This is a genomic window from Plantactinospora sp. WMMC1484 (assembly GCF_049315195.1).
Taxonomy (GTDB): domain Bacteria; phylum Actinomycetota; class Actinomycetes; order Mycobacteriales; family Micromonosporaceae; genus Plantactinospora.
In genome coordinates, this window is record NZ_CP186055.1 from 1 (window position 1) to 57671 (window position 57671).

Annotated in this window: 45 protein-coding genes and 1 pseudogene (1 of these 46 running past the window's edge); 16 read left to right on the forward strand and 30 right to left on the reverse strand. The window is 72.5% G+C overall.

Annotation, left to right across the window (positions count from 1 at the left end; all coding sequences use genetic code 11):
- Window positions 1-107: 107 nt before the first annotated feature.
- From ACN28C_RS00005 to ACN28C_RS00015, 3 genes and pseudogenes are all read right to left on the reverse strand, one after another.
- Window positions 108-1559 (reverse strand): annotated as a pseudogene (locus ACN28C_RS00005) (ABC transporter ATP-binding protein); the annotation flags it as partial.
- Window positions 1556-3379, reverse strand: a complete 1824-nt coding sequence (locus ACN28C_RS00010) for an ABC transporter ATP-binding protein (protein ID WP_422771571.1) — start codon at window positions 3377-3379, stop codon at window positions 1556-1558. The pseudogene ACN28C_RS00005 and the gene ACN28C_RS00010, both read right to left, overlap by 4 nt.
- 42 nt (window positions 3380-3421) lie before the next feature.
- A complete protein-coding gene (locus ACN28C_RS00015; protein WP_422771572.1) occupies window positions 3422-4582 on the reverse strand; it encodes an AraC family transcriptional regulator in 1161 nt (386 codons plus the stop codon).
- A 106-nt stretch (window positions 4583-4688) separates the two neighbouring features.
- Here ACN28C_RS00015 and ACN28C_RS00020 point away from each other — a divergent pair, with 106 nt between their 5' ends.
- Window positions 4689-5624, forward strand: a complete 936-nt coding sequence (locus ACN28C_RS00020; protein WP_422771573.1) for an NADP-dependent oxidoreductase — start codon at window positions 4689-4691, stop codon at window positions 5622-5624.
- Window positions 5625-5855: 231 nt separating this feature from the next.
- A complete protein-coding gene (locus ACN28C_RS00025; protein WP_422771574.1) occupies window positions 5856-6512 on the forward strand; it encodes a PaaI family thioesterase in 657 nt (218 codons plus the stop codon).
- Between the two features lie 26 nt (window positions 6513-6538).
- On the opposite strand, the gene ACN28C_RS00030 is transcribed toward ACN28C_RS00025, so the two are convergent.
- The 3 genes from ACN28C_RS00030 to ACN28C_RS00040 all read right to left on the reverse strand — a co-directional run bounded on the left by ACN28C_RS00030 (window position 6539) and on the right by ACN28C_RS00040 (window position 8114).
- Window positions 6539-6685, reverse strand: coding sequence for a DUF397 domain-containing protein (locus ACN28C_RS00030; RefSeq protein WP_422771575.1), 147 nt, complete (start codon window positions 6683-6685; stop codon window positions 6539-6541).
- Window positions 6682-6822, reverse strand: coding sequence for a hypothetical protein (locus ACN28C_RS00035; protein WP_422771576.1), 141 nt, complete (start codon window positions 6820-6822; stop codon window positions 6682-6684). Before ACN28C_RS00035 ends, ACN28C_RS00030 begins: the two co-directional genes overlap by 4 nt.
- Before the next feature lie 383 nt (window positions 6823-7205).
- Window positions 7206-8114, reverse strand: coding sequence for a helix-turn-helix domain-containing protein (locus ACN28C_RS00040; RefSeq protein WP_422771577.1), 909 nt, complete (start codon window positions 8112-8114; stop codon window positions 7206-7208).
- Window positions 8115-8688: 574 nt separating this feature from the next.
- On the opposite strand from ACN28C_RS00040, the gene ACN28C_RS00045 reads away from it, so the two are divergent.
- Window positions 8689-9018, forward strand: a complete 330-nt coding sequence (locus tag ACN28C_RS00045; RefSeq protein ID WP_422771578.1) for a hypothetical protein — start codon at window positions 8689-8691, stop codon at window positions 9016-9018.
- A gap of 221 nt (window positions 9019-9239) precedes the next feature.
- On the opposite strand, the gene ACN28C_RS00050 is transcribed toward ACN28C_RS00045, so the two are convergent.
- Window positions 9240-9728 carry a cupin domain-containing protein gene (locus ACN28C_RS00050; RefSeq protein ID WP_422771579.1) on the reverse strand — a complete coding sequence of 163 codons (489 nt, stop codon included), beginning with the start codon at window positions 9726-9728 and terminating at the stop codon, window positions 9240-9242.
- 128 nt (window positions 9729-9856) lie between these two features.
- Between ACN28C_RS00050 and ACN28C_RS00055 the strand changes: the two genes are divergently transcribed.
- From ACN28C_RS00055 to rocD, 4 genes are all read left to right on the forward strand, one after another.
- Window positions 9857-10510: a TetR/AcrR family transcriptional regulator gene (locus tag ACN28C_RS00055; protein WP_422771580.1), complete on the forward strand. Its 654-nt coding sequence runs from the start codon at window positions 9857-9859 to the stop codon at window positions 10508-10510.
- Between the two features lie 145 nt (window positions 10511-10655).
- Entirely contained in the window at window positions 10656-11384 is a 729-nt protein-coding gene (locus ACN28C_RS00060) for a thrombospondin (RefSeq protein WP_422771581.1), read from the forward strand.
- Window positions 11385-11716: 332 nt separating this feature from the next.
- The gene (gene ddaH / locus ACN28C_RS00065) at window positions 11717-12580 is read left to right on the forward strand and encodes a dimethylargininase (RefSeq protein WP_422771582.1); all 864 of its coding nucleotides are present in this window, start codon (window positions 11717-11719) and stop codon (window positions 12578-12580) included.
- Window positions 12580-13791, forward strand: coding sequence for an ornithine--oxo-acid transaminase (rocD, locus tag ACN28C_RS00070; RefSeq protein WP_422774907.1), 1212 nt, complete (start codon window positions 12580-12582; stop codon window positions 13789-13791). The genes ddaH and rocD overlap by 1 nt, the downstream gene beginning before the upstream one ends.
- Before the next feature lie 54 nt (window positions 13792-13845).
- Here the strand turns inward: rocD and ACN28C_RS00075 are convergent, their stop codons facing one another.
- Window positions 13846-14997 carry an FHA domain-containing protein gene (locus tag ACN28C_RS00075; RefSeq protein WP_422771583.1) on the reverse strand — a complete coding sequence of 384 codons (1152 nt, stop codon included), beginning with the start codon at window positions 14995-14997 and terminating at the stop codon, window positions 13846-13848.
- On the reverse strand, window positions 14994-15287 hold the full coding sequence (locus ACN28C_RS00080; protein ID WP_422771584.1) for a 4a-hydroxytetrahydrobiopterin dehydratase: 294 nt from the start codon (window positions 15285-15287) through the stop codon (window positions 14994-14996). The genes ACN28C_RS00075 and ACN28C_RS00080 overlap by 4 nt, the downstream gene beginning before the upstream one ends.
- 201 nt (window positions 15288-15488) lie before the next feature.
- Here ACN28C_RS00080 and ACN28C_RS00085 point away from each other — a divergent pair, with 201 nt between their 5' ends.
- On the forward strand, window positions 15489-16247 hold the full coding sequence (locus ACN28C_RS00085; RefSeq protein WP_422771585.1) for a hypothetical protein: 759 nt from the start codon (window positions 15489-15491) through the stop codon (window positions 16245-16247).
- A 60-nt stretch (window positions 16248-16307) separates the two neighbouring features.
- On the opposite strand, the gene ACN28C_RS00090 is transcribed toward ACN28C_RS00085, so the two are convergent.
- The 5 genes from ACN28C_RS00090 to ACN28C_RS00110 all read right to left on the reverse strand — a co-directional run bounded on the left by ACN28C_RS00090 (window position 16308) and on the right by ACN28C_RS00110 (window position 23790).
- Window positions 16308-17384, reverse strand: a complete 1077-nt coding sequence (locus ACN28C_RS00090; RefSeq protein WP_422771586.1) for a fatty acid desaturase family protein — start codon at window positions 17382-17384, stop codon at window positions 16308-16310.
- A gap of 212 nt (window positions 17385-17596) precedes the next feature.
- Entirely contained in the window at window positions 17597-21466 is a 3870-nt protein-coding gene (locus tag ACN28C_RS00095) for an SCO7613 C-terminal domain-containing membrane protein (RefSeq protein ID WP_422771587.1), read from the reverse strand.
- A 95-nt stretch (window positions 21467-21561) separates the two neighbouring features.
- Window positions 21562-21882, reverse strand: coding sequence for a divalent-cation tolerance protein CutA (gene cutA, locus ACN28C_RS00100; protein ID WP_422771588.1), 321 nt, complete (start codon window positions 21880-21882; stop codon window positions 21562-21564).
- A gap of 10 nt (window positions 21883-21892) precedes the next feature.
- On the reverse strand, window positions 21893-22954 hold the full coding sequence (locus ACN28C_RS00105) for a 1-acyl-sn-glycerol-3-phosphate acyltransferase (protein ID WP_422771589.1): 1062 nt from the start codon (window positions 22952-22954) through the stop codon (window positions 21893-21895).
- Window positions 22954-23790, reverse strand: coding sequence for a patatin-like phospholipase family protein (locus ACN28C_RS00110; protein WP_422771590.1), 837 nt, complete (start codon window positions 23788-23790; stop codon window positions 22954-22956). The genes ACN28C_RS00105 and ACN28C_RS00110 overlap by 1 nt, the downstream gene beginning before the upstream one ends.
- Before the next feature lie 292 nt (window positions 23791-24082).
- Here ACN28C_RS00110 and ACN28C_RS00115 point away from each other — a divergent pair, with 292 nt between their 5' ends.
- Window positions 24083-25813 (forward strand): serine/threonine-protein kinase, encoded by a 1731-nt coding sequence (locus ACN28C_RS00115; RefSeq protein WP_422771591.1) that lies wholly within the window; start codon window positions 24083-24085, stop codon window positions 25811-25813.
- Between the two features lie 57 nt (window positions 25814-25870).
- On the opposite strand, the gene ACN28C_RS00120 is transcribed toward ACN28C_RS00115, so the two are convergent.
- The 12 genes from ACN28C_RS00120 to ACN28C_RS00175 all read right to left on the reverse strand — a co-directional run bounded on the left by ACN28C_RS00120 (window position 25871) and on the right by ACN28C_RS00175 (window position 42840).
- On the reverse strand, window positions 25871-26914 hold the full coding sequence (locus ACN28C_RS00120) for a sporulation protein (RefSeq protein WP_422774908.1): 1044 nt from the start codon (window positions 26912-26914) through the stop codon (window positions 25871-25873).
- A gap of 346 nt (window positions 26915-27260) precedes the next feature.
- Window positions 27261-28592, reverse strand: coding sequence for an ABC transporter ATP-binding protein (locus ACN28C_RS00125; protein WP_422771592.1), 1332 nt, complete (start codon window positions 28590-28592; stop codon window positions 27261-27263).
- Window positions 28593-28776: 184 nt separating this feature from the next.
- Window positions 28777-29781, reverse strand: coding sequence for a hypothetical protein (locus tag ACN28C_RS00130; protein WP_422771593.1), 1005 nt, complete (start codon window positions 29779-29781; stop codon window positions 28777-28779).
- Between the two features lie 310 nt (window positions 29782-30091).
- On the reverse strand, window positions 30092-33508 hold the full coding sequence (locus ACN28C_RS00135) for a cyclic nucleotide-binding protein (RefSeq protein WP_422771594.1): 3417 nt from the start codon (window positions 33506-33508) through the stop codon (window positions 30092-30094).
- Between the two features lie 155 nt (window positions 33509-33663).
- A complete protein-coding gene (locus ACN28C_RS00140) occupies window positions 33664-34779 on the reverse strand; it encodes a glycosyltransferase family 4 protein (protein ID WP_422771595.1) in 1116 nt (371 codons plus the stop codon).
- Between the two features lie 140 nt (window positions 34780-34919).
- The gene (locus tag ACN28C_RS00145; RefSeq protein ID WP_422771596.1) at window positions 34920-35597 is read right to left on the reverse strand and encodes a BON domain-containing protein; all 678 of its coding nucleotides are present in this window, start codon (window positions 35595-35597) and stop codon (window positions 34920-34922) included.
- 268 nt (window positions 35598-35865) lie between these two features.
- Complete coding sequence (locus ACN28C_RS00150; protein WP_422771597.1) at window positions 35866-37449, reverse strand: trypsin-like peptidase domain-containing protein; 1584 nt, start codon at window positions 37447-37449, stop codon at window positions 35866-35868.
- Between the two features lie 67 nt (window positions 37450-37516).
- On the reverse strand, window positions 37517-39160 hold the full coding sequence (locus tag ACN28C_RS00155) for an ATP-binding protein (protein WP_422771598.1): 1644 nt from the start codon (window positions 39158-39160) through the stop codon (window positions 37517-37519).
- Window positions 39157-39861 (reverse strand): response regulator transcription factor, encoded by a 705-nt coding sequence (locus tag ACN28C_RS00160; RefSeq protein WP_422771599.1) that lies wholly within the window; start codon window positions 39859-39861, stop codon window positions 39157-39159. Before ACN28C_RS00160 ends, ACN28C_RS00155 begins: the two co-directional genes overlap by 4 nt.
- 84 nt (window positions 39862-39945) lie before the next feature.
- The gene (locus ACN28C_RS00165) at window positions 39946-40740 is read right to left on the reverse strand and encodes a PadR family transcriptional regulator (protein WP_422771600.1); all 795 of its coding nucleotides are present in this window, start codon (window positions 40738-40740) and stop codon (window positions 39946-39948) included.
- A gap of 208 nt (window positions 40741-40948) precedes the next feature.
- Window positions 40949-42049, reverse strand: coding sequence for a lysophospholipid acyltransferase family protein (locus tag ACN28C_RS00170; protein ID WP_422771601.1), 1101 nt, complete (start codon window positions 42047-42049; stop codon window positions 40949-40951).
- Window positions 42046-42840, reverse strand: coding sequence for a GNAT family N-acetyltransferase (locus ACN28C_RS00175; protein ID WP_422771602.1), 795 nt, complete (start codon window positions 42838-42840; stop codon window positions 42046-42048). Before ACN28C_RS00175 ends, ACN28C_RS00170 begins: the two co-directional genes overlap by 4 nt.
- A gap of 311 nt (window positions 42841-43151) precedes the next feature.
- Between ACN28C_RS00175 and ACN28C_RS00180 the strand changes: the two genes are divergently transcribed.
- The 4 genes from ACN28C_RS00180 (at window position 43152) to ACN28C_RS00195 (ending at window position 49338) form a co-directional block, all read left to right on the forward strand.
- A complete protein-coding gene (locus ACN28C_RS00180) occupies window positions 43152-44090 on the forward strand; it encodes an ABC transporter ATP-binding protein (RefSeq protein WP_422771603.1) in 939 nt (312 codons plus the stop codon).
- Window positions 44087-44917 carry an ABC transporter permease gene (locus ACN28C_RS00185; RefSeq protein ID WP_421490724.1) on the forward strand — a complete coding sequence of 277 codons (831 nt, stop codon included), beginning with the start codon at window positions 44087-44089 and terminating at the stop codon, window positions 44915-44917. Before ACN28C_RS00180 ends, ACN28C_RS00185 begins: the two co-directional genes overlap by 4 nt.
- Before the next feature lie 279 nt (window positions 44918-45196).
- Window positions 45197-49084 (forward strand): multifunctional oxoglutarate decarboxylase/oxoglutarate dehydrogenase thiamine pyrophosphate-binding subunit/dihydrolipoyllysine-residue succinyltransferase subunit, encoded by a 3888-nt coding sequence (locus tag ACN28C_RS00190; RefSeq protein WP_422771604.1) that lies wholly within the window; start codon window positions 45197-45199, stop codon window positions 49082-49084.
- 74 nt (window positions 49085-49158) lie between these two features.
- Window positions 49159-49338 carry a DUF6104 family protein gene (locus tag ACN28C_RS00195; protein ID WP_422771605.1) on the forward strand — a complete coding sequence of 60 codons (180 nt, stop codon included), beginning with the start codon at window positions 49159-49161 and terminating at the stop codon, window positions 49336-49338.
- A 351-nt stretch (window positions 49339-49689) separates the two neighbouring features.
- Here ACN28C_RS00195 and ACN28C_RS00200 read toward each other — a convergent pair whose 3' ends face one another.
- The 3 genes from ACN28C_RS00200 to ACN28C_RS00210 all read right to left on the reverse strand — a co-directional run bounded on the left by ACN28C_RS00200 (window position 49690) and on the right by ACN28C_RS00210 (window position 51733).
- On the reverse strand, window positions 49690-50925 hold the full coding sequence (locus ACN28C_RS00200) for a hypothetical protein (protein ID WP_422771606.1): 1236 nt from the start codon (window positions 50923-50925) through the stop codon (window positions 49690-49692).
- On the reverse strand, window positions 50912-51445 hold the full coding sequence (locus tag ACN28C_RS00205; protein ID WP_422771607.1) for a SigE family RNA polymerase sigma factor: 534 nt from the start codon (window positions 51443-51445) through the stop codon (window positions 50912-50914). The genes ACN28C_RS00200 and ACN28C_RS00205 overlap by 14 nt, the downstream gene beginning before the upstream one ends.
- A gap of 117 nt (window positions 51446-51562) precedes the next feature.
- On the reverse strand, window positions 51563-51733 hold the full coding sequence (locus ACN28C_RS00210; protein ID WP_422771608.1) for a hypothetical protein: 171 nt from the start codon (window positions 51731-51733) through the stop codon (window positions 51563-51565).
- Window positions 51734-51858: 125 nt separating this feature from the next.
- On the opposite strand from ACN28C_RS00210, the gene ACN28C_RS00215 reads away from it, so the two are divergent.
- The 3 genes from ACN28C_RS00215 (at window position 51859) to ACN28C_RS00225 (ending at window position 56202) form a co-directional block, all read left to right on the forward strand.
- A complete protein-coding gene (locus tag ACN28C_RS00215; RefSeq protein ID WP_422771609.1) occupies window positions 51859-54159 on the forward strand; it encodes an MMPL family transporter in 2301 nt (766 codons plus the stop codon).
- A 16-nt stretch (window positions 54160-54175) separates the two neighbouring features.
- Window positions 54176-55108: an alpha/beta hydrolase family protein gene (locus ACN28C_RS00220; RefSeq protein WP_422771610.1), complete on the forward strand. Its 933-nt coding sequence runs from the start codon at window positions 54176-54178 to the stop codon at window positions 55106-55108.
- A gap of 104 nt (window positions 55109-55212) precedes the next feature.
- Entirely contained in the window at window positions 55213-56202 is a 990-nt protein-coding gene (locus ACN28C_RS00225) for an alpha/beta hydrolase family protein (RefSeq protein WP_422771611.1), read from the forward strand.
- A 165-nt stretch (window positions 56203-56367) separates the two neighbouring features.
- On the opposite strand, the gene ACN28C_RS00230 is transcribed toward ACN28C_RS00225, so the two are convergent.
- On the reverse strand, window positions 56368-57671 hold the 3' portion of the coding sequence (locus tag ACN28C_RS00230; protein ID WP_422771612.1) for a hypothetical protein. Its footprint extends 52 nt past the window's final position; the window shows 1304 of its 1356 coding nt (coding positions 53-1356); the start codon falls outside the window, past its right edge; its stop codon occupies window positions 56368-56370.

Here is a 57671-nt window from a genome sequence, read left to right on the forward strand (position 1 = left end):
GCGGCCAGCGCCCGCTCGGTACGCCGGGCCGTGCTCGGGTCCAGCGCGGCCGTCGCCTCGTCGAGGATCAGCGTGTGCGGGTCGGCCAGGACGAGCCGGGCCAGGGCGAGTTGCTGCGCGTCGGCGGCACTGAGCTCCCGCGCCCCGTCGCCGAGCGCCGTGTCGAGCCCGTCGGGCAGTTCGGCGTACCAGTCGGCGCCGACCGCCACCAGCGCGGAGCGCATCTGGGCGTCGGTGGCCTCCGGGGCGGCGAAGGCGAGATTGTCCCGCAGCGAGCCGAGGAAGACATGGTGCTCCTGGGTGACCAGGGCGATCCGGCGGCGCCGTTCCGCCGGGTCGAGGTCGGTAACCGGGCAGCCGCCGACGGTCACCTCGCCGCTCCGGGGGCGGTCGATTCCGGCCAGCAGCCGCGCCAGGGTCGACTTGCCAGCCCCTGACGGCCCGACGATCGCCAGCCGTTCGCCGGGCCGGACCGTCAGGTCGATGCCGTGCAGCACGTCCCGGCCGTCGGCGTAGCCGAAGCGCGCTCCGCAGACCGCGAGCTGGGGCCCGGCCGGCGCGGACGCCCCGCCCCGGGGTTCCGGCGGAACCTGGCCGACCCCGAGCACCCGGGCGAACGAGGCGAGACCGCGCTGCGCCTGCTCCAGCCAGATCAGGAGCTGGTCCAGCGGACCGCTCGCCTGTTGCGCGTAGAGCGCGGCGGCGACCACCTCACCGATGCTCACCAGTCCACTGTCGAGACCGAGGCCGCCGACGAGCAGCACCGCCGCGATCGGCAGCGCGTAGCTCGACTCCACCACGGGGAAGAAGACCGACCGCAACCCGAGGGTACGCCGCCGGGTCGCCCAGACCCGGCGGATCCGCTCCCGGCCGTGCGCGACGCGTGCGCCGGTGAGCCGGAGCGCCTCCACCGTCCGGGCCCCCTCGGCGGTGGTGGTCAGCGTGTCGGTCAGCTCCGCCGTGGCGGCGCCCTCGGCGAGATAGGCCGGCGAGGCCCGGCGCAGATACCAGCGGGTCACCAGGAGGATCGAGGGAAGCCCGGCCAGCGCCGCCAGGCCGAGCAGCGGATGCAGCAGGAAGATCGCCCCGAAGAGCAGGGTCAGTTGCGCCGTGGCGATCACCACCACCGGCACCACCTGGCGGACCGTGATGCCGACCGTGCCGACGTCGACCGCGCTGCGGGTGGCGAGGTCTCCGGTGCCGGCCCGTTCGACCACGGCGACCGGCAGGGCCAGGGTCCGCCGGACGAACTCCTCGCGCAGCCGAGCCACCGCGCGCTCCCCGAACCGGTGGCCGGCGTACTGGGCGTACCGGGCGAGCAACGCCTGCCCCAGCACACAGCCGGCGATCGCCATCGCCAGCCCGTCGATCGCGCCGGCCCCGGCACCGGCCACCACCCGGTCGACGATGACCCCCACCAGCCACGGCGCGGCGAGTCCGGTGGCGGTGGCGGCGACGTGCAGCGCCAGGATGGCGGCGACCGTCCGGCGGTCCCGGGCGATCAGGCCCAGCGCCGCCCGGCGTACGGCGGCCAGGTCCGCCACCGGCAGTCCGGTCACCGCAGCACCCCCTCACCGTCGGCAGGGCCGCCGGCCGCGACCGGTTCGCCGTCCCGGGAGACCAGTGCCCGGTAGTCCGGGTCGGCTTCGAGCAGCTCGGTGTGGCTGCCGGTGGCGACGATCCGGCCGTCTCGCAGGTGCGCCACCCGGTCGGCGGCGGCGAGCAGCAGCGGCGAGGTGGCGAGCAGCAGGGTGGTCCGCCCGGCCCGGGCCGCCCGGAGCCGTTGCGCGATCCGCGCCTCGGTGTGCGCGTCCACCGCCGAGGTCGGGTCGATCAGGATCAGCACCTCGGGCTCGGCGAGCATCGCCCGGGCCAGGCGTACCCGCTGCCGCTGGCCGCCGGAGAGACGGCGGGCCCGGGTGTCGATCGCCGTGTCGAGGCCGTCGGGCAGCGCCTCGACGACGTCGTCGGCCGAGGCGACCCGCAGCCCGGCCAGGATCTCGGTCTCGTCCCGCCGCCCGGCACCGTGCAGGATCTCCCGCAGGGTCCCGGCGAAGAGGTAGGAGTCGTGGTCGGCGACGAGGATCCGGGAGCGCAGCTCGGGCAGTGCGATCGCGGTCAGCGGCACCCCGCCCCAGCTCGCCCGGCTGGCGACGTACCGGCCGAGCCGGTCGGCCAGGGCGACCGCCTCGGCGGGATCGGCGGCGGCGACCGCGGTCAGCCGGCCGCCGGGGACGGTGAGCCCGGTCTCCGGGTCGTGCAGGTCGGCGAGGCGGGTCGGAGCCGGTTGGTCCCCGCCGCCGGCTACGTCGCCCGGAGTCCGCCTGTCGCCCGGAGTGAGCACGTCGTCCGAGCCCTGCACGTCGTCCGGAGTCAGCACGTCGTCCGGAGTGAGCTTCAGCAGGGCGATGATCCGGCGGGCCGCGACCCGGCCCCGGATGAGCTGGTAGCTCGCCTCCAGCATGAACCAGACCGGCACGATCAGGACCGCGACGTACCCGTAGACGGCCACGAGCTGACCGACGGTGATCTCGCCGCTGACCGCCATCCGGGCGGCCAGCCAGACCACGGCGGCGAGAAAGCCCGCCGGGATCGCCACCGTCAGCGCGTCGATCCAGCTCCGGACCGCGCCGACCCGGTAGCCCTCGGCCAGCAGTTCCTGGGAGCGGGCCGCGTACCGGTGGGCGAAGAGGTCCCGCCCGCCGACCCCGGCGAGCACCCGCAACCCGGCGACGATGTCCCCGGCCCGGGTGGTGAGCTGGCCCTGCCGGTGCCGGTAGGCGGACTCGACCCGGTCCAGCCGGCGCAGCAGCGGGCCGACGATGACGGTCACCGCAGGCACGCCGAGTAGCACGCAGAGCGCGAGGAGCGGCGAGATCGACCAGAGCACGACCGCGACGACCCCGTACGCGACGATCGCGCCGACCCCCGGGCCGGTCATCGTCAGCACCCCCGAGGTGTTGACGATGTCGGAGCCGCCGACGGTGGCGACCTCGCCGGCGGCGAGCTTGCGCGGCAGTACGGCGCCGATCCGGGAGAGCTGCCGCAGCAGTACGCCTGCGGAGCGTGCGCTCGCGTCCTCCCGGATGAAGGTCATGGTGCGGTGCCGCATGATGCCGAGCTGGGCCAGCCCCAGCCCGGCGACGACGATCGCAGCCGTCCAGAGCAGCAGCGCCCCGGTGTCGCCGGTGCGCAGCCCGTCGTCGACCGCCCGGGAGATGAGGTAGGGCCGTAGCGAGAGCGCGACCATCCAGGCCGTGCCGACCAGGCTGCCCCGCAGCACGCGCAGCGGTTGGCTGCGCACCAGCCACCAGATGTAGCGGATCGGCCCCCGCGTATCCGGTACACCCGGGTCAGGGTGCGGGAGCTGCGGGGACACGGAGTCAGGCTACCGACGCCGTCCATGACGCACCTACCCATTTCAGGAAGGGTGCGGAGGCAACGGGCGGCCCGGGTGCGTCGTCGGTAGCGTCCCGACATGGCGGTGTTCCGGACTCTCCCCGTGCCGGGACCTGGTCCGCCGGTACCGGCCGGGCGCGATGCCGTACCGGCGCTTGAACGCGGCACCGAGGGCGAACTCCGAGGCGTAGCCGACCCGCCCCGCGATGGTGGTCAGGGGCGTGTCGGACTCCCGGAGCAGCCGGGCGGCGGTGGTCATCCGCCACCAGGTCAGATAGGCCAGCGGCGGCTGACCGAGTAGCGCGGTGAACCGGCGCGCGAACGGCGCCCGGGAGAGTCCGGCCTCGGCGGCCAGGGCCGCGACGGTCCAGGGGTGTGCCGGGTCGCGGTGGATCGCCCGCAGTGCCGCGCCGGTGACCGGGTCGCGTAGCGCTGCCGCCCAGCCGGGACCGTCGCCGGGCTGCGGTGCCCGGTCGTACCAGGCCCGCAGTGTGTAGAGCAGCAGCGTGTCGAGTAGTGCGGGCACGATGGCGTCGGTGCCGAGGCGCGGGGACGCGAGTTCGGCGGCGAGCAGGTCCACGGTGGACCGCAGTTCGGGGTACCGCCCGAGGTGCGCGGGAAGGTGGATCAGATCTGGCAGGGCCGCCAGCAGCGGATGGGTGCCGGCCGGGTCGAGTTCGTACGCTCCGCAGAGCGTCACCGTCACGCCGACCGACGCCTCCGCCGCCGGCACTCCGCCGCCGACGGCCGGAACGCCGACGGCCGGAACGCCGACGGCCGGAACATCGACGGCCGGAACGTCGACGGCGGGAACGGAGGCGAAAGCGGCGGCACGGTCGGTGACACGGCCGACGGCGGGAGAGACGACGGCGGGAGAAATGGCGTACCGGGCGCGGGACCGGAGGTCGGTCGGATCGCAGCCGGGCCCGGTCGGCCGGGTCGACGGGCTGTCGGCGAGGGTGTGTCCGCGCCCGTGCGACAGGAAGAGCACGTCACCGGCGCCGAGCGGCACCGGCTCGGTCTCCGGGCGGATCAGCCAGCAGGGCCCGCGCAGGATCACCTGGAAGCCGGCGGCTCCGGGCACCGGGCCGAAGTGCTGGGCCCACGGCGCCTGCCAGGCCAGTCGGGCCGATCTCGGCCGTCCGGTCCGCATCACCGCGATGACGTCGCTCAGCACGTCCACCGGGCCACGATATCCGCGCGGAGGGTACTCACCCGAGACGGAGGCGTATGAAACGAGGACCGGAAAACATAGGCCGTCTCATGCCCGGCGCCATAGGTTGCTGATCATGAGAGCCGCACGAATTCACGAGTACGGCGAGCCGTCGGTGATCCGCTATGACGAGGTGCCCCGCCCGGTTCCCGGTGCCGGGGAGGTACTGATCGAGGTGGCTGCCGCGTCGTTCAACCCGTCGGAGATCGGCCTGCGCCGAGGGCTGCTGCGATCCGTCTTCGCGCTGGAGTTGCCGTACACCCTGGGGTGGGACGTGGCCGGGACGGTCATCGAGGTCGGCGCCGGCGTGCGGACCCCGGCCGTCGGGGACCGGGTCGTCGGTCGGGTCGACACCGGCGGCACCGCCGCCGAGTACGTCGTAGCGGCGGCCGGCACCGTCGTGCCGGCGCCCCGCACGATCCCCCTCACACACGCCGCCGCCCTGCCGGTCGCCGGACTCACCGCCTGGCAGGCGGTGTACGAACACGCCGGGCTCGCCCCCGGGGCACGGCTACTGGTCAACGGGGCGGGTGGCGGCGTCGGCGGGTTCGCCGTACAGCTCGCCCGGCACGCCGGGGCGTACGTCATCGCGACCGCCAGCCCGCGCAGTGCCGCCCCGGTACGCCGGCTCGGCGCGGACCGAATCGTCGACTACACGGCGACGCCGCTGGCGGAGGCGCTGGACGGGCCGGTCGACGCGTTGCTCAACCTCGTGCCGATCGGAGCGCGTGAGGCAGCGGCCCTGGTGCCACTGGTCCGGCCGGGCGGCGTCCTGGTCTCCGCCACCATCCCGATCGGGGTGCCGGCCGACGGGCCGATCCGGACGACGCAGTTCGTGGTCCGCAACGATCCCGGCCAGCTCGGTGAACTGGTCGGGCTGGTGGATGCCGGCATCGTGCGGGTGGATGTCGCCGGCACCAGGCCGCTGGCCGAGTTGGCCCTGCTGCACGGGGATGCGGAGGCCGGCCGACTTCGGGGCAAAATCCTCCTGATCCCGGCGCATGCCGCATGAACCGACATCCGGGGCGACGGCGGCGGCACCACCGGAGGCCGGCTCGCGCCGTGGCTGCTGCCGATCACCCTCACCTGCGACGACCGTCCGCCGCTCGTACCGCCACCGCCGCCGTTCCCTGGTAGCCGGGCCAGTCCCGCCCTGCGGGGCGCCCGGCGGGCGCCCCGGCGTACGGTGGTGGTCCTGCCAGCCGGTCCGCGAGCCGGGCCCCACCTCGGGAAAGGCGGACCGATGCTCATCCCCGCCCGCTTCAACGGGCCGCCCGGTTCCGGCAACGGCGGCTACTCCGCCGGCCTCTTCGCGCACGGCGGCACCTGCGAGGTGACGCTGCGGATGCCGCCGCCACTGGACACCCCGCTGTCGCTGCTCGACTGCCAGGTCCGCACCGAGGACGGCAGCGTCGTGGCCGAGGTCGCCCCGGGGGCCGAGGTCGAGACGGCGGTCCCACCGATCGGGTACGCGGAGGCGGTCGAGGCCGCCGAGGCGTACCCCGGTTTCACCGCCCACCCCTTCCCGACCTGCTATGTCTGCGGCCCCGACCGGAGCGACGGGTTGGGCATCTTTCCCGGCCGACTCGCCGACGGCAGCACCGCCGCCCCGTGGAGCGTCCCGCCGGACGTCTCGCCCGCCACCGTCTGGGCCGCCCTGGACTGTCCCGGCGGCTGGGCGGTGATCGGTGCCGACCGCCCGTACGTGCTGGGCCGGATCGCCGTACGCCTGGACCGGCTCCCCGCCCCCGGCGAGCGCTGCGTGCTCCGCGGCGCCCTCGTCGCCGCCGAGGGCCGCAAGGCCCTGGTGCACACCACCCTGTACGCCCCGGACGGCGCCGAACTGGCCCGCGCCCGAGCCACCTGGATCGCCCTGCCCGCCCCCCACACCACCGGGTAGTCCGCCCACCGCCCACACCGCCGCGCTCACCTGGACGCCAGCACGGGACCGTCCGTGTCCCTGCTGTCCCGCACCCCGACGACCCCCACCAGGTTGCCCGCCACCTCCACGCAGTTGCCACCTCCGCTTCGGCCGCTCGTACGCCAGTCCGCCCGGGACAGCTCGACCGTCATGCCGGAATCTCCTCCGCGATCGACGCGATCAGCTTTCGTGATTGCGCCTCGGTCAAGCCAACTTCCTCAATATCTCCCGAGACGGCCAGACGCGCTTCCACCTCGTGCGACTTTTCCGGGTACAGCGCGCCGGTCAAATCTTCGCTGTGGACGATCGGTGGCTCGGTCCGACGGCCGAACCCGTCATCGGGAAACCCCAGGACCGCAAAGCCACCAATGGCACGCTCGGCCCGGTAGATCCTGTCGGGTCGGGTCGGGTCGGGTCCGGTCGGGTCGGGTCCGGTCGGGTCCGGTCCGGTCGTGGTGCTCTGCCGCGCGGGTCTGCGAACCGCCGCTCGGGCACGAACCCACGTCTCCCGGGCGCGAGTGCCACCCGCGCCGACCCCGTCCCCCGTTCCCCCGCATTCCGTACGGTCCGCCGCCGCTGTCTCCCCACACCGGCGACGTACCGCAGGTTGGCACTGCTCTCATTCTTTCCCGCCGACAGGCGCCCTCGTGGCCTGGCGGCGACCTCAGATCGTTACCCGCCGTACTCTTCGGCGATCGACGTGATGAACTTCCGGGACAGGTCTTCGGTGAGGCTGAGCGCCTCTATGTCAGACCAGACGGCGGCATGACTGTCCACCTCGTGCGGCTGCTCGAGGTAGATGGCTCCGGTCAAGCCACCGCTGTAGACGATCGGCGGCTCGGTCCTACGCCCGAGGCCGTCGGTGGGGAACTCCAGGATGGCAAACCCGCCATTGGCGTGTTCGGCGCGGTGGAGCCCGATGGAGAACGGCAGCACCCGCACCGAAATATTCGGTTGTTCGCTGACGGTCACCAGGTGTCGCAACTGTTCGCTCATCATCGACCCGCTGCCCGCGGCGCGACGCAACACCGCCTCGTCGAGGATCACGTCGAGCTGTGGAAGCGGACCCCGCTGCCGGCTGAGGATCGCCTGCCGTCCGAGCTCGACCTCGACCATCCGCTCGCGTTCGGCCGGGCCGAGTTCGGGACTGCCGATCCGCACGAACTCCGTGGCGTAGGCCGGAGTTTGCAGCAACCCCGGAACGAACTGGGGCTCGTACATTCGAAGACGACTGGCGGCGGCCTCCAGTCCGGCGTACAACTCGAACCACTGGGGGATGGCGGCACCGTAGGAGTGCCACCAGCCGCGTCCCCGGGTTTCCTTGGCAAGCCCGGTCAGGGCCTCGGTCATTTCTGGTGACGCACCGTATATCCGGCACATCGCCTCGACGTCCAGTGAGCGCATACTGGTCGCCCCGCTCTCGATGCGCCAGATCTTCGGCATCGACCACTCCAGCGCCTCCGACACCACCCTGATGGTGAGCCGCGCCTCCTCACGGAGCTGGCGTAGATGCCGTCCGAGCTCCCTGCGAGGAACGGTGGAGTCCACCCCTGCCTGCACTACAGTCCCCCTCTCCGGCATTACCTTCGAGCGAACATTTCACTCGGTATGTAATGTCCGTTGTATACTCTCCGTGATTCCAGTAATTACAGATCGTCAGAGGGAAATCGTTCAGTCAACACGTAATATTGCATTGTTCCGCGCTGTAGTAAAGCATCGATCGCATGGCAGCCGAACCTCTGACGACCGAAGCTGGGGGAACGGAAATGCGGGACCACGACCCGACCGCTCCCCTGTGGACCTGCACGGAGTGTGGGAACGACTGGCCGTGCGCCGCCCGAAGACGGCAGCTCCGTGCGGAGTTCGCCGGCAGCATCGTCTCCCTCAGGTACTACCTCGCCCACCATCTCGTCAACGCCGCCGAGGATCTGCGGCATGTTCCGGCCGGTTGGTTACACAATCGTTTCATCGCCTGGACCGATCGCGCCGCCGAGCCCCCGCCGTACACGTCGGCGGACATCCTGGTCAACAGCTATCTGTTAGCAGACTCACACAGTCCCGACCGGTTCGGACGGTGCCCAGTCTGCGGCGATCCCGCCAACTGCTGGGTGCGACTCGACCCGAACGGTCCAGGCTTTCTCATCCCGGTCCCCTGATGTTCGAGCCACCCCGCCCCGGAATGGTGGTCTACGTCGGGGCGGCGGCGAGCGTACAGTTCGGCGGTGGGCGGGCGCTGCTGTTCCGGGTGACCCGGGTGAGCGAAAAACCCACCTATCACGGTTGGTGCTGGCTCACCGGCTACACCTTGGACGAAGTCGGCGAGGCCGTCGAGCGCCGAGAGATCTACGTACAACTCGCCGGCCTACGGCCGGTCCGCCCTCGACCGAGGGAACCGAAACGCGCGCCCGCCACCTCGAACCGGGGCCCGGACCTCAGCCGGCGCCCCACGCGGATGCCGAACCGCGCTCCTGTCGTCGCAAGATGAAGCCGGAGTGTAAGGAAGGGCCCTTCTTATCCAGAAAAGATAAGAAGGGCCCTTCCTTACACTCCGGCACCGAAAGTTTCGACAGGTCGAGTTTATCGCCCCGCAGGCGGGTACGGCGGCCCGTTCGGGCGAGAACGGGCTCGAACCGCGCAGTCGTCGGATAGTGCCGGCGACGGGATGCCTCCGCCGGACGATTCGACGGGAACGCCGTTCGTGCGGCGTCAGTGCGTTGGGGGTGGGCCAAGTAGCTCGATGCCGTGCCGGGCGGCGGCGTGTCCGAGGGCGGCGGGATCGACCGGCCCGGGGTCCGGCAGGCGTCGCTCCCGGGCCGGCTCGCCGACGTCGGCGGCGAACCGCTCGAAGCCGGAGGGTGCGGTGATCTGCAGGGTACGCAGCGGCTCGTGGGGGCCGACCAGGAAGGTGTGTGCCAGGCCCGCCGGCAGCAGGACGAAGTCGCCGGGGCCGGCAGGGAACACCTCGCCGTCGCAGCGGAACTCGACGGTGCCGGAGAGCACGTAGAACATCTCGTCCTCGGAGAGGTGCCGGTGCAGCGGCGGCGCGAAGCCGGGCGGGTTGACGAACTCCACGACGGTGACCCGGTCACCGGTCTCCGCACTGTTCGCCTTGACCGTGACCAGGCTGCCGAGAAACCACATAGCCTCGCCCTCGGTCTCCCGGCGGATGAATGGACGGATGCCTGTCTGGGTCATTGCTGCCGCCTCCCCTGTCTCGTCGCCCGCACCCGGCGACCGGCACGCCGCCGCGCGTGGGGCGAGCGTTCCCGGCCAAATTCGAGATACTCACAGTATAGTGAATATGCAGCTAGTATGACGAAGTCATGAGCGGTGTCAACCCCAGACCCAGGCGGCGTTACCAGTCCCCGGTCCGCGCGGAGGCGGCCCGGCGTACCCGGCAGGCGATCGTCGCGGCGGCCGGCGAGATGTTCGTCGCACGCGGGTACGCCGCGACCTCGCTCGCCGAGATCGCGGAGGCCGCCGGGGTCTCCCGGCCGACCGTCTTCGCCGCCTTCGGCTCCAAGCCGGCCCTGCTACGTGAGGCCCTCGACCAGGCGCTCGCCGGCGACGACGAGCCGGTCGCCGTCGCCGACCGGCCCTGGTTCCGGCCCGTCTGGGACGCCACCACCCCGGCCGGGGTCTTCGACGCCTACGCCGAGGTGTGCGTGCTGATCGGCGGCCGGGCCGCCCGGCTCTTCGAGACCGTACGGCGGGCTGCGGACGACGCCCCCGAGATGGCCGAGCTGTGGCGGACACTGCTGCGCAACCGGCGGGCCGGTGCCACGATGGTGCTCACGCACGCCCGCGACCTCGGACCGCTCACCCCCGACCTCGATCCGGACCGCGCGATCGACGTCCTCTGGCTCTGCAACGACCCGGCGCACTACGCCACCCTGGTGCACGAATGTGGCTGGTCCGAACGGGACTTCACCGGCTGGCTGGCCGCCACCATGCGCCGCGCGCTGCTACCCCACTGAACCTGTGCACCCGGCGCCCGCCCGTCCGTCCGGCATGTGTCACCGAACGGGTATCGGGGTACACCGATCAAATGCTGCGTAGGCGCCAACGTCGAGGCTCCACGCACGGATCAGGAGGTGTGTTGTGGTCAGGATTCCATCACTGATGCGCCACTCGGAGCCGGCGCCCGCGCGGGACAAGAACCGCGACGGTCGCGTCGACGCCCGAGACGACAACCCCGGCACCGGCGGCGAGAAGCCGGACGTCCGGGACACCAACCGCGACGGTCGCGTCGACGCCCGGGACGAGGGGGCCACCGCCACCGCCGCCCCGGTCGCCGACACCGACCGGACGGGCGGCACGACGCCCCACCGGGGCCGCACCACGGTCCCCGACCGGGACACCGGGACCTCCCCCACCGTCCCGGAGACCGAGACCCGTCCGGCTCGGCCGGACGCGGCGACGACCACCGACACCCGCGCGACGGACGACCGGAGCGCCGATCCCGAGCGAGGGCTCGGCGAGCGTACGCCCGAGGGCACCGAGCGGGTGGTGGTCGACCGCGGTCCGCGCCCCCGGGCCAGCATGCTCGCCACGCTCAGCCTGGTCTTCGGGGTGGCCGCCGTAGCGTTCGTGCTGGCCGGCGCCCTCGCCGGATACGGCATCGTGCTCGGCGTCATCGCCCTGCTGCTGGGCGTCAGCGGCGTCTCCGCGACCGCACGCCGGCACGTCGCCGGCAAGACCGACGCGTTGATCGGGATCGTCCTCGGAGTCGGTGCCGTCGTCACCGCCGTGCTGGCGATGACCGGCCAGTTCGAGTGGCCGACCACCGACGGCGACGTCGTGGTCCGGTTCCGCGAGTGGCTTGATTCACAGTTTGTCGACCGGTTCTGATCGGGTAATGACCTGCGCGGAGCGGTGGTGCACCGCTCCGGCCCCGCCGGCCGGTGGTGGTTCACCACCCGTGCGAACGTTTTCGGGGGCGGCAACGATGCCGCCCCCGAATCGCGTTCGGCCCCGAGACGCGCCCCGTCAGCCGGCTGGCGCGCCACTCACCGACCATCACGCAACGGTTCGCCACCATGTCCCGACGCAGACGCAACGATCAGCCGCCGTAAGCAACTCTCAGCCGTGGTTACCGCCGGCCGGCCCGCATAGCGTGGGTTTCGGCGCCAGCCCGTGAGCCGTACCGAGGCCGGGCGCGCCCGAACCCCGGGAGCAGGACCATGACGTTGGACGCCACCGCCACCACCACCGGCGGGCGTACCCAGGCAGGACCGCCGCAGACCCGGCGCTACCTGATGTGCCGGCCGACGTACTTCGCCGTCGAGTACGCGATCAACCCGTGGATGGACCCGGCCACACCGATCGACACCGCGCTCGCGGTACGCCAGTGGGAGACGCTGCGGCGGACCTACCTGGAGCTCGGTCACACGGTCGAGGAGATCGAGCCGCTGCCCGGCCTGCCCGACATGGTCTTCGCGGCCAACGGCGCCACCGTGCACGACGGACGGGCGCTCGCGGTGCAGTTCCGCGACCCGGAGCGCGCCGACGAGGCGCCCGCGTACGCCGCCTGGCTGGACCGGGCCGGCTTCGAGGTACACGGGGCCAAGCACGTCAACGAGGGCGAGGGCGACGCCCTGCCGGCCGGTGGGCTGCTGCTCGCCGGCACCGGGTTCCGGACCTCGCACGCGGCACACGCCCACCTCCAGGAGGTCTTCGGGCTGCCGGTGATCACGCTGCACCTGGTCGACCCGCGCTTCTACCACCTGGACACCGCGCTCTGCGTGCTGGACGACACCACCGTGGCGTACCTGCCGGAGGCGTTCTCGGCCGGCAGCCGGGCGGTGCTGCGCCGGCTCTTCCCGGACGCGGTGCTGGCGAGCATGGCCGACGCCGAGGTGCTCGGGCTGAACGCGGTCAGCGACGGGCGGCACGTCGTCCTTCCGGCCCAGGCCACCGGACTGTCGGCCGCGCTGCGCGAGCGCGGCTACGACACAATTGGCATTGATTTGTCCGAGCTGCGCAAGGCTGGCGGCGGACCCAAGTGCTGCACCCTGGTGCTGCGGGAACGAGAGGCGACCAAGTGATCGTGGACGACGTGCTGCGCACCCCCGAGGCGGTACGCGAGGCGGAGCGCTGGACCGCGCACAACTACCACCCGCTGCCGGTGGTGATCTCCTCGGCCGAGGGCGCCTGGGCCACCGACGTCGACGGCCGGCGCTACCTGGACTGCCTTGCCGGCTACTCCGCGCTGAACTTCGGGCACCGGCACCCGGCGCTGGTCGCCGCCGCCCACGCCCAGCTCGACCGGCTCACCCTGACCAGCCGGGCCTTCCTGCACGACCAGTTCGCCGACTTCTGCCGGGAGCTGGCAGAGCTGGCCGGCAAGGACCTGGTGCTGCCGATGAACAGTGGCGCCGAGGCGGTGGAGACCGCGGTCAAGGTGTCCCGGAAGTGGGGCTACCGGGTCAAGGGCGTGCCGGCCGGGCAGGCCACGATCGTGGTGGCGGAGGGAAACTTCCACGGCCGTACCACCACCATCGTCAGCTTCTCCACCGACCCGGAGGCCCGGGACGACTTCGGGCCGTACACGCCGGGGTTCCGGATCGTCCCCTACGGCGACCTGGCCGCGCTCGCCGAGGCGGTCGACGAGACCACCGTCGCCGTCCTGCTCGAACCGATCCAGGGCGAGCAGGGCGTCGTGGTGCCGCCGCCGGGCTACCTGCCCGGGGTGCGCCGGCTCTGCACCGAACGGAACGTGCTCTTCGTCGCCGACGAGATCCAGTCCGGGCTGGGCCGGACCGGCGAGACGTTCGCCTGCGACAACGAGGGCGTCGTCCCCGACATGTACGTCCTGGGCAAGGCGCTCGGCGGCGGCATCGTGCCGGTCTCGGCGGTGGTGGCCGACGCCGACGTGCTCGGCGTACTCCAGCCGGGGACGCACGGCTCGACGTTCGGCGGCAACCCGCTGGCCTGCGCCGTCGGCACCGAGGTGGTCCGGCTGCTCGCCCCCGGCGACTTCCAACGCCGCTCGGCGGAGCTGGGCGCGCGGCTGCACGCCGGCCTGCACGGGCTCGTCGGCGAGGGGCTGCTCGCGGTACGCGGCCGCGGGCTCTGGGCCGGCATCGACATCGATCCGGCCTTGATGACCGGGCGGCAGGCGTGCGAGCGGCTGGCCGAGCGCGGCGTACTCGCCAAGGACACCCACGGCTCGACGATCCGGCTGGCGCCGCCACTGGTGGTCGAGGAGCACGAGATCGACCACGTGCTGGAACAGCTCGCCGCCGTACTGCGCTGAACCGGATCTCGCCGCCCCGGTCCGGCCGGCCCGCGTGGCGGGCCGGCCGGACGGTCAGCCCCGGTTGGGCAGCCGGATCGCCATCGTCGGCGCCTCGGCCATCACCGAGGTCGGGTTCGTCATGCCGCCGGAGGTCCAGATGCTCGACCGCCCCACCTGTACACCCGGATAGAGCTCCACGATGTCGCCGCCGCGCATCACCCGGGACTGCTGGCGCGGCAGCGCGATCCGCTCGGCCTCGTCCAACGACCCGCCCGGCCGTACGCCGGAGCCGTTGGTGCTGACGTCCTGGGCGACGAGGTCGCCACCGCGCAGCTCGAACCGGACGTGGCTGCGGCTGATCCAGCGCCGCGCCTCGTCGTTGAGCCACTGGCCGAGCCGGATCCCGGCCGAGTCCTCCGGCGCCCGACCGACCACCACCGGACGCTCGGCGGTCACCACGAACCGGCGCCGGACCATGCCGCCGATCCGGACCGACAGCACCTCCTCGTTCGGCCTCGGCCCCGCGTCGCTGAGCCGCTTCTCGTGCCGGGGGCACATCGGCGCGCCGCCCCGCAACGTCGGCGGCGGCTGGCCGCTCGGCTTGCGGTCGATCTCGGCGAGGTCGGCGAACGCGCCGCCACCGCCGCCACCGCCGAAGAGCACACAGCCCGGCTCCTTGCAGCGCCAGGTGCGGGCCAGCAGCTTCCGGCCGGTCGGTGACGGGCCGGCGGCCGGCGGCACGGTGCCCTTCACCCGCTGTGCCAGGACCGGCCCTCCGGCGCCGGGCAGCGGGGCGAAGAGCCGGCCGGGCTGGCTGGTCACCCAGGGGAAGCGCCCGGACATGCCGTCGAAGCGGCCCCGGCTCAACACCGGCAGGCCGAGCAGGTCGGCCACCTCCAGCATCCGGTCGCCGGGATTGTTGAGCACCTCGACCAGGCCGTTGTCGGCCCAGCGTCGCAGCACCATCCGCTCGTTGGAGGTGAGGTCGGCGTCGCTGAGCAGCGCGCGGTGCACCACCGCGTAGACCGGGACGCTGTCCTCCTCCAGATGCCGGCCGAGCGCGTCGATGACCATGCCCAGTCGCATGGTGCTGGCCGGCCGGCCGCCGTCGAGATCCTGGTAACGGACCACCTCGGCCAGATCCAGCACCGCCCGTACCAGCGACGGGTCGGTGCTGACCCGGTCCTCGATCGCGTCGAGGACCTTGCTTATCTCGAATCTCACGCCGCTCCCCGGACTATCTCGTCGATACGCCGCGCCAGCTCGACGTCGCGTCGGGTGACCCCACCCACCGAATGGGTCGCACAGCGGAAGGTCACCGTGCGCCACCGGATGTCTATGTCGGGATGGTGGTCGAGCTCCTCGGCGACCAGCGCCACCCGGTCCACCACACCGATCGCGTCGGGAAACCCGGGCAGCTCGACGGTGCGACCGATGCCGGCCGGATCGCCGGTCCAGCCGTCCAGCCCCGCCAACTCGGCCCGCACCGCCTCCGCATCCAGCACCTCTGCCATGGCCAGACCTTACCGCCGAGGTTCCCTCCCGTGGTGTCCAACCGCCGCGGCCAACCCCTCACCACTCACCGGTACCGGGTGCGGTCCGGCCGCCGGAGCCCTCGATAGCGGTCGGTGCGGATGGTGAACGGTCGCTATTCTGTCCGGCGTCCGGCCACGCCGGGAGATCGCGGATGGCCTTTGTTCCCCCGGGAGGATCGTGTGCAGCACCGACGGCTGACGGCCATCGCCCTGGCCCTGATCACCGCCTTCGGCGCCGCCGCCTGCGCCGGGCCCGGCAGCGGCGGCGACGGCTTCGTGGCGAGCACCTCCTCGTCGCCGGAGGCCAGCGCCGCCGACGCCCTGATGACCGCTGCCCGCAGGCTGAGCGGGGAGCCGTTCACGACCACGGTGCGACTGGCGGAAATGTCGGCGCAGGGCGCGATGGACCCGACCGGCAGAAGGGCCAGGATGTCGATAAAGTTCCGCTGGGCGGGGGTGTCGGCGGATATGGATGTCATCCTGTTCGGCGAGAGCCTCTACGTGAAGGAAGACTTCTACGCGCGGTACGGCGGCGAGCCGAACCTGCCCGCAGAGTGGATGCGGGTCGACTACGCGAGGATCAACCGGGGCAGCGCGCTCGACATCGTGTCCGGCGAGGGCCCGGTCGGCGCGGGCAACCTGATGAGGGGCCTCGTCGACGTCGAACGCGACGGCGAACTCGGCTTCAGGGGCACCGTGGACCTGGCCAGATCGCTGAAGGCGTACGGCGCCACGACGACGGTGGTGCCGTTCACCGCCACCGTCGACCAGCAGGGCCGGCTCGTCGCCTTCTCGGTGGACGCCGAGAAGGTCTCGTGGACGACCGGCGACATCAGGGCCAGCTATGACAATCTCGGCGAACCGATCGAGGTCACCGCGCCGGAGCCGGCGATGGTCGTCGAGATGCCGGACGACCGCTTCGCGGTGCTGAACAGCTGACCGGAGGGCTCGGAGGGCGGGCGTGAGCGGCCCCCGCACGGGGGCCGCCCCTCCCCCCGGTTACCTGCCGGACTGTCCGGCGATCCCCCCGCCGTCTGCGGTCCGCCCGGCCCGCAGTGGCGCGCCGACCGCGTGCAGGTGATGCAGCGCCTGCCGGTAGGAGTCGAAGAGACCGGTCTGCTCGTACGGGATGCCCTGCTCCGCGCAGTACTCCGCCACGACCGGCTGGGCCCGGCGCAGGTTCCCCCGGGGCATGCTCGGAAACAGGTGGTGCTCGATCTGGTAGTTGAGGCCGCCCAGCGCGAAGTCGACAAGTGCCCCACCCCGGACGTTCCGCGAGGTCAGCACCTGCTTTCGCAGGAAGTCGAGGTCGTCGCCGTCGCCGACCATCGGCATGCCCTTGTGGTTCGGCGCGAACGAGCAACCCATGTAGAGCCCCCACAGCCCCTGGTGGACGGCGAGGAAGGCCAGCGCCCGCCCCGGTGAGAGCACCATGAAGAGCGCGCCCAGGTAGCCGGCCGCGTGCAGTGCCAGCAGGATCGCCTCGGTCCGGCGGTGCCGCATCGGCGTACCGTCGGTGAGCGCCCGCACGCTGGCGACGTGCAGCGCCAGTCCCTCCAGCAGCAGCATCGGGAAGAACAGGTATGCCTGCCGCTGTGCCAGCCACCGCCCGAAGCCCCGGGTGGCGAGCGCCTGCTCGGATGTCCAGACCAGAGCGCCCGCCCCGACGTCCGGATCGTCGTGGGAGTGGTTCGGGTTGGCGTGGTGCCGGTTGTGCTTGTCGACCCACCAGCCGTAGCTGAGTCCGATCGCCAGGTTGCCGGCGAGCAGCCCGGCCACCTCGCTGGCCCGCCGGTTCCGGAACATCTGCCGGTGTCCGGCGTCGTGGCCGAGGAAGGCGACCTGGGTGGTGGCGCCGGCCAGGAACGCCGCCACCGCGAGCTGCCACCAGGAGTCACCGACGGCGACGAAGGCGATCCAGCCACCGACGAAGAGGCCCACGGTCAACGCGATCCGGGCCACGTACCAACCGGTGCGGCGCTCCAACAAGCCTGCCGCACTGATCCGTCGAGACAACCGTGAGTAATCACTTCCCCGGCGACTATCCGATTCGGCCAGCGGTGCGAGTGCCGCCATCGTCAAGCTCCCAATGTCGCTTTCGCTACGCCGGTCGGCGGCAGCGCTGATCTCCAGTCTCCGGAAGATCGTTGCGCTCAGTAACCCTGGAAACCCCCGTATCGGGGGTAGTGGTACCACCACCGGAGGCTCGGCCGGGGTGTTGGGCCCGACGTTCTCCGGGCTCGCCGAGCCGGCGGTGCGCCCGCACTCCCGTCGACCCCTGCGACCGGTCAGGTCATCCGGTTGACGGCGGAACGCAGCCGGCGCAGGTCGCGGCGCCGCCGCTCGTACGTCATGGCCAGGCCGATCAGGGCGAAGCCACCGGCGGCCAGGAAGATCCACCGGGGTAGCCGGTCCCAGACGTCGACCATCTCCCGCAGCGCCAGTACGGCGAGGACGGCACCGCCGAGCAGCACCGGCGCCTGGCGGCGCCAACGGGCACCGGCCAGTACCGCCGCCAACGCGCCGACGCCGAGCAGCAGCCGTCGCCACGGCTGATCACCCACCACGAGCACCGAAACGAGGCTCGGCAGCAGGGCGGCACCGAGCCCCGGCCCGTACGCCAACCAACTGCTCAGCGCCGGCCGGGCCCGCAGCGCCAGCCAGCCGGCGAGCAACCCGAGCAGCGCGGCCGGCAGCGTGTACGCCTCGACCAGCGCCACCCGGGCCGAGGCCAGCAGCAGCCAGGCGGCGAACAGTTCCGCCCCTGCTGCGGCGGCGGCCCGGGCCCAGCGCTGTCGCACCGGCTCGGCCGGACGCAGGGCGCGCAGCCCGAGCGCCACCCCCCAGAGCGTGCAGACCGCCGACGCGTACCGGATCTCGCCGATCGTCAGCAGCAGGGCGATCAGCGCAGTGGCGTGGCTGGCCACCTCGACGGCGACCGCCTCGGCCGACCGATCATGGCCGGACCACCGGGCGGCGCGTGCCCTGCCGGTGGTGAGGCCCGTATCGCCGGTGCGTGCCCTGCTGCGGGCGAGAGTCCTGCTGCCGGCGAGAGTCCTGCTGCCGGCGAGAGTCGTGCTGCCGGCGAGAGTCGTGCTGCCGGCGAGGGCCAGTGCCGCGACGGCCAGCACCGGCAGTGCGATGATCCGCAGCGGCAGTCCGGCGGCGGCGCCTGCCGCACCGGCCAGGGTCGCCGAGGCGGCGACGCCGGTCAGCCATCCCCCGATCCGGGCGGCCGGCCTGTGACCGAGCAGGCCGGCGGTCAGCCCGGCCGCCGCGACCAGCGCCAGCCCGGCGAGCGTGCTCGGCCTGGTCGGCAGCAGTCCGGCCAGCCCCGCAGCCCCGAAGGCGACGCCCGGGAACACCAGCCACCGCCGGGGTACCGGCGAACCCTGCCGGCGGGCGCTGCGGCGCACCGCCAGGGCGAGCGGGCCGGCCACCCCGGCAGCCAGGCTCGCCGCCGGTACGGCCGGCCAGCCGGCGCCGGCGGCGACCAGCCCGACCAACACGGTGCCGACCGCGAGCGGCGCCGCGACCAGGGCTGCGGTACGCACGGTCCCGTGCCACGCCCGGCCGGCGACCGCCGCCGCCATCGTGAGCAACAACAGGGTCAGGGCGTCGTGACCGTCCAGCAGCCAGCCGTCCGGGCGGGCACCGGTCCCGGCCGGATACAGCCCGACCCCGGTCGGCGGCCCCGACCAGATCCGGCCCAACCAGTGGTATGGCACGAGGAGCACGGCCAGCAGCGCCGGTACCGCCACCACGCTCGCCCGGAGCAGCAGGATCGCCCCGGAAACCAGCGCCGGTACGGCAACCGGGGCAGGACCGGCAACCGGGGCAGGACCGGCAACCGGGACAGGACCGGCAACCGGGACAGGACCGGTGGCGGATCCCGGTCCGCCGACAGGCCCCGGCTCCGCCGCAGACCCCGGTCCGGCGGCCGGCTCCGGTCCGGTAATCGCTGGCCGGTCGGCGGTTACCGTCCGGGACTGCGCCCCGCCCCGGCCGACCACCCATACGCTCAGGCTGAGCAGCAGCGCCCCGGCGGCGTACGGGCCGGCTGGTTCTCCGACGCCGGGCAGCGCGGGCGCCATGCCGACCGCGAGCGCGACCGACGAGAACGCCGCACCGGCGTACGGCAGGTAGTGCGGGACCGCCCGACGAACCGGCACCAGCCCGGCGGTGAGCAACACGGCGGTGACCAGCACGGCCCGTGCCTGCCACCACGGCGGCACGTCGGCGGCGAAGAGCCCGATCAGGACGGTCAGCGGGGTCGCCAGCACCGCGACGGCGAGTCCGACACCGCCGACCACCCGCCGAAGGGCCTCCGACCCAGGAGGCGGTGAAACGGACGCCGGGCCGGTTTGTCGTGCCGGAGCGGCGGGCCGGAGTGCGGTCAGTGCCACCGCCGCGCCGACCAGCACGACGCCGCCGAAGACGGTTGCCGCACCGGCCGGCCGGGCCAGGCCGGTGAGGATCGCGTGCCCGGCCAGCAGCGCCGCACCGGTGCCCGCCGGCACGGCCGAGCGGACCGCCCGACCCGGCCGCGCGGCGGCCACGCCGAGCGCGGCGGCGAGCACCACGTCCAGCGCGGAAACGCCCCACCAGGGCAGCGGAAGCGCGGCCGGCACCGCCAGCGTCGTGAGCACGGCACCGGCCAACAGGACCGGCGGCCGGTCGCGCCGCCGGCCGAGTATCACGAGCGCCACGGCGACCAGCGTCAGCGCCAACGGAAGCTGCCAGTCGAACGGCGCATCCCGCGCGGTCAGGTCGGCATGCCAGAGCGGTTGCGAGCGCACCGCCACGCTTGCCGCGACCAGCAACGCCATCGCCCCGGTCAGCACCGCCAGGGCGGCGACCACGACCAGACCGCCGGCGCGGGGGCCGGCCCGTACCCCGGCCGGCAGTAGCCGGGCGGTGGCCGCGATCGCGACGGCGAGCAGCACGGCGATCCCGGCCGTCGCGCCGAGCAGCGGCCAGGACGTCTCGGCGACCGCCCGGACCAGCGCCACCGCCAGCACCGGCACGACGAGCGCCGTCGCGCCGGCACCGGCGGCGACGCTGCGCAGCCGGAGCGCCGCGGCGACCGGCAGCAGGGCGCTCACCAGCAGCGGTACGCCGGCGAGCGCGGCGAGCGGGCCGTCCGTGGTGACCACCGCCAGCATCCCGCAGAGCGTCGCGGCCACCGTGGCGATCCCGTAACCGGCCCAGGCGACGGACCGGCGGACCCCGTCGATCGGGTCCACCGGCCCGTCGCCGCCCCGCCCCCGGGTCATCAGGAGGTTGCCCGCGGCCAGTCCGGCGAGCGCCAGGGACCAACCGGCGGCGCCGAACCCCGCGTCGATTGCCAGCAGCGGCACCACCGGCTGGGCCAGCAGCAGCCCGGCGAACCACGGCGCCGCGAGTCGGGTCAGCCGGTGGTAACCCCCCGCCACCACCGCGCCGACCCCGAGCACCAGTGCCGCGTACCGGCTCGGGGGCCAGGCCGCCACGCCGAACAGGTCGACGGCCCACCCGGCGTACCCGTCGAGCACCACCAGGAGCAGGCCGATCGCCGCGAAGGTCTCGGCGGTGGCGGCCAGCCCTCGCCGCTGGGCCAGCAACGGCGCGGCCAGCGCCAGTCCGGTCAGCGCGGCGAGGATCGTCGCCCGGCCGGCGATCCCGACGGCGGCCCAGGCCACCACCGTGAAGACGATCGCCGCCGTACCGAGCAGCAGCCCACCGAGGACGAAGAGCACGTTCTGCACGGTGCGGGTGGACGCCTCCGGACGGGTGGACGTTGCCGGACGGGCGGACGCCTCCGGCGGGCGTTGGGCGCGCTCGGCGGGGAGATGCGGCGGGGCGGTGCCGGGCGGGAGAGCGGCCGGCCCGCCGCCGCCCGATCCGGCATCGGCGGGCCGGGCGGTGGCCGCCGCCGTCCGGACCCGCTCGGCCAGCGCGTCCCGGCGCCGGCGGAGCTGCCAGAGCGTGGCGTCGAGACCCAGGTACGCCCGCCTGGCCTGTTCCACCCGGCCGGCCAGCGCGGCGATCTCCGCATCGAGCCGGATCACCTCGGCCGCGGCGTGATCCGGTTCCCGGCCGCAGCTCGGGCAACCGGTCGACAGGTCGGCCGGGGCCCCACAGACCGGACAGGGGTACGCCTTCGCGGAAGCGGTCACGATGCCATACTGCTGCGCCGCCGGGCCGGTCCACAGAGTGCGCGTACCTACCCACGTCGGCCCCGGACCCGTCGCCGAACGCCGGCGCGCCGCCCTCAGGGTCGGGTCTGCTCGTGCAACCAGGTCGAATAGTCGGGGTTACCGCCCTCCACCCAGGTCACCAGCACCTCCGGCACCTCGTAGGGGTGAGCCGCGCGCACCTGGTCGATCAGGGCCTCGACCCGGTCCGGCGCGGTCTTGAACACGACCGTCCACTCCCGGGTGGTCTCCATCCGCGACTCCCACCAGTAGGTGCTGTCCACCGGCCCGCTCACCTGCGCGCAGGCTGCCAGCCGGCCGGCGACCGCGGCGGCGGCGAGCACGTCCGCGACCGCCCGCGCGTCCACCACCGTCGTCACGATGCAGATCTGGTCCACGCCGGGCACCCTACGCCCGACCGTCGTCGCCGCGATGCGCATCCACCCACTCGTCGATCCGGGCCCACCAGTCGAAGAGCCAGTCGATCCGCTCCTCGCGGCCCTTCGGCACCTCCTCCGGCGGCACCGACCAGAATCGCATCACGATCCGCTTGTCCATCGGCAGTTCCCGCCACACGTCGGCGATGGTGAGCATCCGGTCCAGCCCGGTGTGCGCGACGAAAATGACCCCGGCGTCGGGTGCGGCGTCGAGCGCGGCGAGCACGCCGCCAGGCTGCGGAGCCAGCACGTGCCGCATTCCCTCGGCCCGCCTCGCCATGTCGTGGAAGCCCCGGGACCGGAGCAGGTCGATGGCGCGGAGGCGCCGGCCCGGTGTGAAGTTGCCGCCCTCCGGAAAGATCACGAAGGCGTCGTTCTCGTCAAGGTTGACCGCGAGGTGGCCGATCTGCTCGACAACCGACTCCCGGGGCTCGGCCGTCGGTCCGTCCGGTCCGATCCGGGTCTTGCGGCGGCGGCTTGCCGCGATGAACCGGTTGGGCAGCCGGTTGAGCATCACATCGACGGCCGGATCCCATTGCAGGGTGTCCTTGAGCACGATCCGTGGTTCCCGCTTGAACCAGTTGACCAGCGCGTGGATCAGGATGAACGAGTCACCCGGACCGGCGTGCCGGGAGAGCACCAGCTCGGGGCGGCCCGGCAGTGCGGTGTCCGGGTCGGTGCCGACGACGTCGATGCGCAGCCGCAGCGTCCACCGCGCCTGCCAGAACAGCGCCGTGAGGAACCATCCGGCCAGGAGGTAGTGCGCGCGTTGGAAGGCGGGGGAGCGCTTGTGCCAGCCGAAGCCCGAGCCGACCCAGAGCCCGAAGAGTGCCACCAGGGCTGCCGCGTCCCAGAGCAGGTAGACGATTCCCACCCAGAGCACCCGGAGCGGGCGCAGGTGGCCGGGCACCAGCGGCGAGATCGCCGCGGCGATGATCAGCCACACCGGAAGCGTGGTCACCACCAGTACGGCGAGCAGTACCGTGCCGGGAGCGAGCACGACCCGCCGGACCCACCTCGGTGGCAGCGGCATCAGGCGCGGTCCAGGTGCTCGGTGAGATAGCGCCGGGACGCGGTGTAGGCCCGGCTGATCCGCCGGCCCACCGCCGCCATGTCCCGGTACGCCCACGGGGTGTCGTCGCGTGGGCCGAGCCCACCGGTCGGCAGCACGTGCACCTCCACGCCGTCGGGAAGCGCCGCCATCTCCCGGGCGAACCGGTGCCGCCGGGCGATCTCGAAGGCCACCTGGGCAATCTCCCACGGCCGGCGGGGCGGGCTCAACGGCCGTTCGATCCGGCCGACCTGGAGCACGAAGATCTGCCTGGCGCCGGCGTGCACCGCCTCGCCGATCGGGATCGAGTTGACGATCCCGCCGTCGACGAAGTGTTCACCGTCGATCAGGGCCGGCGGCAGCAGCCCGGGCACGGACGCCGAGGCGAGCACGGCCGGCACCACCGGGCCGGTGCGGAACCAGTGCTCGGCGGCGCGCTCGATGCTCGCCGCGCAACACCGGAACGGCACCTTGAGGTCCGCGAACGTCCTGTGCTCGCCGAGTTCCGTCTCCAGCAACCGGCGCAGCGGGCGCGGCGAGTGCAGGTGGGTCCGGGCGGCGAAGCGGCGCAGTTGCCGGGCGATCGAGTCGCCGTACACCTCGCTCGCCTCCGGTGAGGCCCAGAGCCGGACCAGCCGGTCGGTGACCGCCTCGGAGGGGTCGGCGGCGACGAGTGCGCCGTTCACCGCTCCGATCGAGGTGCCGAGCACCAGATCGGGGTGGATGCCGGCCCGGAACAGCGCCCGCAGCATGCCCACCTCGACGGCGCCGAGCACGCCGCCGCCGCCGAGCACGAACGCCACCGGACCGCTGACCATGACGTTCATCCTGGCACGTGCCGCCCACCCCGACCCGGCGGGCCGGCCGGGCGGCACCGGGATCGACAAGCATGGTCCGCCCGGCCCGGGCCGTCGGTCGGGACGTGCGTCGCCCGCCCCGGCCCGGCCGCTCCTTCGCCGCCCGACCCCCGACGGCGATCTCCTGATCAGGCGTACGTGTCCGTCTGCCGGTCCGTCGTTGACAGGAGGTAGCCAGTCACGGAGCCTGATACGACCCCATCCACACAGCCTGATGTGACTCCCGACTTCTCCCAGGCAGGTGCGACCAACAATGGCAGCGTTGCAGGCGGGCGGCCTGCTCGCCCGCAGGTATCGGCTCATCGACCGGATTGGTGCCGGCGGCATGTCGGTGATCTGGCGCGCCCGTGACGAGGTGCTCGACCGGGTGGTGGCGGTGAAGGTGCTCGCCGCGTCTCTCGCCGCCGACGCGAAGTTCCGGGAGATGGTCCGCGAGGAGGCCCGAGCGGCCGCACAACTCGTCCATCCACACGTCACCGCCGTGCACGACTACGGCGAGACCCTGGGGCCGGACGGCGGCATCACCGCCTTCGTGGTGATGGAACTGTTGACCGGCGAGGAACTGAAGGCCGAACTCACCGCCGGACCGCTGCCGTGGCAGACCGCGGTGGAGATCTGCGCCCAGGTGGCCGAGGCCCTGGCCGCCGCCCACCGGCTCGGCATCGTGCACCGGGACATCACCCCGGCCAACATCATGATGACCGCCACCGGCGCCAAGGTGCTCGACTTCGGCATCGCCACCCAGGTTGGCGCCCCGGACGAGGACGAGGACGGCGAGACGTTCGGCACCCCGGCTTACGTGGCGCCGGAACGGCTGGACGGGCTTCCGGCACAGCCGGCGACCGACACCTACTCGCTGGGCGTGCTGCTCTACGAGACCCTGACCGGCCGGGTGCCCTTTCCGGCCGACACCTGGGAGGAACTGACCCGGGCGATGCAGGTCGGCACGGAGCCGACGCTGGAGGGCGTACCCGATCTGCCGCCTGCGGTGGCGGACATCTGCCTGCGCTGCCTGGCCCGTGACCCGGTCGAGCGGCCGACGGCCGCACAGGTCGGCGAGTTGCTCCGCCACCAGCTGCTGGCCGCCGACCCGCGCCGGGCCGTGCTGAGCCACACCCGCCCCGGTGCGGTGTCGGCGGTGACCGCGGCGCTGCCGTCGCCGGCCGCACCGGCGCTGGCGGCGGCGACCATCGTGTCGACGCCACAGCCCCCGACTCCACACGTCGCCACACCAGCACAGCTCCCGACCTCGCAGACCCCGACACCACACGTTCCGACACCGCAGGCCCCGGATGGGCACGCTGTTGCCGCAGCCGTGGCGGCCACGTCCGGCAACGCTCCGACAGGCGGTGACGCGACAGGCCGCACGCCGCCGGGCGGCACCGGCCGGGCGGCGGAGGACCAAAGACCGGCGGTGCCGGGGCCGACCGCTCCGGCGCCACCCGTTCCGGCGGGGCCGGCGACCGTACCGCCCCGGCCGGGCCGGGTCCTGCTGGTCGCCACCGCGGCGCTGGTCGTACTCACCGTCACCGTCGTGCTCGTCTCCGTGCTCGGTCCCGAGTCGGGTTCGGGGCCGACCGGGGCGAACACCGCCGGACCGGACGCGGTGGCGACCCCTACCTCGCCCGGTACGCCGGGACCGGGCGCGGCCGGCCCCGCCGCCACGCCCGGCACGGCCGGGCCGGTTGACGTGGTGGACAACCCGAACATCCCACCGCAGCCGCTCAGCGAGGTGATGGCCCAGCTCTACCAGATCGTCGACGACGGGGTGACGGCGAACGCGATCGAGGACCACGCCGGGGTGGACCTGCGCAACCACCTCCGCAACCTCCGGGCCGACTCGGCCGGCCCCACGCCGGACCTGGCCGGTCAGGTGACGCTGCTGCGCGACAAGGTCACGGTCCGCCGCGACGAGGGCTCGATCAGTCCCGAGTACGCCGAACTGCTCGACGCCGCCCTGGTCCGCCTGGCCAGTGCCGTGTGAACCGGCTCGGCCCGACCGGTTGCTCGCCGCCCCTTCTTCCGCGCTCTCGTCCTCTTCCTACTCCTCGCCTTCTTCTTCCCCGTCGCCGCCGAAGTCGAAGACCTCGTCGGCAACCATGCCGGCGGCGAAGCCGAGCGCGGCGCCGCCCGCCGCACCGGCGAGCACGCCGCCCATGCCGGGGCCCCGGTCGTGCTCCTCGTCGTGGTGGCCGTGCCCGCCGTGGTGGCCGTGCCCGCCGTGGTGGCCGTGCCCGCCGTGGTGGCCGTAACCGCCGTGGTGGCCGTAACCGGGATCGGCGTGGCCGCCGAGGCCGCTCCGATAGGCGTGGTGCTGGCCAAGCGCCTCGGTCAGCCAACCGTCGACCACACCAACCCAGTCGGTACGGTCGGCGTTCACATGGTCGATCCGATAGCGGCCGTAGGAGTCGTGTCCGCCGGCGAAGAGCCCTGCCCGCTTGTCGAACTCCAACACGACGTGTACGCCCTGCGGGTCGGTGACGAAGGTGAGCTCGACCTCGTTGACGGCGTGTGCGTACTGTGGTGCGGCGTAGAACTCGATCTCCTGGAAGAACGGCAGGGTCTGGTGCAGGCCGTAGATCTGGCCACGCTCCAGGTCCGCTCCCCTGAACTGGAATCCGAGGGCACCGAACGCCTCCAGGATCCTCTCCTGCGCGGGAAGCGGGTAGACGTACACCGGGTCCAGGTCGCCCTTGTCGATGGCACCGCGGATGGCGACCTCGGTACGCAGGCCCATGGTCATGCCGTGCAGGCGCTGCCCGTACAGATCGGTGAGCGGGGACTCCCACGGCATCACGATCTGGAACGGCAGGGAGCACTGTTCGCCTTCCCGCAGGTGCAGCCCATCCGAGACGTCCGACCGGTGGAACTCGACGAACGCGTCGTACTCCTCCTCGGCGCCGTCAACTTCGATCCGGGTCACCAGTCCGACGGCGACGTGCTCGATGTCGACGTCGTGACTGCCACCGGTCAGGTTCACCTGCCCGGTCAGGGGCAGCCCCGGTCGGGTGTTCGGGTTCGACAGGACGCTGTCCACACCGGGCGCGCCGACGCCGAAGGCGCCCAGCATCTTCTTGAAGACCACGTACTTCTCCCTGACGGCGGTAATGATCACACTGACGGTCGTCTCCACGGAGACGCCGCGACCGCGCCGTCCACTGTGGATCTCATACTCCCGGGGACGTTAACAACGAGTCCTGAAAGATTGCTGAGTGTTTCGTCTCAACTACGCAAAGCTATAGCGTGAACGTGATTCATCCAGATTCGTACGTTGCGTGATGTACGAGGTCGGGGCCGGGGGCCGCGCGAAGAAGCCATCCGGGAGTACTCACCTTCCGCCATCCGCGGCATCTGTGTGACAGACATCACGTTCATCCGGACGTGACGCGAGGCGGGCCGCGTGCCCGGTCCCGGCGGTGGTGCCAGCCGGATCAGCCGAGCCGGATCCGGTCGCCGGAGGTGTCGAAGAGCATGAGTTGATCCAGGTCGACCGCGAGCGTGATCGGCTCCCCGACCCGGGGCAGCAGTGGCATCGGCAGCCGCACCACGACCTCGCCGGCCGGAGGCGGTTCGTCCCCGAGCTCGGGGTCGTAGACCGGATAGAAGCCGTACTCGGTGCGGGCCGTGGCCGGCGGCTGCTCCGGCCGGGAATGCGGAATCATCCTGGCCAGCCGGTCGATGACCGGGTGCCCGCTCGGCAGGTCTTCGGCGATCAGGTCGGAGAGGTGCTGACCGGTCGTGGGGTGTTCCAGCCTGGCCTGTGACGACGAGGTCGGCACCGTGTCGGTGGTCACGTGCACCAGCGCCTCGTGGCCGAGGTTCTCGACCAACCGGACCACGCCCCGCAGCACCGGGGTCGAGCCGGGCGGCGGGTCCGGCACCGGGCTGAGCGCATCGGCCCGCAGCGCGCAGGTGACGCGCTCGGTGTGGCGTTCACGCAGCGGGCGTACCCGGGGGTCCTCCGGCGGCAGCTCGATCAGCTGCGATCCGAGATCGAGCAGCACGCCGCCGTCGGGCGCGTAGATGGCGGCCTGCAACAGGTTCGCCCGGGGCGTACCGAGGAAGGCCGCCACGAAGAGCGTGCGCGGATCCCGGTAGACCTCGGCTGGCGAACCGATCTGCTGGAGCCGCCCCCGGCGCAGCACGGCGACCCGGTCGGCCATGGTCATCGCCTCGACCTGGTCGTGCGTCACGTAGAGGGTGGTCATCTCCAGCCGCCGGGCGACCGCGACCACCTCGCCGCGCAGCTCCGCCCGGAGACCCGCGTCCACATTGGAAAGCGGCTCGTCGAGCAGGAACACCCGGGACTCCGCCGCCATCGCCCGGGCCATCGCCGCACGCTGCCGCTGCCCGCCGGAGAGCTGGCTCGGCCTGCGGTCGAGCAGGTCGGAGATGCCGAGTTGCTCGGCGATCTCCGTGACCCGGGCCGCGGCTCTGGCCGAGGGCTCCTGGTGGAGGCTCATCGGAAAGCGGATGTTCTCGGCTACCGTCAGGTGCGGATAGAGCGCGTAGTCCTGGAAGACCATCGACAGTTGCCGGCCGGGACCGGCGCCGCCCGTCACCGGCTCGTCGTCGATAAGCACCCGGCCACTGGTCGGCTCCTCCAGTCCGGCGACCAGGCGCAGGATCGTCGACTTGCCGCACCCGGTCGGCCCCAGAAGGGCGACGAACTCGCCCGAGCCGACCTCGATGCTCACGTCGTCCACCGCAACGGTGCCGTCGGGGAACACCTTCGTCAACCTGTCGGTGGCGATGCTGACCACGGCGACCACCTCCTGTCGCCATCGTCCGGGGTCGGCGGGACGCGCGCCAGTCCGGTTGCGCCGGGCGGCCGGATCGGCCGCGCCGGACCGACCGGAACGGTGCACCGGACGGCATGATGCCAGGGCGTCACCCGGAACGCTCTCCCGGCTCCCGCCACCGCGAGGAAGCGGCACGCCGGCGGGGTCAGGACGCGGGGCCGGTCGGCGGCGGTTCGACGCGTACCGTCCGATCCATCCAACCGTCGCCGTCGTCGTCGTACATCCGCTTCTCGAAGAAGCCGTCGTGGTTCTTGTCGTACTCGCTGATGTCGACCAGGCCGTCGGCGTCCAGGTCGTGCCCGACGAAGTCGGTACGCCCGTCCCGGTCGAGGTCGACCAGGATGTCCACCCCACCGTCGGCCCGGCCCGCCAGCGTGTGCCGGTCCCACGTCCCGTCACCGTCGACGTCGACCCGGGTCCGGTAGCCGTCCGGTACGGGCGGCACGGCGTCATCGGCGGCCTGGGACGGGGACGGGGACGGTTCGCCCGGCAGTGGCCCGGCGGCTCCGAAGCCCGTCTCCGCCGCCGGACCGAAGCCGGACTGTGGTGCGGCTCCGGGACCGGGCGCCGGACCGAACCCGGCCTCGGCACCGGCCAGGGCGGCGGCGAGGCCGTCGTCCGGATCGGTCAGTGCGCCCGCCAACCCGCCGGTGGGTTGGGCGAGTGCGGCATCGGTGGCCGACCCGATCTCCCGGCCGATCTCGTCACCGAGCCCGGCCAGCCCACCCACCGGTGCGGCGGAACTCCCGGGCCCGGCCGGCGCGGCGCAGCCCGGCGCCCCGGCGAGCGGCGGGACCCCCGCCCCGGGCTCTGCCGCCGCCCCGAATCCCTGCACCACACCGGATGCGGCGGCACCGGAGCCGCCGGACGGAGACGGGCCGAGCCCGGTGGTGGCGATCTCGGCGGCTCCCGGCAACGCGCCGGCCAGCCCGGCGAGCGGGGCGAACATGCCGAAGACGCTCGACTGGTTGGCCCGGGTCTCCACCGCGTGTTGGGCGCCGGTGTCGCCACCGAGCTGAAGCTGCAGCAGGGCCAGTTCGTCGGCGTCGAGCCGGTAGCCGGCGAGCGCGACGACCGGATCCGCGGCGAGCGCGGCGGCGAACGCCGGATCGGTCACCAACCGTTCCAGTACGTCGTCGAAGTCACCCACGGTCGCCTCCTCAGCACGCCGGTCGCTCCAGGCTATCCGTACTCCGCCAACGCAGTGGCCCGGCCGACCCGGTGCCCGCCCCGGTCAGTCCAGTTCGGGCATTGGTACCGGTTGCGGACGCGGCCGGCAGGTGCCGCACTGCACGGCGTCCTCGACCACCAGCCCTTCGGCCCGGCCGCGCGCCTCCGACCGGTGCACCTGCAGCAGGTACGGGCCGAACCGCGCATGGTCCTCACAGACCCCACGCCCGCAGAAGCGGCACCCACCCCGCGCCGCCTTGGGACAGAACCAACAGAGCACTACGAACTCCTTACCCGATGGTCGCCGGTTGGCAGGGGGCCACGGTGATCGGACTACCGTTCAGGCGGCTCTGCGCCCCGTCGCTGTCCACCGCGGTGACCCAGACGTCGAGCGTGCCGCCCCGGTTACCCTGCCCCGGGTACGGCACCGGGCCGACGGTGCCGTGGTAGGCACCGTCCGGCGACATCCGGGCCGAGCCGGTGGCGAAACCGCTCCAGTGCACGGTCACCGTCAGGCCGCCACCGGAGTCCCGGTCGTCCGAGACGACGACCGCCGCGCTGGCCGTCCTGGGCTCCTGCGTGCACTGTTTTCCGTCCTGGTCCTGACTCAGGGTCCCGCCCGGATCGTCCTGCCAGCTGATCACGGGTGGCCGGTTGGCCGGCGTGGTGGGGGCGGTGGTGGGACGTGTGGTGCGGGGCGGGGTCGCGGGCGGGCCGGCGGTGGTCGGCCGGCCGCCCGGCGGTGTGCCGGTGCTCGGCGTCGGGGCGACACCGCCGGTCGTCGATGGGGGCGTCGGGGTCACGGGTGTCGCGGTCGGCGACGGGCCGGCGGTCGGTGACGGTGTCGGAAACGGCAGGCCGGGCGTGCCCGTCTCCGGGTCGCCCGGCGTCGGGGATCCACCGCCGCCCGGCGGTGTCCCGCCGCCGCAGCCCACGTCGCGGCGGTGCTCCGGCTGGCGTACCCCGGCGACGCGTACCTCGCCGGTGGAGACCTCGATGCCCCGGACCCAGGCTGCGTACCGGGCCGCTCCCCGGTTGCTGATCCCACCGCCGGTCCGGTCCACCAGCAGCACCAGGGGTGCGAAGGCGTCACTCGGGCTCTCGGTGTCGGTGAGCATCCGGCCGGTGTCCAGGGTCAGCCGGCCGTGCGGGGTGCGGGTCCGGGCGCCGTCGCTCCAGAGTGGACCGAGCACGGCCCGGGAGCCGGCGCAGAAGACGCTCGTCGCGCCGCCCCGGTAGGTCAGCAGGGCACGGGAGCGTACCGGCACCCGGATCTGGTCGCCCTGCGAGACATAGATCCGCTCGCCCTCGGCCAGCCGCACGGCCCGGCCGTCCACCACCGCGTCGACCCGGCCGGAGTCGGCGCGCAACAGGGCATGGTCGTCGGGCATCTCCGCCCAGGCCGGGCCGGGGACCAGGTTGCTCGCCGTGGTGAGGAGCGCCAACAGCAGGAAGAGCAGGACCAGCCACCACAGCCGCCGCTCGAACCGCCGGTCGACCTCCGGGGCCGCGCCGGCCGGTGGCGGCCCGGGTGGCGCGGCCAGCGGTGGATAGCCCGCGTCGGGGTGGACGCCGGCCCGGGGCGCGCTGCCGGGCGTACCGCGCTCGACCGGCGGCGCCGGGTCGGCCGCGCCGAGGGCCAGCGGCAGGCCGGTGACCGCGGGCAGCGCCCAGACCCGGACCGGGGTACGGGCGGTGGCCACCGTGCCCGGCTCGCCCTCCCCGGCCGGGCCGATCAGGGTGCCCCGGCGCAGTTGGGTGCCGTCCGGCAGCTCGATCACCCCGGACTCCACCACCACCGCGTCGTTCGCGCCGGTGAGCACGACCGGCTCCCCGGCGGCGAGCGCCAGGACCCGGGCACCGGAGACCAGGCCCAGCCGGTCCTCGGCGCTGAGCCCGCGCAGCGCCGGCGCCTCGCTGAAGAGCGCCTCGGCCACGGCCCGGTCGCTGGGCGGCGGGCCGGGCAGCGGCCCCACCCCGGCGACCACCGACGAGGCCGGCAGTCCCAGCAGGAGGGTCCCGGCGGTGTGCCAGTCCAGCGCGGCCGGCGCCCCGCCGAGCGCGCTCGCCAGCCCGATCACCCCGCCCGGCCCGACCCGCTGCCGGACCAGCCCGCCCGGGTCGCCGGGCCGCCGACCCTCCATCGCGCCCTCCACCACCAGGAAGACGGTCGACTGGGCGGCACCGGCGAAGACCAGGTGCGTGCCGGTACGCGGACGTACCCACGCGGACCGTTCGGCCAGCTCGGCCAGGGTCGCACCGGGCAGCCGGCCCAGCGGCGAGTTCCGCAGCGCGGCCAGCCGGCGGGGCAGGTCGAGCCGGTGCCGCCGCTCCGCCCAGCGGGTGCGGGCCCGGCGTACCGACCGGGCGAGCCAGCCGACGACGAGGTAGACCAGCGGGGCGGCCAGCCCGGCGATCACGGCGACCAGCAGCAGTCGGGCCGGCCAGCCGGACCGCCAGAGCCCGAGCACCAGCCCGGCGACCCGGTCGGTCCAGATCCGCCAGCCGACGTTGACCGCGATGACCACCCAGAGCACGGCGAGGGTGCCGTAGAGGGCGACGATCCGCCCCTCCCGGTCGAGCTGCGCCCAGCGCGGCGGCCGGCGGCGCAGCCGGGCCAGCACGTACGACAGCCCGCGTGCGCGCAGGTTGGGGATCTCCAACCAGTCCATCAGCAGGTAGTAGCCGTCGAGCGCGAGAAACGGGTTGAGGTTGAACAGCGCGTTCAGATACCAGGCGAAGGCGAGCTTGAACGTCCACGGCGCCGCCTCCGGCACCAGTACGCCGACGAGCTGGGCGAGACCGGCCAGGACCAGGCCGGCGGCCGGTCCCGCCGCCGTGGTGAGCATCCGGGCCCGGCGGCCGGCCATCCAGACGTCCGTGGTGTCGACGAAGACCGACGGGATGCCGAAGTAGACCAGGAAGCCGGCGGCCGGCACCCGCCGACCGGCGTGCTTCGTCGCCAGCGCGTGCCCCAGCTCGTGCGAGGCGAGCGCGAGAATGTTCAGCCCGAGCAGCACCGCCGCGCCGGCCGCGTACGAGCCGTCGGTCAGGAAGAGGGACTGGCTGCCGGCCCACCAGGTCCAGCCGAAGAGCAGCAGCCCCGCGACCGCCACCGCGCCGAGCAGCCAGGCGGCGACCCGGGTGAAGAACAGCCGGCCGCCGGCCCGGTAGAGGAAATCGACAAGCGGGTCGACGTCGGCCACCACCGTGCGCTGGCCCCGGGCGGCGGCGAGGAGACCCCGGCCGAGTCGCACCGGCCAGGGCCGGCGCTGCACCCGGTCCAGCGGCCGGAACGCGTCCACCGGCAGCTCGGCCAGCATCCGGTTGCCGGCCAGGTCGGCGACGACCCGGGTGACCTGGTCCGGGGCGAGCCGGCCGGCAATCCGGGCGAACTCCGCGACCAGCCGGGCCACCGTGCGGGAGCCGTCCATCAGTCGGGCGAGCTGCCACTCCTCGGGCGAGAGCCGCAGGTAGCAGGCGCCACCCCCGGAGTCCGGCGAGCGGAGCATCACGTACGGCACGTCGCGTACGGAGACCAACTCGGCGCACTCGATGCCGGGCCGCAGCACCGGACGGGCCCGGGCCGGGTTCAGCCGCTCGACGACGGCACTCCACAGCCCCGGGTCGGCCGGTCCCACCGGACTGCCGGGGGCACGGCCGGCCAGCGCCTCCCAGACGCTCACCCGGCTCTCGACGACGGCCACCGAACCCCTGCCTCCCGCGTCCCGCTGCGGCTCGCAGAGTAAGGCGTCGATCCCACCCTGACGCGCTCGCGTCCACTACCCGACAGGGAGCGTGGCTGACGTCGTACCCGAAAAGCAAGCGGAGCCCGCGCCCGACGGCGGGCGGGCCGACGGTGTCACCAGGCGACGGTGGGCGCCGACGCCGGACGGACGGGCGCTTCGAGGCCCGCCCCGGCGACGGCCAGATAGACCCGCTCGTACTCCTGCGCCATCCGTTCGGCGGAGAAGTCGCGGCGGACGTGCGCGGCGCAGGCGGCCGGATCCAGTCGGGAGGTCTGCAGCAGCGCCCCGGCCAGCTCGGCCGGCTCGTCGCAGATGAACCCCGTCTCGCCCGGCCGGACGAGTTCCGGCACGGCTCCCCTGCGCAGTGCCACCACCGGGGTGCCGGTGGCCATCGCCTCGACCATCACCATGCCGAACGGCTCCTCCCAGCGGATCGGCATGATGAGACAGCGGGCGGCGAGCATCAGCCGCACCGTGGCGTCCCGGTCGGGGTTGCGCAGCACGGTCACGTCCGGCCCGAGCATCGGCTCGACGACCTGTTCCAGATAGCGGCGTTCGGAGCGCTCGTCGCACTTGCCGGCCAGCACCAGCGGCAGGCCGGCGGCCCGGCATGCCTCGATCGCCAGGTCCGGTCCCTTGTCCGCGCTGAACCGGGCGAGCCAGAGCACCGGGCCCATCCCCGGCGCCGACTTGGTCACCAGGTTGGCCGTCGAGATTCCGTTGTGCACGGTGGCGATCCAGGGCAGCTCGGGAGCCAGCCGTCGCTGGGTGTGCGAGATGGCCACCAGGCCCGCCGTGTGGTCGACGTCGCCGAGCACCTCCCGCAGCTCGCCGGTCGGCTTGCCGTGCACGGTGGTGACGGTCGGCACCGGACGATCGGCGGCGCCGTACGGGCCGGCGGTGGTGTGGTCGTGTACCACGTCGAACGAGTCCGGGGAGATCATCCGATTGGCCCGGGTCAGGTGGGCCAGTTCCGGCAGGATCTGGCCCAGCCGGTGGTGCTGCAACTCCGGGACGGTAGCGACGAAGTGCGCGGAGGTGCCGGTGCCGGTCCCGGCGCCGAAGAGGGTCACCTCGTGCCCCCTGGCGACCAGCGCGTCGACCAGGGCCGAGCAGACCTGTTCCAGCCCGCCGTAGCCGGGCGGTGGAAGCTCGTACCACGGCGGGACGACCATGGCGATCCGGAGCCGGCGCTCCGGCGTGACGCGTTCCGACGAGTTGCTGCTCACGAAGGGGTCCTCCCTTCGGTGCCGGCCGGGTGGCTGCTAATTCCGTGAGATCCGGGATCGGCGGGTACGGCTGCTCCGGACACGGCTGCTCCGGACACGGCTGCTCCGGACACGGTTGTGGACACGGCTGTGGGCACGGGTCAGCACGCGATGCTGAGCCGGATCTCGACGTCGGCGACGCCGGGAGCGGCCCAGGCGATCCGTTCCGCCTCCTCGCGCTCCAGCCACGACCGCACCTCGCCGACGAGCACGACCGTCTCGCCGTCGACGCCGATCTCGATCGTGCCGGCGTCGAGGTCGACGCGCCGGGCGAGAGCGGTCCGGATGTCCCGCTCGATCTCCTCCTCGCCCAGGTCACCGGTTGGCTGGACGGCGATCAGGTTGGTGACCCCGCGTACCCCGGTCAGCCTCCGGAGCGCCCGCTCGGCGGCGCGCTTCTGGAAGCCCCACTCCACCTCGCCGCGGAGCGTCAGCCAGCCGTTGGCGGCGGTCGTCTCGATCCGGTCGACCGGGACGAAGGCGTCCCACTCCAGGGCACGGCTCGCCGCCGTGGCGATGTCGGTGTCGGTGCGCTCCGCCGAACCAGGCAGCCGTACCTCGATGTCGTTGGCGACCGCCCGGTTGCCCCGGACGCGGTGCGCGGCGCGTTCCGCGGACCATTTACGGGCGTAGCTGTCCACCTGCCCGGTCAGGGTCACGATGCCACTGGTGACCGAAACGCCCACCTCGCTGGCCCGCAATCGGGCGTCCCAGGCCAGCTCGGCCAGCACGTCGCCCTGAATGTCGGCGTCACTGCGCGCCATCGTCGCGGTACTCATCGCCGTTCCTCCCCGGGTCCCGCTCCGCCCCCGGCCGACCCGCCGGGGACCGGCCCGCCGTCGAGGCCGGACCACTCCCGATACTCGCCCCCGGCCGGGTGAGCCGTGCTCACCCGGAGCAGGTGAAGCGGATTCGGGGGCGGACGAAAAGGGAGGAGCGGCGGGCGACCTGACCAACCCCCTTGGTCATGTCGCCCGCCGCCCTGGGGAGGAGGCTTGCTTCCGCCCGTACGGAAGGTCTACCCCGAAGCGTACGGAGGTTCTCTCCTTACGACGTTTCGGCAAGCGTCACGGTTGCCGTTTTTTCCACTCCGTTTCGGGAGTAGGTCACCTGCACCTGGTCACCGACCTTGCCCGCCTGCACGGCACCGACCAGATCGTCGGCGTCAGCGATCTTCTTGTCGCCGAACTGGGTCACCACGTCGCCCTGCTGGAGGCCGGCCTGCTCGGCCGGGCTGCCCGGCACCACCCCGGCGATCAGCGCCCCGCCGTCCTCGGCCGGGGTCACCTGGACCCCGAGCGACGGGTGGCTGACCTCCTCACCCCGCTGGAGCGCCTGGGCCACCGTCATGGCCTTGTTGCTCGGGATCGCGAAACCGACGCCGATGTTTCCGTTGCCGCCGCCGGCGGTGAGGATGGCGGTGTTGATGCCGATGACCTCCGCCTTGGTGTTGACCAGCGCGCCGCCGGAGTTACCCGGGTTGATCGGGGCGTCGGTCTGCAACAGGCCGGAGATCGAGGTGGCACCCTCCTGCGGGTTCTCGAACGGGTTCTGCTCGCCCCCGCCACCGGCCCGGATGGTCCGGTCCCGGGCGCTGATGATCCCGGCGGTCACCGAACCCTGCAGGCCGAGCGGGCTGCCGAGCGCGAGTACCTGGTCGCCGACCTGCATCGCGTCGCTGTCGCCGAACTTCGCGGTGGTCAGGTCGGAGACCCCGTCGGCCTTCACCACGGCCAGGTCGGTCTTCGGATCGGTGCCGACGACCTTGGCGGTGGCGTTCCGGCCGTCCGCGAAGAAGACCTTGACCTCACCGCCGTTGGCGTTGGCCACCACGTGGTTGTTGGTCAGCACGAAGCCGTCGGCGCTCATCACCACGCCCGACCCCTCGGCGCTGCTGGCGCTGATCGAGACCACGCTGTCCTGGACCTGGGCGGCGATTTTCGGCAGGTCGGCCGGGTTGATGACGGGGGCCGCCGAGTAGGTGCGGTTGGTGACGCCCGGGGCGTCGTCGTCGAGCGCGGTGGCGATGGCGCCACCCGCCAGGCCGGAGCCGACCATCAGGGCCAGCGCCGCCACCCCGATCGCCAGGACCCTGCCCACGCGGCCGGGACCGGACGGACGACCGGGAGTGCCGGGGGTGGCCCAGGGCGGCGGCACCGGCCCGCCGGAGTGCGGCGGCTGCGGCGGCGCCCCGGAGGCCGGAGCGTACGGGCCGGTGTGGCCGGTGTGGCCGGGTGCCGCCCACGGCGAGTGCGGGTGCTGACCGGCCGGCGGCGCCTGCCACTGACCGGTGCCCGCCGGGCCGGACGCCACCGGAGAAGCACCGGTGCGGCCGGCCGGCGGCAGGCTGTACGGCTGCCCGGAGGCGGGCGCTGCGGCGTACGGGTTGGCGCCGTACGGCTGGCCCGCGGAGGACGGCGTCGGGCCGTACGGCTGCCCGGAGGCGGGCGAGGTGCCGTACGGGGCACCGCTGGAGGCGGCCGAGCCGGTGGTCGACGCTGCCGCGTCGGCGCCGGTCGTGCCGGGATCGGACGGCCCGCGGTCGTCACGCGGCAGCTCCGCGGTGGGGTGCGATTGCTCGCGGTCGGCGTTGGCCGGCCGCCGCTGCGGGTCGGTCTCGAAGTCGCTCATGCCCCTACCTTGCCCCCTCGCTCTGCGACGTACCTTGAACCCGCCTGGAGATTCCCTGAGAATTACTCTACGTCGATTGGTCGGCGGTTCCGGGCACCCCGAAGACCTCCGGTCCGTCGGAAACTTCTGGCTCCTCGGAGATCTCCGGTGCGCGTGGTAGCCGCACCTGGAAGGTCGCCCCGCCGCCCGGGGTCTCCACCACCGCGACGCTGCCGTTATGCCCCGCCACCAGTGCGCTGACGATGGCCAGCCCGAGCCCGGTGCTCACCCCGCCGCCGGCCCGGCGGGTCCGGGCGGCATCCGCCCGGTAGAACCGCTCGAAGACCCGCTCGGCCTGCTCCGGGCTCAATCCGGGGCCGGTGTCGGCGACCTCGATCACCGCCTCGTTCCGCTCGGCCCGCAGCCGCAGCGTCACCGCCGCCTCCGGCGGTGTGTGGGTCAGGGCATTCGTCATCAGGTTGCCGAGCACCTGGCGCAGCCGGGCGTCGTCGCCGTACACCACGAGCGACCCGGCCCCCTGCTCGATCTCCAGGCTGATCGACCGCTCCGGCGCGATCGCCTTGGCGGCCTGTACCGCGTCGCTGGCCAGCACCGGCAGCTCGACCGGGGCCAGGGTGAGCGGTCGTTCCCGGTCGAGCCTGGCCAGCAGCAGCAGGTCCTCGACGAGCAGCCCCATCCGGGCCGCCTCGTCCTCGATCCGGCGGAGCAGCCGGGCGGTCTCCTCCGGCGAGGCCGCGGCACCCTGGCGGTGCAGTTCGGCGAAACCCCGGATGGTGGTCAGCGGGGTACGCAGTTCGTGCGAGGCGTCGGCGATGAACTGCCGCATCCGCTCCTCGGAGCGCCGGGACCGCGACTCCGAGGCCTGGGCGGCCAGCGCGGCGTTGCGGGCCGCCGCCTCCGCGCCGCGCGCGTTCGCCTCGGCCGCCCGGGCCGCCGCCTCGGAGGCAGCGCGGGCGGTGAAGGCCATCTCGATCTGGCTGAGCATGGTGTTCAGGGTCCGGGAGAGCCGGCCGAGCTCGGTCTTCGCCTCGATCTCGCCCGGTTCCGGATCGGGCACCCGGCGGGACAGGTCGCCGCCGGCGATGGCCGCCGCGGTCCGCTCGATCTCCACCAGCGGTCTCAGGCTGGTACGCACGATCGCCGCCCCCGCCGCCGCGAGGGTGATCAGCACAGAGCCGCCGACCAGCACGTCGATCCAGATCAGTTCCTTGACCGCCAGGTCGACCTCGGTGAGGTGCTGCCCGACGGCGAGGAAGCTGCCGTCCGCGCCGCGCACGATCATCATCCGCCAGCGGTACTGCCGGTCACTCGACGCGATGGTGAAGATCTTCCGGTCGGCGTGCCGGTCGTACCAGGCCGCGTCGTTGAGTGTCCCGGGCAGGTTGGGCACGTCCAGCGCATGATCGTCGTAGAGCGGGATGTAGTTGCGGTCCCGCTGGCTGACCAGCACCACCAGATAGTCGGTGGGCAGCGTCGGCCGCCCGGTCTCCGGGTCGCGCTGGAGCCGGTCGAACAGTTCGGTGGTCGACTGGCGGGTGAAGTCCTGGAGCTGGTCGTCGATCCGGCCGACCAGGTAACTGCGCAGGAAAAAGGCGGTCATCACGCTGATCACCACCAGCGCCGCGGCCACCAGGACGAGGACCGCGGCAACCAGCTTGATCCGCAGCGGGGTGGCCCGCAGCCGCCCCTTCAGCGGCAGAGCGGCATTCACGCCGCCGGCTTGCGGAGCACGTAGCCGACGCCGCGCAGGGTGTGGATCAGCCGGGGCTGGGTGGTGTCGACCTTGCGCCGCAGGTAGGAGATGTAGGACTCCACGATGTTGTCGTCGCCCCGGAAGTCGTAGTTCCAGACGTGGTCCAGGATCTGCGCCTTGGAGAGCACCCGATTGGCATTGAGCATCAGGTAGCGCAGCAGCTTGAACTCGGTCGGCGAGAGCTGCACCCGCTTGCCGGCCCGGTGCACCTCGTGGGTCTCCTCGTCCAGTTCCAGGTCGGCGAAGGTGAGCCGGGACGGTGCGTGCTCACCGGTCGCGGTCCGCCGCAGCACCGCCCGGATCCGGGCGGTCAGCTCCTCCAGGCTGAACGGCTTGGTGACGTAGTCGTCGCCGCCGAGGGTCAACCCGCGGATCTTGTCGTCGGTCGCGTCCCGGGCGGTGAGGAAGACCACCGGGGTCCGGGTGCCACCCTCGCGGAGCAGCCGGATCACCTCGAAGCCGTCGAGGTCGGGCAGCATGACGTCGAGGACGACCAGGTCGGGCCGCCGCTCCTTCGCCGCGCTGACCGCCGCGCTCCCGCTGGTGGCGGTGGCCACGTCGAAGCCGGCGAACCTCAAACTGGCGGAGAGCAGCTCGAGGATGTTCGGGTCGTCCTCCACGACGAGTAGCCGGGCCTCGCTCTGGGTTGTCGCTGCCATCTCGCCATCATCCGTGTTTCCGCTGCGGCTCGGCTGAGCAACCCCTGAAAGTTTTCTGAGAGTCGGCCCCGGACCGTTCCGCAGTCAGCGCAGCAGCCGGCGCAGCCCGTCCAGTGCCCCGTTGAGCACCCGGGCCGCCGTACGCAGTTGGTTCTCCGTGAAGTGGCCACTGCGGGCCAGTACGCGTACCTCGGCGACGAAGGCCAGCAGCTCCCGGTCGAACTCGTCGCCGGGATCGTCCGCCTGTGCCCGGTTCGACCAGGCGCCGGCCGTCCACTCCTCGGCGTCCGGTCCGGCCGAACAGTCGCCGGCCACGCCAGCACCTGTCCCCGCCCCGCCGCCCGTCCCCGCCCCGCCGCCCGTCCCCGCGCCGCCACCCGTCCCCGCGCCGCCGCCCGTCCCCGCCCCGCCGCCCGTCCCCGCGCCGGCACCGGTCGCCGCGTCCCGGCGGCTCGCGCCCGGATCCCACGCCCCGGCACCGCGGCGGGTCTGCCGGAGGGCGGCCCGCAGCTCCTGCTTGAGATCGCGGACGGAGCCGCGTACCTCGGACCGGATCGCACCCGCCAGCCGCGTGAGGTCCGAGACCGAGGCGCGGATCTCCGACTCCAGGCTGGCCAGCTCGTCCGCCCGCCGCAGCAGCTCGGCCCGGCCTTCCTCGGTGATCCGATAGACCTTCCGGCCGCCGACCGCGTCGTGTGTGACCAGCCCCTCTGCCTCCATGCGGGCGAGGCGGGGATAGATCGTGCCGGCGCTCGGCGCATACAGCCCGAGAAAACGCTCCTCGAGCAGCCGGATCAGCTCGTAGCCGTGCCGGGGCCCACCGTCGAGCAGCTTCAGCAGATAGAGCCGGAGCCGGCCGTGGCCGAACACGGTCGTCATATCGCCTCGCTCCGGGTGCTGGCCGATCCGGCCGGCAGGGCGCGGGCACGGACGGCGGACGTGCGTCCCACCACGATAACGCGATACATCGCGTTCCCGGAAAGGCGCCGGCGCGTCGGCGAGCGGCGACGTCTGGCCGCCGGCTCGGTGGGCAGCGACTCAGGCCGCCAGCTCGTGGGCAGCGACTCAGGCCGCCAGCTCCAACGACTCAGGCCGCCAGTTCCAACGGCACCGCATCCGCCGGAGGCACCGAGGCGGCAGCAACGGCGGGTACGGCGGGTACGGAGGGTACGGCGGCGGATGGGGCGGTGCCGCGTACCGCCGATTGCGCCGCTGCGGCGAGTCGGCGCCGGTCCACGGCGCCGTCGGCCCACGGCTCGTCGACGACCGTGAGGGTCACCGCCAGACCGCGCACTGCCAGGGCCCGCCGTACCGACGTGTAGAGGCTCTCCTCGGCCAGGAAGGCCGGTGCCGTGGTGTCCCCGGCCCCGGCGGCTTCACCGCCGGTAGCGACCGGTCCGGCCGACTCGCCCGGCGCGAGTCCGTAGGTGAGGCGTACCGGCACCACCGGTGCCGCCGCGTCGATCGCGGCCTGGAAGAGCGCCGGGCGGAACGGGACCGCCTCGCCGCAACCGATCGCCCGCCGTGGTAGGCCGCACCAGGTCGTACCCTCCGGGAAGACCGCGACCACGCCGTCGGCCCGGAGCACCTCCGCCACCTGTGCCACCGTCTCCGGCAGAGTCCGCGGCCGGGTCCGGTCGATGAAGACCGTCCCGCCGAGCGCCGCCAGCGGTCCGATCAGCGGCCAGCGGCGTACCTCGTGCTTGGCCAGCAACCGGGCCGGCGTGACGGCGAGGATGGCGAGGACGTCCAGCCAGGAGACGTGGTTGGCCACCAGCAGCGCCCGCCGCAGCGGCGGCCGGCCCCGCACGTCGAGGCGAATCCCGCCGGCCCGCAGCACCGTGCGGGCCCAGCGCCGCCCGGCGGCCTGCCGGCCGGCTCGGGACAGGACCGGAAGCACCGGCAGCAACAGCGCGCCGAAGAGCAGGGCACCGACGAGCGCCACCAGCCGGACCAGTTGGCGCGCTCCGGAGACCCTCGGCACCTCCCCCGGTGCCGGCAGGCAGGCCGGCCCGCAGTTGGACTGCGGCCGCCAGAGCGACCTGCGGTGGCTCGCGGTTCCGGAGGAGGCCGGACCGGAGGAGGCCGGACCGGAGGAGGCCGGACCGGAGGAGGCCGGCGGCCGGTCGGGTGTCGGGGCGGCGCTCGGGCCCGGTCGGGTCGGGGCCGGCGCTGTCCGGGTGCTCATCGGTCCGGGCCGAGGAAGTGCCGGCGGTACCGGTCGGGCATCCGGTCCATCGAGAGCAGGACGTAGAGGTCGGCAACGTCGAACTCGGGGTCGTACGCCGGCTCTCCGCAGACCCAGGCCCCCAGCCGCAGATAGCCCCGGAGCAGCGGCGGCATCGCCACCCGGCCACCGGTGGTGGCCGGAGCCGCGCCGGCGGCCAGCGCGGCCGCGGCGGTCGGCTCGGCGAGCCAGGGCCGGTGCGGCCGGACCCGCATCGGCGGCGGCGAGAGGTGGCGCCGCTGCACCTCGGCCCAGACCCCGAGCGCGGTCGCGCCACCGTCGTGCAGCGGCACCGAGGCGCAGCCGGCGAGCCAGCGGAGGCCACGTAGTTGCAGGTAACGGGCGATACCGGCCCACATCAGGTTGATCACGGCACCGGACCGGTGCGCCGGGTCGACGCAGGAGCGGCCGATCTCGACCACCTCGTCGCGGAGCGGCGCGAGCGGGGAGAGGTCGAACTCGCCCTCGGCGTACCGCCGGCCGGCGCGGGCCGCCCGGTCCGGCAGGAGCATCCGGTACGTGCCCACCACCGCCCCGGACCGGTCCTCCCGGACGATGAGGTGCTCGCAGTACTGGTCGAGATCGTCGACGTCGAGTCCGGGGGTCGGCGAGCGGAGGTTGGCGCCGAACTCGTCAACGAACACGGTGTGCCGAAGTCGTTGTGCGGCGGCTACCTGCGATGCGCCCTCGGCGATCAGCAGGGTGTATCCGCTGGTCCCGGTTTGTGCCGGGGCGGTGAGCAGAACGGCCATGGTCTCTGTGTAGGCCCCCGGCCTGCCCTGGACGTGTCGGCTGACGGCCGGTGGCGTGTCGAAACGGTGAACGGGATGTGGTCGCGGCGCCCGGCGGGTCGGCGAGAATTCCGACCTCCCCCGCAGGGGGCGTCCGAGCTGGTAAATTTCGCCCCTCCTCCCCACACGGCGCGGCTCGTGCTCGAGGAGGACGGGCTCCTGCCCAGGGATGAGGACCGGGTACGCAATGATCCCGATTGACCGCCCGGCTCAGATTGTCGACGCTGGGTGACGGCGTGGCCGGCACGGCGACGCCTCACGGAGGGAGAGACATGTCCGACGGGCGACTGAGCCCAACAGCCGGAAGCGGCCAGATAGTGGTCTCCGGTCTTACGAAGGTCTATCGCAATGTCCGCGCGGTCGACAACCTGTCGTTCACCGTCGAGCCGGGCCGGGTCACCGGCTTTCTGGGCCCGAACGGTGCCGGCAAGACGACCACGCTGCGGATGCTGCTCAACCTTGTCACGCCGACGGCGGGCAGCGCGACCATCGGCGGCGCCCGCTACGCGGATTTGTCGCAGCCGATCCGGCACGTCGGGGCAGTGTTGGAGGCGTCGAGCGCGCACAAGGGCCGCACCGGCGTCAACCACCTGCGGGTGACCTGTGCCGCCGCCGGGCTGCCGAAGCAGCGGGCCGACGAGGCGCTCGCCCTGGTCGGACTCACCCCGGCCGCCAAGCGGAAGTTCAAGGGCTATTCGCTGGGGATGAGGCAGCGGCTCGGCATCGCCGCCGCAATGCTCGGCGATCCCCGGGTGCTGATCCTGGACGAGCCGGCCAACGGGCTCGACCCGGAGGGCATCCGGTGGATGCGCGGCTTTCTCAAGGCGCTCGCCGCGGAGGGGCGTACGGTGCTGGTCTCCAGCCACCTGCTCTCCGAGATGCAGCTGCTCGCCGACGACGTGGTGATCATCGCCGCCGGCAAGCTGGTCCGGCAGGGCCGGATCGACGAGGTGGTCGGCTCGATGGCCCAGACGGGCAGGGTCCGGGTCCGGACCCCGCAGGACGAGGAGCTGGCTACCGCGCTGACCGGCAACGGCGCCACGGTGACCCGGAGCGATGACGGCCTGCTGCTGGTCGAGGGCGCGGACGCCCCGACGGTGGGCCGGGCCGCGCTGGCGGCAAAGGTCGAGCTGCACGAGCTGACCACCGAGCGCCCGGACCTGGAGGGCGTCTTCCTGGAGCTGACGGCCGGAAAGGCGGGGATCCGATGAACCTGGTCCGCTCCGAGCTGCTGAAGATCCGCACCACGAACACCTGGTGGGTCTTTGCCCTGATCACGCTCCCCCTCTGGGGGCTGACCCTGCTGATCAACTATTTCCAGTCCCAGGCCCTGCTCGATCCGGCCGGCGTCGGCGTGCCCGAGGCGGACGCGCAGAACCCGCAGTTCCAGGCCGCCGGGGAGCACGTCAACGTGGCGGCGAACCTCTACACCAACGGCCAGTTCTTCGGCGTGCTGATCGTGATGCTGCTCGGTGTGCTCGTGGTCACCAACGAGTTCCAGCACCAGACCGCCACCACGACGTTCCTGACCACGCCGCACCGTACCGCCGTGGTACTGGCCAAGCTGGTCGCCGCGGGCATCCTCGGGCTGCTCTTCTGGGTCGTCACCACCGGCCTCAACCTGGTGTTCACCCCGCTCATCCTGGGCAGCCTGGACGTGTCGAGCCAGCTCGGCGTGGGCGCGGTCTGGCAGGCGATCGGGCTCAACGGGCTCGCCTACCTGCTCTGGGCCGTCTTCGGCATCGGGTTCGGGGTGCTGATCCGCAGCCAGATCGGCGCCACCGTCACGGCGCTGCTGGTCTACCTCGCCGGCTACATCGGCGCGATCATCGTGCTGTCGATCCTGGCCGACCGGTTCGGCGACTGGATCAACAACCTTCAGTTGATCGTGCCGTCGCTGGCTTCCCAGTTGATGGCCACCGGCACCGACCTGCCGGGCAGCCCGCCCCGCTGGGCGGGTGCCGCCGTGATGATCGCGTACGCGGTGGTGACCGGCACCATCGGCACATTGATCATGAGGAAGCGGGACGTCTCCTGACCCTTCGGGGAGCGCTCGTCGGTTCACTCGTCGGTTCATCGGAAACCCGGCCGGGGTCATCGACCCCGGCCGGGTCCCTTGTTACCGACCGGCCGGGTCCCTTGTTACCGATCAGCCGACAACTCGCAAAACCTGTGAAACACGACACGGGTCCGATGCGACAATGCTGTCGGTTACCGCACGGCGTAGCCTTGGACACGTCTTTCGACGCAGCCCCCCGGCCCGGGTGGCAGGAGACCGCGTGACATACGACCCGCGTGAAAGAGGCGATTACCGGCCGTGTCGACCCAGCAGACTTCGCAGGACAATCCACTGGCGGGGTTCGGCCCCAACGAGTGGATCGTCGAGGAAATGTACCAGCGTTACCTCGCCGACCCCGCCAGCGTCGATCCAGCATGGCACGACTTCTTCGCCGACTACCGACCGAACGCCGGGCAGCCCGGCCCGGCCGGCGGCGGGGCCGGCGACAGCACGGTGAGCGGTGCCGGTGGCGCCGCCACGACCGCCGAGCAGCCGGCGCCCGCCCGCCCGGCGGCGAAGGCCGACGCCGCACAGGCCGCGACCCCGGCCACGTCGGCCAGCCCCGGCACCTCGACGCCGGAGGCCGCCGCCACGACCCGGCCGAAGCCGGACGGCAAGGCTCCCGCCGGGGCCAAGCCGAGCACGACCGCCGCGAAGACCACCGCCACGAAGACCACCGCCACGACGCCGAAGAACGCCGACACATCGAAGACTGCCGAGACGTCGAAGGCCAGCGCGACGCCGAAGGGCACGGGCGCGTCGAAGACCGCCGCCGCACCAACTGACGCGGCTGCCACCGGCCCGCAGACCACCCCGCTACGCGGCGTGGCCGCCCGGATCGTGCAGAACATGGACGCCTCGCTGGCGGTGCCGACCGCGACCAGCGTGCGCGCGATCCCGGCCAAGCTGCTGGTGGACAACCGCATCGTCATCAACAACCACCTCGCCCGGGGGCGCGGCGGCAAGGTCAGCTTCACTCACCTGATCGGCTGGGCCCTGATCAAGGCGCTCGCCGAGCACCCGGAGATGAACAACTCCTTCGCCGAGGTCGACGGCAGGCCGGCGCTGGTCAGGCCGGAGCACGTCAACCTCGGCATCGCAATCGACCTGGCCAAGCCGGACGGCTCGCGCACCCTGGTGGTGCCGTCCATCAAGGCCGGCGAGCAGATGGACTTCCGGCAGTTCTGGCAGGCGTACGAGGACATCGTCAGGCGGGCCCGGCGCAACGAGCTGACCATGGAGGACTACGGCGGCACCACGATCTCGCTGACCAACCCCGGTGGGATCGGCACGGTGCACTCCCAGCCGAGGCTGATGGTCGGGCAGGGCACGATCATCGGGGTCGGCGCGATGGAGTACCCGGCGCCGTACCAGGGGATGTCCGAGGAGACACTCGCCGAGCTGGCCGTCAGCAAGATCATCACGCTGACCAGCACGTACGACCACCGGATCATCCAGGGCGCGCAGTCGGGTGAGTTCCTCAAGACCATCCACGAGTTGGTCCTCGGCGAGCACGGCTTCTACGACGAGATCTTCACCTCGCTGCGCATCCCCTACGAGCCGGTGCGCTGGATGCGGGACGTGGCGGTCAGCTCCGAGGGGCAGATCAACAAGACCGCCCGGGTGATCGAGATCATCCACGCCTACCGGGTCCGTGGGCACCTGATGGCGGACACCGACCCGCTCGAGTTCAAGATCCGGAAGCACCCGGACCTCGACGTACTCCAGCACGGGCTGACGCTCTGGGACCTGGACCGGACCTTCCCGGTCGGCGGCTTCGCCGGCAAGCAGAAGATGAAGCTGCGCGAGGTCCTCGGGGTGCTCCGCGACTCCTACTGCCGCCGGGTCGGCATCGAGTACATGCACATCCAGGATCCGGAGGAGCGGCGCTGGATCCAGGAGCGGATCGAGCGGAAGTACACCAAGCCGGCGCCGGACGAGCAGAAGCACGTGCTCAACCGGCTCAACGCGGCCGAGGCGTTCGAGACCTTCCTGCAGACCAAGTACGTCGGCCAGAAGCGCTTCTCGCTGGAGGGCGGCGAGTCGCTGATCCCGCTCCTCGGCGAGGTGCTGGAGTCGGCCGCCGAGAACGACCTGGACGAGGTCGTGATCGGGATGGCGCACCGGGGCCGGCTCAACGTGCTGGCCAACATCGTCGGCAAGCCGTACGAGAAGATCTTCTCCGAGTTCGAGGGGCACCTCGACCCGCGCTCGACGCAGGGCTCCGGCGACGTCAAGTACCACCTCGGCCAGGCCGGCAAGTTCACCACACCGGACGGCGAGCACTCGATCAAGGTGTCGGTGACCGCCAACCCGTCCCATCTGGAGGCGGTCGACCCGGTGCTGGAGGGGATCGTCCGGGCCAAGCAGGACCGGATCGACCTCAAGCTGGAGGGCTACACCGTGCTGCCGGTGGCGGTGCACGGCGATGCCGCCTTCGCCGGCCAGGGCGTGGTCGCCGAGACGCTCAACCTGTCGCAGTTGCGCGGCTACCGCACCGGCGGCACCGTGCACGTGGTGGTGAACAACCAGGTCGGCTTCACCACCGCACCGGAATACTCACGGTCGAGCCTCTACAGCACCGACGTGGCCCGGATGATCCAGGCGCCGATCTTCCACGTCAACGGCGACGACCCGGAGGCCGTGGTCCGGGTGGCCCGGCTGGCCTTCGAATACCGCCAGGCGTTCAACAAGGACGTCGTGATCGACATGGTCTGCTACCGGCGGCGCGGGCACAACGAGGGCGACGACCCGGCCATGTCCAACCCGTTGATGTACAAGATCATTGACTCGAAGCGGTCGGTCCGAAAGCTCTACACCGAGGAACTGATCGGGCGCGGCGACATCACCCTGGAGGACGCCGAGGAGTTGCTGCGCGACTTCCAGTCGCAGCTGGAGCGGGTCTTCAAGGCCACCCGCGACGCCGCCTCGTCGGCCCGCCCCGCGAGCCGGCCTCGGCGGCAGCCCGAGCCGGAGCCGGAGGTGGAGACCGCCACCACCGTCGACGCGCTCCGCGCGGTCGGTACGGCGCACACCGCCCTGCCCGACGGCTTCAGCCCGCACAGGCGGATCCAGCAGTTGCTGGACCGGCGGGCCAAGATGGCCGAGTCCGGCAACATCGACTGGGGCTTCGGCGAGATCATCGCCTTCGGGGCGCTGCTCCAGGACGGCGTGACCGTCCGGCTGGCCGGCCAGGACTCCCGGCGCGGCACCTTCGTGCAGCGGCACGCCGTCATCGTCGACTCCCGGACCGGCGTCGAGCACGCCCCGCTGAGCACCCTGGGTGGCGACCGGGCCCGCTTCTTCGTGCACGACTCACTGCTCAGCGAGTACGCAGCGATGGGCTTCGAGTACGGCTACTCGGTGGAGAACCCCGAGGCGCTGGTGCTCTGGGAGGCGCAGTTCGGCGACTTCGCCAACGGCGCACAGACGGTGGTCGACGAGTTCATCTCCTCCGGCGAGGTGAAGTGGGCCCAGCAGTCGGCGCTGACCCTGCTGCTGCCGCACGGACACGAGGGCCAGGGGCCGGACCACACCTCCGGCCGCCCGGAGCGGTTCCTCCAGCTCTGCGCCGAGGACAACATGCGGATCGCCATCCCGAGCACTCCGGCCAACTACTTCCACCTGCTGCGCCGGCAGGCGCTGTCGCCGAAGCGCAAGCCGCTGGTGGTCTTCACCCCGAAGTCACTGCTCCGGCACAAGCTCTGCGTCTCCAGTGTGCAGGACTTCACCACCGGCACCTTCCAGCCGGTGCTGGTCGACAACGCCGGGGCGGCGCCCGAGTCGGTCAAGCGGGTGCTGCTCTGCTCCGGCAAGGTCTACTACGACCTGCTCCAGGCCCGCACCGATCGCGGCATCACCGACACCGCGATCCTCCGGATGGAGCAGCTCTATCCGCTGCCGGTGGAGGAGGTCCGGGCCGCCCTCGCGCAGTACCCGAACGCCGAGGACGTCGCCTGGGTCCAGGAGGAGCCGGCCAACCAGGGCGCCTGGTCGTTCGTGGCGCTCAACCTGCTGGAGCACCTGGACGGCGTGGGGCTGCGCCGGATCTCCCGGCCGTCGGCGGCCGCACCCGCGGTCGGCTCGGCCAAGACGCACGACGTCGAGCAGACCGCCCTGATCGAGGCGGCCCTGCCCCGCCCCTGAGAGGCGTTAAGAAGGGCCCCTTCATATACAAAAAGCGATATGAGGGGGCCCTTCCTTTCATTGGAGAGGTAGCCGTGTACTTCACCGACCGAGGCATCGAGGAGCTGGTCGAGCGCCGGGGCACCGAGATGGTCACCCTGGAGTGGCTGGGTGCGCGGCTGCGCGACTTCGTCGACCTGAACCCGGAGTTCGAGACGCCGGTGGAGCGCTTCGCCACCTGGCTCTCCCGGCTGGACGACGAGGACGACCTGTAGCAGCGCCTGTGGCAGACGGTTGAAGCAGGCCCTGGCCGGGCCTGGGGCATGCCCGGCCCGGCCAGGGCCGTCATGAGGCCGATCCGGTACGCGCGCACGATCGTCTCGATGAGGTCGGCGGTGTTCCACTGGCGTGCATCGTCAGGTGCGGTGCCGGTGGCGTCCAGGGCCGGGGTCATGCGGACCGCCGTGAGGTGCACGGCGGCCGCCGGCGAGGTGAACGTCCAGTCGGCCGTGACCCGGTGGAGGGGCCGCACGAGGCCGCGTGTCGGGCGCGGGGAAGAGAGGGCCAGCGGCATACGGCGCCGCGCCCCTCTGGACACGGCGCCGTATGCCAGCTGCCGGTACGGGTTACGGCTGTAGAGCCTCGGCCGCCGAGGTCCAGGTGGCCTCGTTGCGCACGTCCGCCACCTTCACCGACTCCGCGATCCTCGTGATCTCCGTGGCGGAGAGCTGCCCGGAGCTGACGACCTGCACCTGCACGTTGCCGTCCGCGCTCCACACATTGCAGAACGCCTCGCCCGTCTGCTGGTAGCACTCCGTCTCGCCGGCCTTGGCCTTCTGGTTGGAGGACGAACTGGGCGTGACGAAGATGCTGAAGCTGCCCGGGACCCGTCTGCCCTCGGGGCCGCCGTAAGGCTCGGTCAGCCCGGTGGTCGCCGGGACCGGGTTGGCGTAGGTCGCACCGCCGTAGTCGCCGTCGCGAGCCGCCGCGATGCCGTTCAGACCGGGCATGGCGTGCATGCCGATCTCCACCGGAAGATAGCCGGACGGCACGTAGCCCACCGTGAAGGGCAGCTTGGCCGGCTCCGCCGGGCTCGGCTTCAGGGCGGTGACCAGCGCCGACAGATCAGCGAGGGACGGGGCAGGACTGCTGGTGAACGCATTGACGACAGCCCATGCGTTGTCGGCGTACTCCCAGGCCAGTTGCCTGCCGGCGGGGGCGGTGCGGGTCGACTCGACCGCTCTGCGTCCGGCCACGACCAGCGAGGTGCCGCCGGTGATCCCGGACGGGTCGAACGCGCCCGGCCGGTAGAGGGTCAGGTAGGCGTAGAGCGTTCCGCCGGTCAGCTGCTTCCCCGCTGCGAGTTTCTGCAGGACCTGCTCGCGCGTCTTGCCATCGGCCGGCAGGTCGTCGATGGTCGGCAGGTCGTTGGCGGTCGGCGGGTCGTTGGCGGTCGGCAGGTCGTTGGCGGTCGGCGGGTCGTCGGTGGTCCTGCCCTCCTGGTACACCGGCGCGATCTGGTAGGCGGTGGACGCCACGATCGGGTCCTGCACGTGGAACCCGCCGGCCTCGAACGCCCTGAACGTGAAGGTGAATCCCTGAGCGTCCGGCCACGTGACGTCCGCGCCCTGACCGGCCCCGGCGCCGACCCCGGTGACCGGCTCCGGCGTGGACGGCTTCACCGACGACAGCGCGAACGTGCCGGCCACCACGACCGCGACCAGCCCGGCCGCACCGGCCGAGGCGAAGCCGGCCCGCCGGCGACGCTCGGCCCTCCGGCCGGCCGCGATGATCTCGTCGGTGCTGCACGCCAGCGGTGGCTCGTCCGCTGTCGCCGCGTCCACAATCTCACGCAACTGCATTGGTGAACTCCTCTATCCGGTCCCCGGTGAAACTGATCCGATCCGCTGCCAGCAGCTCGCGGAGCTTGGCCAGTCCGCGCGAGGTCTGGCTCTTCGCCGTTCCGACGTTGCAGTCCAGGACGAGAGCCGTGTCCTCCAGGCTCAGCCCCAGGTAGTGTCGGAGCACGATGGCGGCGCGCTGCCGGACAGGCACGGCGGCCAGCGCAGCCTTGATCCGCAGCCGCTCGTCGGTCGCGCCGTGTGGATCGCACATCGGGACGTCCGGCATGGCATCGCCGGCCGGTCGTTCCCGGCGCCATGGTCTGCGGGTCTCGTCGATGGCGGCCCGGTAGACCATGGTCTTGGCGTACAGCTCCGGGTGCTCCAGCTTGCGCCATCGCGGATAGAGCTTGACCAGCGCGTTGGCGACGGCGTCCTCCGCCGCGTGCCAGTCCCCGCAGGTCACATAGGCCAGCTTGCGCAGCGACGCCATCTGGGACGTCACGAACTCCCGGAACGCTTGCTCGTCTGCGGCTCTCAATTGCGCGCCTCCTCCTGACGGAGGTAGAACGGTGGCCGCGAGACCGGAAGTTGCACGAGGAAAAAAGTACTTGCCCGATTACTTTCCGGCGTCACCTGATAGACGCCGGCCAACGCCTCAGCCGAGGGCGAGCCAGCCGGCCAGGACGACCAGTGCGACGCCCACGATTGCGACGCCGAGAATCAGCGGGAGTCGGGACGGCCTTTCGTCGGCGGTCGGCTGGGACGAGTGGGCGAAGGCCCGGAACGCCTCGGTGTTACCGCTGGGATCAGAGTGCTGCTCAACCATGTGGAGCACACTAACGAACCGGTGCACGGTCGGGCCCGCCCTACCTCGGCCGGCGTGGCCGCCCTACCCCGAACCTGGATGCTCGCTGGATCGATCCCGGCCGGTAGGGCTCATAGCGTCGTGGCATGACCACCTCGATCACTCTGTCGCCACCGCCTCCCGGCCCCGGCACCCGCCCGGCACCGGGCCGCCGGGGCAACCTGGCCGGCAGGATCGCCGGTTGGAGTGCCCGGCACCGGGCCGCCGCCGTCCTCGGATGGCTGCTGTTCGTGGTCGCGGCGACCGCACTCAGCGTCGTCGTCGGCACCGTCGAGGCGAAAGACAGCGACTACGGGCGCGGCGAGTCCCGCCAGGCAGACGAGATCATTGCCGCCGCCGGGTTCCCCGATCGGGCCGCCGAGATGGTGCTGATCGAAAGCGACGGCCTGGACGTCGATGATGCCGCCTTCCGGGCCGCGGTCGCCGACACGGCCACGGCCGTCGAGCGTACCGGCCGGGTCGAGAACGTCAGGTCGGACGCCGTCTCCGCCGACCGGCACGCCGTGCTGGTCACCTTCGACCTGACCGGCCCCGCCGAGGGCGCCGCCGACCGGGTCGGACCGGTACGCGACGCCGTCGCCACCGTGCAACGCAACCATCCCGAGCTGTACGTGGCGCAGACCGGCGGCGCCAGCATCGGCGAGGCGATGGGCCGGACCCTGGACGCCGACATGCACCGGCTGTCGATGCTCTCCATACCGGTGACGCTGGGCATCCTGATCGTGGCGTTCGGGGCGCTGCTCGCCGCCGTCCTGCCGATGGGACTGGCCCTGACCGCCTTCCTGGGTTCGCTGGGGCTGCTCGCCCTGGCCAGCCGGTTCGCCCCCGCCGTGGACACCACCATGCACCTGATGCTGTTGATGGGACTCGCGGTCGGGGTCGACTACTGCCTCTTCTACCTGCGGCGGGAGCGCGAGGAGCGGGCCCGGGGCGCCGACCCGGAACAAGCCCTGGCGATCGCCGCCGCCACCTCCGGGCGGTCCGTGCTGATCTCGGCGCTCACCGTGATCATCGCCATGTCGGGCATGTTCCTGACCCAGGACACCACCTTCATCAGCCTGGCGACCGGCACGATCCTGGTGGTCGCCGCCGCTGCGGTCGGCTCGCTCACCGTGCTGCCGGCGGTGCTCAGCAAGCTCGGCGACCGGATCGACCTGGGCCGGGTGCCGGGACTGTACCGGCGGCAGTCGGACGGCCGCTTCTGGCGCAAAACCATACGCGCCGTGCTGCGCCGACCCGGGCTCTCCGCCACGCTTGCCGCCGCCGCCCTGCTCGCCCTGGCCCTGCCGCTGCTCGGCATGCGTACCGCCGAGGAGGACGTCACGGCGCTGAAGAACCCCGCTCCGGCGCTGAGCGCGTACCTCCGGGTCAAGGCCGCCTTTCCCGGCGGCGCCGAGCCGGCGGTGGTGGCGATCCGGGCCGACGACGTGACCACCCCCGCGCTGACCGCCGCGATCGACGACCTGGAGGCCCGGGCACTGGCCACCGGTCAACTGCACGGGCCGATCACCGTCGAGGTCAATCCGGACCGGACGGTTGCGGTGGTCCGGGTGGGGGTCTCCGGCTCCGGCGTCGACGCCGCCTCCGAGCGGGCGGTACGCACGCTCCGCGAGCAGGTCATCCCGCGCACCGTCTCGGGGGTCGACGGCGCCGAGGTGTGGGTCACCGGGCTCGCCGCCGACTCGGTCGACTTCAACGCCGCGCTGGGCCGCAGCGTGCCGCTGGTCTTCGGGTTCGTGCTGGGGCTGGCGTTCCTGCTGATGTTGGTGTCATTCCGATCCGTGGTGGTGGCGCTGACCGCGATCGTGCTCAACCTGCTCTCGGTCGCCGCCACGTACGGGCTACTGGTGCTGGTCTTCCAGCACGGCTGGGGCGAGGCCCTGCTCGACTTCGAGTCGGTCGGCGCGATCACCAACTGGGTGCCGCTCTTCCTCTTCGTGATCCTCTTCGGCCTCTCGATGGACTACCACGTCTTCGTGCTCAGCCGGATCCGGGAGGGGTACGACCGGGGCTGGCCGAGCCGGCTGTCGATCTCCCACGGCATCCGGGGTACGGCCGGCGTCATCACCAGCGCCGCCATGGTCATGGTCGCGGTATTCGCCCTCTTCACCACCGGCTCGGTGGTTTCGATGAAGGAACTCGGCTTCGGCCTCGCCATCGCGGTGCTGATCGACGCCACCGTCGTCCGGGCCGTGCTGTTGCCGGCGGTGATGGCCCTGCTCGGCGACCGGAACTGGTATCTACCCCGGTGGCTGGAGTGGCTCCCGCGGTTCTCCCACGGCGACGCTCCGGCCGGACGGGACGGCGGGGACGGCGGAGGCGAACCGTCCGGGTGGCCGCCGTACGAAGACCGGAAAGCTGGCCTCGTAGGGCGGCCCACCGTCTAGCGTCGATGCTGTGCGCGTGAACCCCAGGGTCACGGGGCTGATCGTCCTGTTGCTGCCGCTCGCGCTCACCGTCAGCGGGTGGGTGGTCGCCGCTCCGGCTCCCGCGGCATCGCCCGGTTCAGCCCCGGATCGGACGTACGCGGTCGGCGTGCGTACGTTCGATCTCGATCGCGGCGCCACCCGCCCGCTTCCGGTCACCGTCTGGTATCCGGCCAGGGGCGGACCGGCCACCGCCCCGGCCGCCAGCCCTCCGCGTCACAACGTCCCGGTGGCCACCGGCCGCTTCCCGATCGTCCTGTTCAGCCACGGCCTGCACAGCCTGCCCCAGTTGCACGCCCCGGTCACCACGAGATTGGCGTCCGCCGGCTTCGTGGTCGCCGCGCCCGCCTATCCGCACACCAGGCGGGCGGCGCGCCGGTTCGACCGCAGCGACATCCGCCGCCAGCCCGCCGACGCCTGGCAGGTCGTCCAGCACCTGAGCCGGCTGAACCGGGTTGCCGGCGACCGGTTCGCCGGGCACCTCGCGGTGACCCGGATCGCCGCCGTCGGCCACTCCGCCGGCGGCTACACCACGGCCGGCCTCTTCACGCCGGGCCACTCCGCGTGGCTGCGCGGCGGCGTCGTGATCGGGGGCGGCGGGATGCCCGGTGCCAGCTTCGGCGGACCGCCGGCACCGCTGCTCTTCGTGCACGGTGAGGCCGACCGGGTCGTGCCGTTGGCCAGGTGCCGGCAGGCGTACCGGCGGGTGCCCTGGCCGAAGGCTTTCATCACGGTGACCGGTCAGGGGCACGGCGAATACCTCACCCCGGGCCGACGCGGCTTTGCACAGACGCTCGCCGCGACCACCAACTTCCTGCGCTGGACGCTCTACGGCGACGCACGGGCCCGCCAGGAACTCCGTTCCGGCGCCGCGGTCCCCGGCATCACCACCTTCACCGACGAACTGTAAGGAAGGGCCCCCAGTTATCGCTTTTTGTTGTAGCGGGGGCCCTTCCTAACCGTTCGGGGGCGAGCGGGGCCGGCGAGGTCGCCGGGCGAGGCAGAATCGAGCCCATGCGCCGACAACCCTTCCGCGCCGTGCTGGCGGCCACGACCGTCGCGACGACCCTGGCGGTGCTCGGCTGCTCCGGCGGATCCGGCTCCTCGGCCGCCGAGCCCCTCCGGCCTTCGGCAAGCCCGACCTCGGCCAGCAGCGCCGCGGCCGGCCCCAGGCCGGGAGGCGTCGCACCGAGCCGGCGGTTCGCGGTCGGGAGGCGGGAGCTGACCTACAACCGGGGCGGTGACCGCCGGCTGCCGGTCACCGTCTGGTATCCGGCGAAGGGCGCGGCCGGCGGGTCGCCGCAGCGGGATGCCCGGGTCGCCGACGGACGGTTTCCGGTGGTGCTGTTCAGCCACGGCCTCACCGGCCGGCCGTCGGACTACCGGCCGCTGCTGACCCGCTGGTCGGCCGCGGGTTTCGTGGTGGTGGCGCCGACCTATCCGCACACCAGCCGGGGCGCGTCGGAGTTGCAGGTGCTCGACGTGGTCAATCAGCCGGCGGACGCGTCGTACGTGCTCACCCGCGTGCTGGCCCTGGCTGACGCGGCCGACGACCCGTTCCGGAACCATCTGGCCGTCGACCAGGTGGCCGCGGCCGGGCACTCGGCGGGTGGCGTCACCACCATCGGACTCTTCACCGCCGGCCGGGACGCGCGGCTCGACGCCGGAATCGTGCTTGCCGGCACCGCGCTCGGCGTCGGCACCACGTTCAGCGGGTCGGCCGCGCCCCAGCTCTTCGTGCACGGGAAGCTCGACGACGTGGTGTCGTACCAGGCCGGCAAGGCGGCGTACGACAGGGTCCCCTGGCCGAAGGCGATGCTGACGCTGCCGGACGGCGACCACGGCGGCGCGCTGCGCGGCAGCGACGAACGGGCCCTCGACGTGGTCACCGGCACCACCGTCGAGTTTTTGCGCTGGACCCTCTACGGCGATGCCCGGGCGCTGCGCCGGCTGCCGGCGCAGGCGACCCGGGGCGGCCTGGCCACCCTCGACGACCGGCTCTGATCTGCCTCGGCCTCAAGCGTCTGCCGCACGATCAAGCATCTGCCGCACGATCAAGCGGCAGACATCTGCCGCACGGTCAAGCATCTGCCGCACGGTCAAGCGTCTGCTGCGGCCTCGCGCGCGGCCGGTCCTGGCCCGACCGGCCGCGCTCTCCCGAGGGGTCGGCTACACGACCGGCTTGCGGTTGTCCGCGTAGAGGTTGGTCGCGCGGTCCCAGGTGATGCCGGCCTGGTCCGGCCGGGCTATCACGCCATATCTGTGGTTTCGCCCGAAGACGTTGCCGCTCACTCGGATGCTGGCGGCGTTGAGGTCGGTACGCACCCCGATGGAATAGTTTCCACCGTTGCAGTAGTTGCGTTCGAAGACCAGATTGGAGACGATCGGCCCGGTGGTCGATCCGATCATCAGGCAGGCATTGAACGGATCTTTGGTAACCGGGTTGTACGCCTCCAGCGAGTTCCCCCGGACCACGATATTCGACGCGCCGGTGGTCTGCAGCGTGTCGTTGTGCGAGCCGGGCCCCCGGGTCAGGTGATGAATCCAGGAATTTTCGACCACGACGTTGCTGCCCAGCCGGGGGCCGTCGATGACATTGCTGATGTCGACCCGGCGAAGCGTGTAGTCACCACAGCAGACCGCCGCCGAGTTCTTTCCCATACCGTTGATCTCGACATCTTCGACCACCAGATTCACCGCGTTTATCGTGCGGATGGAGTAGATCCCGTCGCAGGTGATCCGCGACTTTCGCAGGATGACGTTCTTGGCGGTGACGGTCACGCAGCCGGTGATGTTCAGACCGCTGAGTACCTGACCGTCCTGGGTGACCTTGATCGAGCCCGAGGCCCTGAGTGAGGTGCCGGCGGGCACCCCGGTGTCGTCGGGGCCGGGGAAGGTGCCGGGCGCCCGGTTGATCGGCGCCCTGGTCTCGGTCGCCGCGGCGGCCGAGGCCGGCCCGTCCGGAGAGGTCGGGGCGGAGTCGGGCGTCGGGGTCGTGGGGTCCGGCGCCGGCTCGACGGCAGGGGGAAGGTCGCCGGCGGCCACCGGCTTGCCGTTCCAGGTCGACATGACGATCGTCGCCGGGGCCTCCGGCGAGTGCAGGAAGCCGTTCTTGCAGCCGATGACCCGCACCCTGCGGGCCGTGTAGTTGCCAAACACCAGACCGTTCGTCCCGGGCCGGGTGCACTCAATCCTGGTGTTCTCTATCAACGCGCCGGAGAAGCCCTCGAAGATCCGTACGGCGTGCGCGCCGCCGTACTTGACGGTGCTATTCCGGATAGTGACGTCATTCGCCTTGATGTGTACGTACCCGTCAATCGTGCGACCGTCCAGCACCGCCCCGTTCCGGGTGACTGTCGTCGAGCCGTCACCACTGCTGGCGACCGCCACCCCGATCCCGGCGATGATGATCCCCAACGTCGTCGAACTCACCACCAGGGACCGTGGCGTACGCCAGCCGCGCCAATGGGTAC

Coding starts and splice junctions, on each gene's coding strand:
- ACN28C_RS00150 (WP_422771597.1), bottom strand. CDS start 37,449: ATGAGCGACTTCGAGACCGACCCGCAGCGGCGGCCGGCCAACGCCGAC.
- ACN28C_RS00225 (WP_422771611.1), top strand. CDS start 55,213: ATGCGCCGACAACCCTTCCGCGCCGTGCTGGCGGCCACGACCGTCGCG.
- ACN28C_RS00025 (WP_422771574.1), top strand. CDS start 5,856: ATGCTCATCCCCGCCCGCTTCAACGGGCCGCCCGGTTCCGGCAACGGC.
- ACN28C_RS00185 (WP_421490724.1), top strand. CDS start 44,087: ATGAACCTGGTCCGCTCCGAGCTGCTGAAGATCCGCACCACGAACACC.
- ACN28C_RS00160 (WP_422771599.1), bottom strand. CDS start 39,861: ATGGCAGCGACAACCCAGAGCGAGGCCCGGCTACTCGTCGTGGAGGAC.
- ACN28C_RS00090 (WP_422771586.1), bottom strand. CDS start 17,384: ATGGCGGCACTCGCACCGCTGGCCGAATCGGATAGTCGCCGGGGAAGT.
- ACN28C_RS00050 (WP_422771579.1), bottom strand. CDS start 9,728: ATGACCCAGACAGGCATCCGTCCATTCATCCGCCGGGAGACCGAGGGC.
- ACN28C_RS00200 (WP_422771606.1), bottom strand. CDS start 50,925: ATGCAGTTGCGTGAGATTGTGGACGCGGCGACAGCGGACGAGCCACCG.
- ACN28C_RS00060 (WP_422771581.1), top strand. CDS start 10,656: ATGCGCCACTCGGAGCCGGCGCCCGCGCGGGACAAGAACCGCGACGGT.
- ACN28C_RS00040 (WP_422771577.1), bottom strand. CDS start 8,114: ATGCCGGAGAGGGGGACTGTAGTGCAGGCAGGGGTGGACTCCACCGTT.
- ACN28C_RS00020 (WP_422771573.1), top strand. CDS start 4,689: ATGAGAGCCGCACGAATTCACGAGTACGGCGAGCCGTCGGTGATCCGC.
- ACN28C_RS00055 (WP_422771580.1), top strand. CDS start 9,857: ATGAGCGGTGTCAACCCCAGACCCAGGCGGCGTTACCAGTCCCCGGTC.
- ACN28C_RS00115 (WP_422771591.1), top strand. CDS start 24,083: ATGGCAGCGTTGCAGGCGGGCGGCCTGCTCGCCCGCAGGTATCGGCTC.
- ACN28C_RS00105 (WP_422771589.1), bottom strand. CDS start 22,954: ATGCCGCTGCCACCGAGGTGGGTCCGGCGGGTCGTGCTCGCTCCCGGC.
- ACN28C_RS00215 (WP_422771609.1), top strand. CDS start 51,859: ATGACCACCTCGATCACTCTGTCGCCACCGCCTCCCGGCCCCGGCACC.
- ACN28C_RS00110 (WP_422771590.1), bottom strand. CDS start 23,790: ATGGTCAGCGGTCCGGTGGCGTTCGTGCTCGGCGGCGGCGGCGTGCTC.
- ACN28C_RS00030 (WP_422771575.1), bottom strand. CDS start 6,685: ATGACGGTCGAGCTGTCCCGGGCGGACTGGCGTACGAGCGGCCGAAGC.
- ACN28C_RS00165 (WP_422771600.1), bottom strand. CDS start 40,740: ATGACGACCGTGTTCGGCCACGGCCGGCTCCGGCTCTATCTGCTGAAG.
- ACN28C_RS00145 (WP_422771596.1), bottom strand. CDS start 35,597: ATGAGTACCGCGACGATGGCGCGCAGTGACGCCGACATTCAGGGCGAC.
- ACN28C_RS00175 (WP_422771602.1), bottom strand. CDS start 42,840: ATGGCCGTTCTGCTCACCGCCCCGGCACAAACCGGGACCAGCGGATAC.
- ACN28C_RS00210 (WP_422771608.1), bottom strand. CDS start 51,733: ATGGTTGAGCAGCACTCTGATCCCAGCGGTAACACCGAGGCGTTCCGG.
- ddaH (WP_422771582.1), top strand. CDS start 11,717: ATGACGTTGGACGCCACCGCCACCACCACCGGCGGGCGTACCCAGGCA.
- ACN28C_RS00170 (WP_422771601.1), bottom strand. CDS start 42,049: ATGAGCACCCGGACAGCGCCGGCCCCGACCCGACCGGGCCCGAGCGCC.
- ACN28C_RS00045 (WP_422771578.1), top strand. CDS start 8,689: ATGTTCGAGCCACCCCGCCCCGGAATGGTGGTCTACGTCGGGGCGGCG.
- ACN28C_RS00080 (WP_422771584.1), bottom strand. CDS start 15,287: ATGGCAGAGGTGCTGGATGCGGAGGCGGTGCGGGCCGAGTTGGCGGGG.
- ACN28C_RS00180 (WP_422771603.1), top strand. CDS start 43,152: ATGTCCGACGGGCGACTGAGCCCAACAGCCGGAAGCGGCCAGATAGTG.